Origin of the sequence: Jidongwangia harbinensis, assembly GCF_020216025.1 — a bacterium.
GTDB classification, from domain to species: Bacteria; Actinomycetota; Actinomycetes; order Mycobacteriales; family Micromonosporaceae; genus Actinoplanes; species Actinoplanes harbinensis.
Genome location: NZ_JAIWNC010000027.1, coordinates 1 through 54,673, shown reverse-complemented (window position 1 = coordinate 54,673; position 54,673 = coordinate 1). Strand labels below are relative to the sequence as shown.

Sequence of the window (54,673 nt, the reverse complement as noted above, 5' to 3'; positions counted from 1 at the left end):
TGTCGATCAAAACAGTGTCCAACATCCTCAACGGCTATCAGTACGTACGCCCGGAGACCCGCGAGCGGGTGGACGACGCGATCCGTGAGCTGGGCTACCACGTGAATGTGTCGGCGCGGAACCTGAGCCGAGGCCGGACCGGGGCGATCGCTTTGGTGCTGCCGTCGCTGCGCGTTGTGTATTTCGCCGAACTTGCCGACGCTGTCATGCGAGAGGCATCCAGGCAAGGCCTGACCGTCTTCATCGAGCAGACCAACGCCGAGCGCGACCGCGAGTTGCGGGTACTGGACGGCAGCTACCGGTCACGCTTCGACGGCGTACTGTACTCCCCACTCGCGTTGGGCCAGAACGACCTCCCGCTGTTCGACGTCGACTTCCCCCTCGTGCTCCTGGGCGAGCGGGTGTTCGATGGCAATGTCGACCACGTCACGATGAGCAACGTCGAGGGAGCACGTGCGGCGACCGAGCACGTCCTGGGCCGGGGTGCGACCACGGTAGTTCCCCTGGGAGTCAAGGACGACCCGTCGCCGAGCAGCGGGACGCTGCGCTACCAGGGCTTCCGGGACGCCCTCCAGTCACGAGGATTCGACGTCGACCCACGCGCAATCGTCGGCGTACCCGACTACTTCCACTCCACCGGCGCCACGACGATCGCTCGCATCCTTGACAGCGGCGTCAAGCCCGACGCGGTTGTGGCATTCGCAGACACTCTCGCGCTGGGTGCGCTCGCCGCCTTTCAGGACCGCGGCCTCCGGGTTCCCGAGGACGTCCTGCTGATCGGCTTCGACAACATCGACGAAGTGAACTACTCCCGGCCTCCGCTGAGTACTATCGACCCCGGACGCGACGTGATCGCACACCAGGCAGTCGCCCTGTTGCAAGAGCGGATCCAGCTCCAGTTCGACAGCGTGCCGCGAGAGGAACAGCCGGCACCCCGCACGATAGTCATCGACTTCGAACTGATCCAGAGGCGGTCGACGCTGCGCTGAGGCCGTCCTGCCACACATCCATCGATGGATGTGGCCTCTCACGCCGTATGGACGTCGAACTGAGTGCCTATGCCTCGCGAGCGTCGGCGTCGCTCGCGAAAGTACGGTCCATCGCGGTGGCCCCGCTGAGGAGCACTGGACGGAGTTGCTGGCGGTAGACCGCCTCCGTGACCCGTGTGCCGGCGTGCCCGCAGAGGTCCGCGATGTCCTCCAGGCTGACACCGCTGTCAGACAGCAGCGACACGAGGTCGAGAGGCGCCTGTCCGCCCGATCGAACTTGAGGAGGGCCACACGTTCATCAAGCGCGCCCACTACGACGATGTGCACGGGCCCGCGAAGCTGCCTGCCGTAAGCGGTGGCGGTGGCGCCCAATTGCCAGTGGCAGCTACGCAGCCAAGGACGGCGAAGCCTGGGCGCCGCTGCCGGCGATGGGCGTACGCACCGTGGCCGAGACCCAGGGTGTGCCGCACCGGCTGGTGGTCGAGGGCGTCATGGATCACGCCGACCCGGCCGCGGACGACCGCTACAGAAGATTCGCGGCCCGCGCCTCGGCCGAGGTCCTCTGCGCCCTGCTGGACCGGGCGGGCCCGTCGATCACCGAACCTGGCCGCACGCGACCCGCGTGGCGCACCCCCGCATGAGGACCGACCCTCCCCCGTGAGGACGCCAGTAGCACCCCTTCTCCCGGAGAGTGCGGCGTTGTTTTGCCATCCCGGTAGCCCAGATTCCCGGATCTGGAGGGTATCGGACCGATTTGGGAGCGCCACGGCTCGTACGATGCTTCAACCGGTCGAACACGTAGGTCAACCGCTATGTGGGGCGAACGTTGCACCATGCGAACCGCTCAACCATCGCTACCGGCAACCCGCTCCCAGGCCGTTTTACCAGCTCACGGCGTAATCATGGTCCGGACGCGGCAGGCTGAAAGCTCATCATCGGACCACCGCACCGCCTGGCATCAGGCACAGAAGCCGGTCTGTCTCAAGCGATCTGCCGAAGGTCGTTGCCGTAGTCGAAGATGATCCGCATCCGAGCACCCAATGCCCGCGCGTATCGACTCAACGTCGCAACCTCGTTGACATCGAGATCACCGTTCTCGATCTGGCTCACCCGCCCGGGCGAGACGCCCATGAGCTCAGCCACCTGCCGTTGAGTCAGCCCCAGCCGCTTGCGCTCCTCCGCCAGGTGAAAGGCGCTGACCCAGGCCTCGGTCCGAGCACGCTCGGCGGCAAGAGCGTCATCGTCCCCGTCGTGCAGCTCTGCACGGAGGTCATCCCAGTCATGGAACTCGCTCATGAGTTCTCCCTCCGCTTTCTCTCCTCGGCAAGCCAGCCGTCGTACGCCGCTTCGGCGAGTGGAATCGCTGTCTTGTACCACCGCGTCCAGTCGCCGGCCTTGTTCCCGGCCACCAGCATGACCGCCTGCGACCATGGGTCGAACACGAACAAGACCCGGATGGCCACCTCTCGCCCTGACCGGGGCCTCAGTTCCTTGAGGTTGGCGATGCTCGAACCCTGCAACGTGTCGACCAGCGGACGCCCAAGGCCCGGCCCTGTCTCAGCAAGCATGTCGATGGCGACGTTCACCGACCGGTAGACGTCAGGGTCCGACTGGCGCAGCGCTCGCAGCCACACCCGTACGTCACCCGTGGTCTTGATCGACCAGCGACGCCACGGACCTTCAGGCATAACCCAACTATAGCCCGGACTAAACACTCAGTGGGCGGTTCGCGCAACGCCTCATCGCTTCGCGTGAACGCCCAGCTCAGGTGATGGGTGGGCCGAACGTTGCACCATACGAACCGGACTACGGTCGTTCCTGGCATCCCGATCTCAGGACGTTTGTCCAGGTCACAGACACGTCGCGGTGCGCGTTGAGTGCCGCCGCGTCGCCGCTATTGACAGTTCACCGCGCCTCAAGCGGCCTCGAACCCCACTCTGAGTCGTACGTCCAACGCCGTCGCCAGCCGTTCCAGCACCGACAAGGTAGGAACCGTCCCGCCGGCCTCGAATCGAGCGACCGCGGACTGCGTCATTCCCGATGCCTTCGCCAGCTGCGACTGGCTCCAACCTCGGCGCTCACGAAGCTCTCGAACAGAACGGCCGAGTTCAAAGGCCAAACGTGCTGCGTCGTACGCCTCCGCGGCACCTGGCTCAGCCATCCGCCGCTCTCGCATCGCGGCCCAACCGCCACTCTCGCTCATGGCCCAGCCTCCTCGTCGACCGCCTCATGCGCCTCGTCGATACACCGCGCCAACGCTCGGCGCGCCCGGTCGATCTCCCGCTCGTCCCGCATGCGCGTCTTGTGGAAGACCGTCAACAGGATGATCCTCTTGTGGGTCGCGATCCAGTAGGTGATTCGGACTGACCGCCGCTCCAGGTGAAACCGCAGCTCGCGCAGCTTCCGATCGAGCTGCTTGGTGTACGGCTCACCCAGCAGCGGTGCTAGCTCAGCGAGCAGATCGATGTAGAACGCCGCGTGGGCGAACTGAGCAGTCGGCAGACTCTCCAGCCACTTCTCCACCTCCGGCTCAAGCTCGACAGCACCCCAAGGCATAGCAGCGATGCTATATCACGGCTCGCCCCGCCACCGGTTCGCGCAATGCCAAAGGCGCGGTCGAGATGACCGCAGGTCAGAGCGCTGGTGGGCCGAACGTTGCACCGTGCGAACCACCCGGTCACCGTAGACGGCGAACCGTTGTCGGCACGTCTGACCAGCTCACGTCACGTCAACCGCGGAGCACCGCTTTGACGTCGCCCCTGGACGTGATATCTGATTTTCAGATATCGTGGCGGGTATGCGGACGATGACCGCCACCGAGGCATCCCGGAACTTCTCTGACCTGCTCGACGCCATCGAGCACGGCGAGACCGTGACCATCACCCGAGGCAACCACCCGGTGGCCGAGATCGGACCGGCCCGTCGGCGGACCGGTGCGGACCTCCGCGCAGCCTTGGCCGGCATCCCAGCCCCCGACGACCGATTCGCTGACGACATCGCAGCAGCGGTGGCCCTGCTGGAATCCGAGCGTGGTGACCCGTGGGCCGACGCCTGATTCTCGACACCAACGTCCTGATCGCCTACGAACGCGGCGCGATCGACCGCTCAGCCCTCGACAACGACGAGCTAGCCATCGCTGCGGTCAGCGTCGCGGAATACCGGGTCGGGATTGAACTGGCGGACACCGCCGAACGTGCCGCCTCGCGGGCCCGCGCCTTGGCCGCCATCCAAAGCGTGGTCGATGTACTGCCCTACACCGATGCCACAGCGGTCCAGCACGCCCGCCTTATTGCCCATGTGCGCAGAACCGGCACCCCGCGCGGCGCGCACGACCTCATCATCGCCGCCCACGCCGCCGAGACCGGTCGAACCGTCCTGACGCGCGACCTCAAGGCGGGCTTTGCCGGCCTCCCTGGTGTTCTTGCCATTGACGCCCCATAGGTAAGGCGTCTGACAGCCTGCGTTGAAGGGCGCGGTTCGCTCAACGCCTCAACCGGCGTTATGCATGTGCAGGTCAGCTGATGGGTGGACCGGACGATGCAGCATACGAACCGCTTCGCGGCCGTGGCCGGTGACCCGTTGCCCGGCAGAACCGCAAGATCACGGCGTGGGCCATGACTGCTCCGGCCGAACGCGGCCGGCACGAAGCCGATGCGATGGAAGCGAGGCTGTCCGCGCTTGCCTGAGGTCTCCAGGCGCACGTCTTGCGCAGAGCGGGATAGGCTGATGCGCTATCGGCGGCATGAGCAAGTGTCAACAACCTGTCATCTCGACGCTTAGGATTCATTGCGAATAATATAGAGGCTACAAATTGACTGTCGAGGATGGGCGTTCGTTGCTTCAACTGCAACGCAGCCAATGTTGCCACGCTTTGGCAAGATTGAACGCATGGGATCTCACCGGCGGATCAACTCCACTTTTCGGACTCGCGGGGACCGGAGGCCATCGAGACGTTGTGAAAACAATCGCGAGTTCAGTGCTTGGGTGCAAGCGATCGCTGCTGTTATCGCCGGAGTGTCGGCTACGTGGACCGCGACCGTGGCACACGACAGTTTACGGGAACAGCAGCGACTGAACCGGAGTCAGATCGAGCTAAATCGAGTCCAGATGAGCGCAAATCAGTTGACACGAGACCGTTTCGAAGCCCGATTTGCGGCGAATGTAACATGGTGGGCCGACTCTCAAGACGGTGGCCTCATCTTGATTCAGAATAGATCGCCAATACTTCTGAATAACGTCCAACTCATCGAACATGCCCACTATCCGGACGGCGCCACGCCCGGCAAGTATCTATTCGACATTCCTCCGTGCTCAACCGCTGCCGCCCGCCTAGGTGATTACTCGCCTGGTGAATTTCACTTATTGCTGACCCACTTCTATTCGTTGGCATTTTCTGATTCGGCTTCCCAGTGGGAACGTTCGAGTGACGGCTTACGACGGGTGGCATACGAACCCGCGCCAGCGACCTGGGGGCGACTACCCTTTGAGTCGGTTCAGCCAACCGGGAACTGCGACGCCACCTGACGGATACATTTGGGGCAGCTGGGCCCGCACATCGAAACGAGAATTCATCAATTTCGCACTTGGCAAGTGGGGGCACCGAATCCACCTCCCCGCAGCAGCCATCTCGACCACGTGCCGACCCGTACTCAGCCGCAACGTCGCCGCCCAGGGCGCCCACCGCACCGTGGGGTGTCCGGGGGTCGCCCCCGGAGCAGGCATGGTGGGGCGGACGTTGCACCATGCGAACCGCCCCGTCGTCGTTCCAGGCGACCCACTACTAGGACGTCTGACCAGCTCACGCAATGTACGGGCAAGCCATTGACCCCAAATAACGACGGTGCTGCGCCCGGTAGGCCCGCCGAACCAGTCCTTCAATTCGAGGAGTACCACTTGCCACAGATTCGGAACGGTCGCCTTGATGCCGGAGGTGAACCCGTGACCGATCGAGTCCCGGCGACGAGGCCGCCGAAGGTCCGAACCGCTGGTCAGCGGGGCATCGACGGCCAGGTCCGCAAGCACATGGGTTAGTTGCCTTTCTGTACTTCGGTGCTGTACGGCTCTTCGTGACGCATGGCCTGAGCCGGCGCCTGCTTTGCTCGGGCCGGCCGATCGCCGAGGTCGAGTACACCCCTCTCCAGAGCCGTCCTGATGAGGTTGGCCTGAGGGCTGATCACCCTGGCCGCGTTGAGTCCGACCGAATAGAGATTGAAGCGCGCCCAATCTTGTACGGATTGCGGCAACGTTGCCAACCACGCTCGTTTGTCGGCATCCACGTGGAAGATGTCGCCATATGCCACCGCTTGGAAGAAGTCGATGGCTTCGTATGACACCCCGTTGATATTGAATGCTTCATGCCCGCGCTTGACTCGATCCCAGTCCTTGCGGTTGTGCCGACAATCCGCAAGCAGAGCCTTATCAGTCAGCCGCTTGGCCAGTAGATTGTGCACGTACTCAAAGTGGATCGGATCTCCGACCAACAAGAATGGCCGCAGATCAAGCAGGAAGGATCGGTAATCCTCTTCGTCGGGCGCGGACAGCTCGAACCTGTAGTTGGACCCGCCTACGGTCTGCTTGTACGCGATCCTCGGTACCCCGTCGTCAAAGATGCGACGCCTTTTCATCTTTTCGGTCCGCTCAACGAAGAGGCGGAAGACCCGCTCTGGGCTCAGGGCATCATTGGATCTGGCCATGCTGTCATTCCACCACAGCATGCACAACCAGTCGTTCGCATTAATTCCTCCCGAGCCATCCCGTCCCAGAGATCGGAGACCCGCCGGAGGCGTCGAGACCTTGCCGCGGCCCCCTGTCGACTTCACACTCGCGCCGCCCTGCGGGGTGTAACCGCCGACGCTGTCGGGAGCTTGCGACCAGAAGCGCTCGGCGGCGGCCGGTAGGCCGGCCCTGGTCCGGCGGCGCGAGCGGCCCGTTCAGGGGCCGCTTTAAATCCGTAGAGAAAGTTCTCACCAAACAGGGTATGGTTTTCATAGCACTATGAAACACGAAATAGCGACTTTTTGAATTTCGCAGGCGAAAGATGTGCAATCCCACCGAGGAATGATCATGTCAAACCACACCCAGCCTGAGTCAACTGAAGCAGGCAAGTTTCTGGATCGACTCGAAGAGTTGGTACTTATCCTCGTAGATGAACGGTTCTCCAGCGCTGCTGACCTATGGAAGATCGAGCTTGACCTCTTGAAGGTCCAACGGGAGATTCAAGCCGCGATCACCACCGTAATCGCGACGGCTAAGCGCGAGCGCCATGCAAACTCTGCAACCAATGAGAATTTGAGCGACCTCCGCTGGGCGCGGCAACAGGCGCGCAGATTCGGCGATGCACTGGCTTGGTTCTATCTAGACCAAGACCGGAAGGTAATTTATCCCCTCGCCAGAAATGACAAAGTGTCACCGGAGTGCGGTACCGACGGGGAACGTGCAACGCTGGCGGCTTCGCAGCAGTTGGCAGCTGACGGATTCGGATTTCCCCTGCTTCACGACATCACAGATTGCCTTCGTATTGGCGACGTGACATTTATCCGTTCAGATGGCGTCCAGACTGTTGAACTTAAGACACAGGTCAAGAACCGCGTCGTGAACGATGACGGTTCATGGAAAGCTACCTACAAGATCAGTTTAATAACCGCTTCTCCGTTGCCGGATTCGTTCGACCCGCCGAGCACAGTTGACGATTCCGGTACGGACGAAATGCCCGGATACTTCACTAACCCTCCACCTCGGGTCGTTCGGCAGATCAAACGCATGGGTGAGGCGAGGGCTCACCAAGATGCTGAAGCTAATAAAATTGGAGAGCATGACGGGAATTCATTTATTACGGCAAGATCCGAGTCAAGCGCGCCTAGTAATCATGATGCACTGGCGGCAATAATTGAAAATGCTTACAGGTATGGTTACGCCTCCCAAGACGTGGAGGACACTTTCATCTATGTGGCGTTCTATGATCCGAACGGAATTGACTTAGAGACCGTAAAGGACGAAAGGCTGAGCCAGCACCTGCTGAACTCCAGCACGCTCAGAAGCAAATCGGGTCGAGATTCACTACTAATCAGAACCGTTCCAGCCGCCGAGCGCCGATCCGCTGAGCTATATTTGCCATATTTTCTTCTACCGCTTCCCTCTAAGGCCATAATAGACATGTTGAGGGGGAGGCTGCTCATCTTGGTCTTGGCCAACGGCGGTCGGCTGATCGATGCGCTTGAGGCGAAGGGCTTTACGATTGAAGACGCCTCAAGCACTCGTAAGGGCTTCGACCTAATCGTATCCTTCGACCTGGAGGACGGCGAGGTCCCCGAGAAACCGATCTCTGGACATATCAAGGATCTGCACCTACATGTCGAGGAAATGCTTCACGAGTTCCGCTCTGTCGAATATCTGAGCGACGCCGTGACGGGGATGCGCGGAGCGATGAAACTTCTGATGCCGGAGATGCGTAGACGTCAGACCTCACGGAGCAATGACGCAAGCGCTAAACCCGCTCTAGGCTCCCAAGCCTAAAGAGGCGTCCATAAAGCAACGGAAGCGTCATCATGAATTTTCGTTCGTGGGAAACGAGATCCATCTTCGGTTCACGACGCGGTTCGGAACGCCGATCGAGCCGCGCAACTTAACCGCTACTGGGACCGCCGGTGCGCCAAGGCCGGTTGTCCCCGCATCACGGTCCGGGACGCGCGACGGACCTGCGGAAGCCTCCTGGCCGACCTAGACGTGCACCCGAGGGTCGCGATGCAGGTCCTCCGGCACGCGCGCTTCTCGGTGACGATGGAGATCTACATGGCGCTCTCGTCGAAGAAGACCCGCGACGCGCTAAAGCGACTGGGTGAATCCCTCGGCTGAGAGGGTGCTGCTGTACTTTGCTGCTGTACAGGCCCCGGGCACAGGAGTTGGCCGCGACAATGTCGCTAGTCAGCGTGGGCCGAAGGTTGCGCCACGCGAACAGCCCCGCCGTGGTTGTCGGCGATCCGATGCGGGCCGTCTAATGACGTCGCGCGTCGTGAACACGCAGAATCCTGCGCGCCGCGCCTGATGGGCCGTCGCCCCATCATCTCGGGTGTCGACCCAGGGGCGACCTAGCGCCGACGGACCACTTGTGGCCGAAAGAATCGGTGAAGCCACCCAGACCGTTCACCCACCAGCTCTTTCACTCGTCGCTGGGCGGAAGCGTCGGTAGCCACTCCCCACGGCGTGCCGCCTCCAACTGGTCTCGGCGAAGCACCGTCCCCTGCGCGAATTTGAGCTGGGTGAGCCGCTCCAGACCCTCAGACGCTCCGGACACACCCTCCGGTCCATGGGCAGTAATGTCATCCAAGAGCTCATGGATCATGAGGGCAAGGCTGCCCGGGCCGCTTCCTGAATAACCCCACCGAATGCCGTAATAGGAACCCTGCGGCGCAGGAAACAGAACTCCGTCCGCAGTGCGGATCCAGATCGGATAATCCAGAATGAGCTCGGCGAACGGGCTTGTAGTAGGCAGGCGTTGCAGACTTGCAGTCTCGATGTAGTCCCCGTCTCGGTCTCGCTTCCGCACCGCCGGGGCGCCCGTTAGGGGATCTTCTAGTGTTTCCACGAACTCGCTCGGGTCGCCGAGCAATCGATGAGCTGCCGTTCGGCCAATCGGCTCCAGTCGCCGAGCCCACTCTGCGCCGTGCGGGCGATCTAGTCTGATTTGCTCGCTGTTACCGAAGGGAGAGTCCTCCCCGCCATCCCAGTTCATCATCTCGACAACGCACAAGTCGGCAAAGGCGTCTGTGCGTCTCAAGATGTCAATCCATCCCGCCCGTCGGACCGTTGAGTCCAGATCCTCTCGCTCGGCCTCCGGGACATCGACAGGATAGGCAGCCACGGTGACAGCATCTGGCGCCGCGCACCGACTTAGTATCTCCAGGAAGCGCTTGGCCGACTCCGTATTCCGATGCTGAGCGACGCGCACCAGATGCACCAGTGTTTGTGATGCCGCCTCGTCGGCCTCATACAATGCTGCCATCCGCAGCAGCACAGCGGCGTCGACGTCACTGAGAGCGAGGGTCGTTACGGGTTCTGTCCCGGGCTGCCACCTGGCCAGCAACGTACGATCCCGCAGCGTTAGGGGCCAGTACGGGATTGGTTGACCGAGAACACGCGCCAGATCCGAGCATCGCACGAAGGTGTCTACCTTTTCCGGATCAGCGAGCGGGTACGCGTCAATAGCAGGACCATCGTGTCCGAAGTCTGCGTTGACCTTCACCACCACATCGACGCCAGCCAGCTTCTCCTTGAGATCCCAGCGTTGTGGACCCGGGCGGTTCAGCAGCGGCCACAGCATGGCGACAGATCCTGCTCCGGTGGACCACACGAGAGCCACCGCCCCGTCGAGGTCAACGGCGCCTCTGTACTCAGCTGGCTCCTTCGCCGTCGGCCAGTGATCAAGCGTCGCCCTGCCGGCAAGACCATACGGGGCCACGGCCGCCCACCTAAGTACAGCAGCCCTGGTCCACCACGCACGCCCATTCGCATGTCCGGAGGGAACTGGAAAGTGGCCAGTCCGAACCCAAAGCCATACTCTCAACCACGGCACCCCGAGTAAATGTGCGCACTCTCGCTCGCCGAGCCGCTCCTCGTCCTCGCCCGGCGAGCTCTTACTCACCGTGCTTGCGTCGTCACCCATGGAGAGAACACTGCCAGAACCATCGAACTTCATCTACCTGCGCGGCAAAGTCAGCCGCCTTGCTTCGTGACTTGCTCGATGTGTGGCACCTCGTGGCTGGGGTCCTTCTGTTCAGACCTCTGTGGCCGGTTTGACGAGGATGGTTGTCGCCGGATCGGCATCCGGCGCATGTGCCAACATCGGCAACTCACTACCAGAGAGGCCGGCGAGCTCAAGTGCAGCCTGGGCGGACAGGTGGGCCGATTGGATCGACTGTCCGTTAGCGACCGCGGCGTAGAACTGAGCCGCATAGGTGATCGCGTCGCCGTCGTCGATCTCGTCGGCCATGCCGATCGCGAACGGAGCGACCCGCTCGACTAGCCCGCCGATTTGCCTGGCCGAGTTGCACGAGTTCAGCAGGACCAACAGTGGGGGACTGTCCGTGGCGGCGACGGCTCGGGCGAACGCGCGGGCCGTGACGACAACGCCTTCGTGTTGGTCATCCACGTCGTCCTCGAATTCGATCAGATCATCATCGGTGTGCCCCGAGAAGTGGACGACGTGGGGCCGGAACTTCGTGATCCCGTCCAGAAGGTCACCCGTGGTGGCAGCAGGCCGGACGTCAAGGACGATCAGCTCACGGTGGAGCGCGCTTTCTACCGCAGCTCGTATCCGCTTCTGCTCCCTGCCGATCCGCAGATCGCCGCTGGACGCTGCACCGAGAATCAGGACCCGCAGACGTTCCGCCTTCGGGGCCGGCATCCTTCTCAAGGCTCCGCTGATCAACGCCTCCGTTGCCTCCAGTCGTTGACGTGTAGCAGCCTTCTCGGCTGCGTCTCGACGTGCAGCCTGCTGAGCTTCCCGCGCCCTTCGACGCTCATCTGCGGCAGCTTCTGAGCGCTCGGCATTGGCGAGATTGATTTGCGCTTTGAGTTCATCCTTGGCGTACTGTGCGGCACGCTTCTGCCAGGTGTTGGCGTCCTTGCCCGCCGCAGCCGCTTCTCGCTCAAAGCGCTCGGCCTCGCGGAGCTTGCTCGCAACTGTTGTTGAGCTCTTCGATCTACCAGCGGCGGCTCTGGCGCTGGCCGCTGCCGTGCGCCTCTCGGTCTCCTTAATGCGAGCCTTTCCGGCCTTCTCCTCAGCTTCAACGCGTTGGCGGCGCTTCCGATCGAGCTCGCTGCGGTACTGGCTGGAACCCACTACCCAACTCCAAGGTCATTAGGGATTCACGAAGGTGCCTCTTTGCGGGACGGTGTAGACCAGTCCTCGTTCCCGCAGCAGGTTGACCGCGCGTCGTGCCGTTGTTCTGGCGACGCCCCACTCGGCGTGCATGTCGTTCTCGGTGGGGATGCGGTCGTGCGCCTGGAGCCGTCCGGTCCTGATGTCGTCCTCGATGTAGTCGGCGATCTGGACGTAGACCGGCACAGGTCCGTCGTTGCGTACCGGTCGTGGGCTCACGAGCGCCAACTTACGAAGGGTGCCACGTATGCCTATCGGCAGCTACGAGGCGATACGAAGGTAGACAAGAGAAGACAAGATGGGTAGCTTGGTGGTCGCGATACCTCGCTGGCGGTGACCGATGACCGCCAGCGAGATCCAGCGGTGACCTGCGGTTGCCATTGGCAGCGTGGCCCCGTGCCCGGCGGCTGGGCACGGGGCTCGTAGGTTTCGGACGAGGGTTACCGACTCTGACGCGCCGCAGCTCCAGTGGATCTTCCGAACACCCGTCCCTTGAAGTGTTCGTCATCTGCGAAAGCCCGACAACGCGGTTGATCGTTGGGGCCGGTTGGGCTTCTCCTGATGGTGTATCCCGTGTGGCCGGTTGCCCGTCCGCTGGGACCCGTGCCTATGCAGCCTTAAGTGAGCAAGCCGGTTCACGGGTCTGAGGACTGTGGGCAGCCGGTTGGCATCGGGCGGCTCCGGTGATCGGGCGGACCCCGAATCAGGTATCCACACCGGTGAGTTGAGCCCCGGTGTCCGGCACGCCGGATGCGTGCGCTGCGGCCCGGTAGAGCCCCGTGGTGGCGCGTGTCTGCGTGGCCGGCGCCTTGCTCCTCACGGCCAAATCGAACTGCTCTGGTCACGCCGGTTGCGGCGTGCTCCGGTGGCGTTGATGTCGGCCGTTGCCGTCCGTCGCTGCCGCTGGAGTAGTTGATGATCTCGGATCGTGTCTGTCACCGGCACCTTGCTGGTCACCGGAACTCGGTTGTTTCCGCCGTCCTGCTGGATATCCCGGCGGGAGTGCGGTTGGGTGTCCTGCTTGATCGGGACCCCCAAGAGGACGTGCTGTTGGGCCTGACAGCGCAGCACACGACCGCTGTCAGAACTTGCAGCGCCGCTACGACTGATCCCTTCCTGGGGATCCCCCGGTGGGGAAGACGCCGCAACGCCGATAGCCAGGGCGGCCCCCATGGGTGAGTCGATCATGAGGGTGCAGGCCGGGTTGACCCAGCGGGATCTGGTGCTGTTGGGCTGGCTGGCCGATCACGGCGTGCTGACGACCGAACAGATCGCCGCCGGGTTGTTTCCGTCGGTCAACTTCGCCCAGCGCCGTCTGCGGGAGTTGATGAGCAAGCAGCTGATTGACCGGTTCCGACCGCAGCGCCCGGACGGCGGCTCGTATCCGTATCACTGGGTGCTCGCTCAACTCGGCTCCGACGTGATGGCCAGTCAGCGCGGCGAACCGATGCCGCGTCGGGACCATGCCCGGTTGCGGCGGTGGCATCTGACCAGCCGGGCCAACCTGCCGCATCTGTTGGGTGTCAACGAATTCTTCACCCAACTGGCCGCCCACGCCCGAACCCACCCAGGCGCCGCATTGAGCCGGTGGTGGTCGGCTGCGCGCTGTCAGCAGGCCGGTGCCTTCACCGGCCACGTTCGCTCCGGCGGCCGGGTAGACGGGACTGCCCTGGCATACCGGCCGACAGTCCGCCCGGACGGGCACGGCATCTTCACCGACCAGGGCGCCTCGACGGCGTTCTTCCTGGAGTACGACACCGGCACCGAACCGCTGAGCCGCCTGGTGGGCAAGGTCGGCGGCTACCACGACCTCGCTCGGGTCACCGGTCGGCTGTGGCCGGTGCTGTTCTGGCTGCCCGGTCCGGCCCGTGAACGCCACCTGCACGACGCACTCAACAGCGCCCGGACCGGCTACCCCACCGCCACCGCGGTACACGGTCACAGCGGCCGCGCCCCGGCCACTGACCATCGGGTCGAAGAGCCCGGTCACCCTGCAGGGCCGGTGTGGTGGCTGCACCAGCACCGCGGTGGTGCCCTGACCTTGGCCGAACTCAGCACGGCCATCACCGACCTCGCGCGAGATGCCGCATGAACCCGTACCCGCACACACCGGAGCACGGATCGGCCCCAGGCTGCCGGTCGCCACCTCGGGCGTCCGGCAGCGCTGACCCGCACACACCCCACAACAACGCAACGAAAGGAGGGTGGGGCCAAATGTGCACCAGCTATTTGGCGGCGAAGAGAATACAGCTCCTTGTGGAGGCCCATGGGCAGCGACCCCCATAGCAACCCCGATTCCGGGTATCATGAAATCAGCAGTCACACCCGCCGAAAAACTACCAGGCGCGGCCAATCCGCTATCACCGACATCACCATCGGGCACATTGAAACGGTCACCATGACCGACACCGAGTACGCCGACGCCGTGGAAACACTCGCTGTGCTCATCGCCCGCTACGAACGGCACCATCATGAACAACCCGGCACCGCCGCATAACTCGACAGGACGATTCAGTGCCGGTGGCGGCCACCAATCCTGCGCCGCCACCGGCCACTCCCCGAAAGAAGGGAGCACACCACATGGCAGCGACCACGCCCCGGGCAAGACGTCGCCGGCCCCGAACCGGACTCGGTGACACACCGGCCGGTAACCGCCGCATCGCCGTCTACGTGCGGCGATCCACGGACGACGAACACCAGCCGTTCTCCATCGACGCCCAGATCACCGCCCTCACGTCCTACATCAACTCCCAGCCCGGCTAGGTAGCACTGCCCGAACCGTCCTCCGACGACGCGTCCGGAGCGACCACCGACCGGCCCGGCCTGCAACGTGCGTTACGCGCCGCGAAAGCGGGACGCTTCGACGTCCTGCTGGTCTACCGCGTCGACCGGTTCACCCGCCGACTCTCCGACCTACTCGGCCTGCTCACCGAACTCGACAACGCCGGAGTCGCGTTCGTATCCGCCACCGAACCCTTCGACACGTCGACCTCCATCGGCAGAATGCTTGTTCAACTGCTGGGAGTATTCGCCGAATTCGAGAGGGAAACTATTATCGACCGCGTCGTCAACGGAATGAACGCCAAAGCAGCGAAAGGTAAATGGCCCGGCGGTCACCGCCCCTACGGCTACCGAGTCGAACCGCAGGCACAAAAGCTCGTCCCCCATGAAACCGAAGCGCCGATCCTGCGCGAAATCGTCCACCTCTACGTCAACCAGCGACTCGGCACCCGCGCCATCGCCGACACACTCAACCGGCGCGAAATCGGAAACCGCCAAGGCAAGAAATGGTCCGGCATGACGATCGGCCGCATCCTCGACAACCCCGCCTACACCGGCGACATCGTCTACGGCGACGTGCACGTCACCAGCGCCCACGAAGCCCTCATCGACGCCGACACCTGGCGCCGCGTCCGCGACATCGCCGAAGCCCGTACCGACGCCCACCACCAGCGAACCATGAGCGACTCCGACTACCACCTCACCGGCCTGATCACCTGCCCCCACTGCGGGAACAAGTACATCGGCACCTCAGCCAAGGGCCGCAACCGGCTTTACCGGTACTACACCTGCTACTCCCGCGTCCGGTACGGCGCCCACGGATGCGACGCCCCACGCCTCGACGCGACCGCCATGGACGCCGCCACTCTGCAAGCGCTCTACGACTTCTACCGCAACGCCGACCGGCTCATCGCCGACGCCATCACCCGCGCCCAACACCACCACCGCACCGCCAACGCCGACCGGCGCGGCGAACTCGACGCCATCGAAACCACCATCACCGCCAAGACAGCAGCGAGGAACCGCTACCGGGCCGCGTTCGAGAACGGGACCATGGACGAAGCCGACGCCGGAACCCGGCTACGCGAACTGCGCACCGAAATCGACGCGCTCACCGTCCGGCGGGACGAGATCGCCGACGCCATCGAAGACGAACCGGTCGCGCCGTCGCCCGCCACGCTCGACCGCATCCGCGACCACCTGGCACACGTCATCACGGCCGGCAGCTCAGCCGAGCGGAAGGCCACCATCGAGCAACCGATCGCGGAAATCCGGATCACCGAGGACGACCAAGTCATCCCAGTGTTCAAGGTCCCCGGCCCCGACGACGCGGTTCGCGCAATGCCAAGGTTGGTGGGGCGGGCGGGACTCGAACCCGCGACCGAGGGATTATGAGTCCCCTGCTCTAACCCGCTGAGCTACCGCCCCCGTACCGGCGGCGATCCTATCCCGCGGGTTCAACCCCCAGCCACTGAACTTCCCACCTCAGCGCGTCGCGCCCCTCCACCACCCGGCTCCCAGGAGCGGGCGAACGGTTAGAACCGCCCGGTGGTGGGGATCAGCGTGCCATGACCGACCTCAGCGTACTGACTCCGGACCGGCTCGAACTGGGCGAAGGCTCCCGCTGGGTGGGTGACCGGGTGGTCCTGGTGGACATCCCGGCGGGGCGGCTGTTCAGCACGCCGGTGGAGGGGCCGGGAGCGCTGACCGAGGTGGCCCGGCTCTCCGAGCCGCTGGCGGCGGTCGCGCCGGTCGAGGACGGACGGTGGTTGGCCGCGGCGGGGACCGGCTTCGCCATGATCGCACCTGAGGGGGTACGCCGGGTTGCCGAGCCGGTGCCGGTGACCGGTAAGGCGTGGCGGATGAACGACGCGGTGGCGGATCCGGCGGGGCGGTTCTGGGCCGGCAGCATGGCCTGTGACCAGTCGCCGAAGGCGGGGGCGCTGTACCGCCTCGATCCGGACGGCCGGGTCCACACCGTTCTGCGCGATCTGACCATTGCGAACGGGCCGGCGTTCACCGCGGACGGGCGCACCATGTTCCTGTCCGACACACCTCTGGGGCATGTGGACCGCTTCGATGTGGAGCCGGCGTCCGGGGAGTTGAGCGGGCGGCGTCCGTTCCTGCGGTTCGATCCGGCGGAGGGTGCACCGGACGGGTTGACGATGGATGCGGACGGGTTTCTGTGGGTGGCGTTGTTCGGGGGCGGGGCGGTGCACCGGTACCGGCCGGACGGGGTGCTGGACCGGCGGGTGGCGGTGCCGGCGAAGCAGCCGACCAGTGTGTGCGTGGCCGGGTCGACGCTGGTGGTGACGAGCGGGCGCGGCGGTCTGGCGGACCCCGGGGCGGACGACGGCGCCGTCTTCGTCGGGCGGGCGGACGTCCAGGGCAGGCCGGCACTCCCGGTGCGGTGGACGGGGCCGGAGACCAGCTAGATCAGGGCGGGCGATCAGGGCAGGCCGGCACTCCCGGTGCGGTGGACGGAGCCGGAGACCAGCTAGATCAGGCTGGGCGCGCCCAGTGACGCCAGGACCGCCCCCGCGGTACGCCATCCGCCGGCCAGCGCGCCCTGGATCGACGGGCTGTCGCGGTGGTCGCCGGCGACGAACAGGCCGTTGCCGAGGTCCACCGCCTTGCGGAGCTGGCCCTGGGGTACCGGCGCGGCGGGCAGCGCCTGTGGGATGGCCACCACGCTGAGCAGGTCCCAGTCGTCGGTGGGTACGCCGTACATCCGGGCCAGTTCGACACGGACGACGGCCTCGGACGCGCCGGACGGGGCGGACACGCCGACGACGGACGCGGCGATCAGGCTCTTGCCGCCGGGGGCGTACTCGGGGGCGGCGTTGCTGAGCACGACGGTGTTCGCGACGATTTCCCGGCGGTCGCCGTCGAGCAGCAGCGTGGGCTCGTCGAGGGGCGCGTGGTCGGCGCCGAAGTAGAACGTGGTGAGGCCGTGCATGTCGGGGCGGGGCAGGCCGGGCAGCAGGTGCGCGCTGGTGGCCGGGTCGGTGGCGACGATCACGGCACGGCAGCGGATCTCGCCGCCCTCGGTGATCACCGTGCCGGGGGCCACGGACATGGTGCGGGCGCCGACCAGGAGCTGGGGGTACGGCAGGGGGCCGGCGACCGCGGCGGGCAGTGCGGCCATGCCGGCGGCGGGTACGCCGATGCGGCCCCGGGCGAACGAGCGCAGCACCATCGCCAGAACGTGGCTGGACGTGTCGAGTGAGCGGTCGGCGAACACCCCGGACAGGAAGGGCCGCAGCACCTCTTCGATGATCCGGTGCGACAGGCCGGCCTTGCGCAGCGCCTCCTGGGTGGTCATCTCGGGCGCGCCGAGCAGGCGGGCCGGCGGGTAGGTGGCGCAGCGGGTGGCGAGCGCCGCGAACTTGAGGCGGTCGGTGAACGTGCCGACGCCGGACGACAGGGTCTGCGGGGCGCCGAACGGGTCGCGCAGCGGGTTCTCCAGGCGGTGCAGTGCGCCGGCCCGGCGGACCAGGACACCGGACGTGAAGTACCGCATGTCGAGCGCGTCGACGTCGACCAGGGCGGGCACCCGGGGGTACGCGGTGTTGAGCACCTGGAAGCCGCGGTCCAGCCGCCAGCCGTCGACGACGTCGGTGGCGACCCGGCCACCGAGCCGGTCGGACGCCTCGACCAGCAGCCACTCCACTCCGGCCCGGTCGAGCCGCCGGGCAGCGGCCAGTCCGGCGAGTCCGCCGCCCACGATGACGACGTCCACCTCAACGGGCTGCGACACGGGCACCTCACCACGGGACGAACGACGCAGACCTCAGCCTAACGGCGCATCTGCGGAGAGGCGGCAGAAGAGGAAAGAAGAGTGTGACGGGACGGTCAGGCGGCGGGCCGCCACACCACGCTGACGTAGTGCCGGCGGGCGGCGGCGTAGAACGAGACGCTGCCGGTGCCGGCCGGATGCCGGAACAGGTGGCGGGTCATGCCGGTGGCCGCCAGGTAGGGGTGGGTGGCGTCGACCGCTTCCAGCTCGCAGCCGAACCGGTGCAGCACGGTCCGGTACTCGGCGAACGGCCGGGAGCGGCGCCAGGCCGCATGCTGCCAGGTGTCCTGAGTGGACTGCTGGGCGATGACGAGCGCCGCGCCGGCCGGCACCGGGAATCCCGGGGGGAACGCCGGTGGCAGGCCGCGCCCGTCCAGTTCGTCGAGGAAGTACGTCGGCTCGCCGAGGATGTGTGCCTCGGGGTCGTAGTCGAACGGTGGCTCGGGCGGGCGTACCGGGGTCAGCCGGCCGTCCGCCCCGGCCGCCTCCACGGCCCCGACGATCGCCGCGATCACCTGTGGGGCGTGGTCGGAGCGGTCCTGCAGGTCCAGATGCAGGGTGGGACCGTCGTCGCCGAGCAGGGCATCCACCCAGTTCGGCAGGGGTTCGCCGGGCTCGTCCGGATGCGGGATCGCGCGTACCGCGTCCGCCGCGTCGCGCAGCGCCGCCATCGCCGCCGCCTCGTCGCCGGAGCGCAGGGAGAAGACCCCCGCACCGGGCCGCTCCGCCAGATAGGCGATCAGGTCCGCGTCGTCTCGTTCCAGCACGGCGGGATTGTCACACGAACCGCACACGAACCGCCGTCCCGGAGTTCGACGGGAACGAGGTGATAGGTGAGGTCTGGTGTTATAACCATTAACGGACGCGCCCGATGTGCGCGTCTGACCTGCGGAAAAGCTCCCCCGATTGGACTCGAACCAATAACCTGCCGGTTAACAGCCGGCTGCTCTGCCAATTGAGCTACAGGGGATCACGGCGCCGGACCACCCGCGTCTGCGAGCCACCCGAGCGACCGGAACTACAGTACATGACCCGGCGCGCCGCGCGCACGGAGGGTGGACGACGCGCCGGAATGCGGCGACACCCGGACGAAACACGGGTGCGGGGAATGACGGAGCGGCAGTATGGGTATGCACTCCGACAGACGCACGCGCGTCACGAACGGAAGGAGCCGCCATGCGCGGAAAGCTCATGTTCATCAGTGGTCTCGCGGCGGGCTTCGTCCTGGGCAGCCGTGCCGGCCGGGAGAAGTACGAAGAGATCGCTGCCAACGCCCGCAAGGTGTGGGAGCACCCGACCGTGCAGGAAGCTGCCGGTGTCGCCCAGCAGCAGGCCAACAAGCTTTACTCCGAGGGCAAGGACAAGATCGGTTCGTCCAAGCTCGGCGAGAAGCTTTCCACGACGAGCAGCAGCAGCGACGACACGCTGACCGCGCCGACCGACTCGTTGGCCGGTTCGAACAGCAAGAGCAGCACCAGCACCACGTACTGATGCCGTCTCGCTGAAGGCCGCTCCGCATCCGTGGGGCGGCCTTCAGCGTGGGACGGGTCAGGAGGAGGACGAGAACGCGGCGTCGAACGCGGCGGACGGGGCGTCGAACGCCAGCCGGCGGACGAACTGCAACGCTTCCGGGGCGCCGACGAGGCGGTCCATGCCGGCGTCCTCCCACTCGATCGAGAGCGGTCCGGCGTACCCGATCGCATTGAGGGCCCGGAAGCAGTCCTCCCAGGGCACGTCGCCGTGGCCGGTGGACACGAAGTCCCAGCCGCGCCGCAGGTCGGCCCAGGGCAGGTGGGAGCTCATCCGGCCGCGGCGGCCGTCACCGGTGCGGACCTTCGCGTCCTTGCAGTCGACGTGGTAGATCCGGTCGGCGAACTCCAGGATGAAGTTGACCGGGTCCAGGTCCTGCCAGACGAAGTGCGACGGGTCCCAGTTCAGGCCGAACGCGGGCCGGTGCCCGATGGCGTCCAGGGTGCGGCGGGTGGTCCAGTAGTCGTACGCGATCTCGCTCGGATGCACCTCGTGCGCGAAGCGCACGCCCACCTCGTCGAACACGTCGAGGATCGGGTTCCACCGGTCGGCGAAGTCCTGGTAGCCGCGGTCGATCATGGCCGGGGGTACGGGCGGGAACATCGCGACCGTGTGCCAGATCGACGACCCGGTGAACCCGATGACCGTGTCGACGCCGAACTTGGCGGCGGCCCGGGCGGTGTCCTTCATGCGTTCGGCGGCGCGGGTGCGTACCCCCTCGGGGTCGCCGTCGCCCCAGACCGCGCCCGGCAGGATGTCCTTGTGCCGCTCGTCGATCGGATGGTCGCAGACCGCCTGGCCGGCCAGGTGGTTGGAGATCGCGAAGACCTGCAGGTTGTGCTTGGCCAGTTGGTCGCGCTTGCGCTGGACGTAGTCGTCCTCGGCGAGGGCCCGGTCCACCTCGAAGTGGTCGCCCCAGCAGGCGATCTCCAGCCCGTCGTAGCCCCACTCGGACGCCAGCCGGCAGACCTCGTCGAACGGCAGATCGGCCCACTGGCCGGTGAAGAGCGTAATGGGTCGCGCCATGTCATCTCCCTCGTCGTTCCCGGTGCATGCAGATGTGGCCGGTGAGGGAGGCCGGCCGGAGACGGCGCGGCGCGGCAGGCGGAGCGGCACGACCGGGTTTGCGCCTCCCGGGCGGGCCCACCCGTCGCGGCGGCACCTGCTCCGACTCTAGAGCCCGCCCCGCCACCACGAAACCCCGCAGCAGTCGCCGCCGGTGAGTTGTGGTGCGGTGCGGCGGCCGCGGGGTGTGCGGCCGGTGCAGCGTGCCGCAACTCAGCGGTTATCAGGCGACTGCCCGCGGAGCGAAGCGGAGCAGGTCAGCTCAGCCGCCGGTGAGTTGTGGTGCGGTGCGGCGGCCGCGGGGTGTGCGGCCGGTGCAGCGTGCCGCAACTCAGCGGTTATCAGGCGACTGCCCGCGGAGCGAAGCGGAGCAAGTCAGCTCAGGGGGCGACAGGCCGAGGTCGGCCAGCTCCCCCTTGGTGTACGCGAGCTCCGCCGCGATGCCGTCCGCGAGCGCCGCCGGGTCGGACGGCCGCCGGCCGGGCGCCCAGGCGTTGGCCTCCACGTCGAGGTACTCGGTGCCGGGCAGGTCACCGCCCATCAGGTGGCGCAGCGCGCCGCGCCACACCCCGGTGGTGGCGGTCGCCGGCGGGTCGGTCCGGCCGTGCAGGGGTACGTGGTACCGGATCCGCCACGGGCCGGGCGGCATGTCCTCGAGCGCCGCCGTGAGGTCGTCCACGTACGCGCCGGCCGGGTTGGTGACCTGGTGCTGGTGGCCGGGTTCGACGTACCCGCGCAGCTCCTCGGCGGCCCCGACCGGGTCGGCGACCTCGACCGCCGCGGCCAGCTGGACCCGGATCACCGAGATGCCGGCCGCGGTGAGCCGGTCCAGGGCGTCGGCCGGTTCCTCCCAGGTGCAGGCGAGGTTCGCCAGGTCGAGGCAGATCCCGACGCGGTCCTTGTCGACCCGTTGCAGCGCGTCGATGATCTCGTCGGTGGCGTCCAGCACGCAGCCGGGCTCGGGTTGCATGCCCACCCGGACCGCCCGGCCGGTCTGCCAGGCGACCTCGCCCAGCCCGGCGGAGAGCCGGCCCATCATCCGGGCGCAGGCCTTCTCCTTGGCGGTGTCCCAGCCGGCGCGCCGGCCCAGGCCCAGGGTGGTGACCGCGCCCCGGACGGCGTCCTCGGGCAGCAGGTCGACGAGGATGCGGGCGAGGTCCAGCGTGTACTCCAGCCGGGCCGGGTCGCTCCAGTCGGGTACGTGACGGTTGGTGTCGGAGGATTCCTCGCCGCCGCCCTCGGCGTACGGCACGCCGCTCAGCGTGACGACCTCGAGCCCGCGGGCGTCGAGTTCGGCACGCAGCCGGGTACGGGCGCGACCGTCCACAGCGAGGGCGGCGGCGAGGGTGGGCGGCAGCCAGAGGCTCACGCCGAGGGTGTCGACACCGAGCCGGGCGCGGATCGCGGTGGCGTAGGTGTCGAGTTGTTCGATCACGGCGGGCAGATTCCGCGCCGGATGGACGTTGATGCCATGGCTGAGGTGGACGATTCGGCCGGAATGGTGGCGCAGCCGCATCAGAACCCTCCCTGGACCGGTGCACTGGTGCAGGTGCACGTGCAGACGCCCGTGCTCGCGGTTCCAGTATGGACCAAGTGGACGTCGATCTTCGACGCACGCGTGGCGGAGCGATGCGTTGCCATGACGCCTCCATCCGTGGGGGTTATCTGCCCCCGGATACGAGACTCAACCGCACACCGGATCAGCGGCGTACCGGCCGTGCGACGCCGTGACCGGCGCGGACATGATCCGCTCCGGTTCAATCGATCTATGTTTACCGATGTCCGCGCCCCTGGTGAGCTGCTCCGGGAAGCCTCGCAAGGCCCGTCGACCGGCCACGTTGGACATCGTGATCATGCACTATGTGCATCTTCGGGCATGTACCAAACGATCACACGTACGCCTGCACGTGCCGATGATCCATGCACGGTGGGTGGTACTGCGGCTACCCGGTCCGCCCGGAACCCCGGAGCGGGCCGGGCAGCCGCTCCCGTCGTACGCCCGCCGGCGCGGGGCGCAACCGCGCCGTCCCTCCGGGCGTACGACGACATCTACGACACTGGTGTTCCACTGGAGCGCTCCACTGGAACACCAGCGCTCGAACTACACGGCCGCCAGAGTGGACTCCACGTCGGTCCAGTTGCCGGAGGCGGCGGAGCGTTCCACCGCGTCCAGGACGAGCTGCACCTGCAGCGCGTCGGTGAACGACGGCGTGGGGTTCTGCTCGGTGCCGATGGCCTCGATGAGGTCGCGCACCTCGTGCGTGAACGAGTGCTCGTAGCCGATCAGGTGACCCGGCGGCCACCACGCCGCCATGTACGGGTGGTCCGGCTCGGTCACCAGGATCCGGGTGAAGCCCTGCTCCGCGGTGGGCCGGGTGGCGTCGTAGAACTCCAGCTCGTTCATCCGCTCGAAGTCGAACGCCACCGAGCCGAGCGAGCCGTTCAGCTCCACCCGCAGGCCGTTCTTGCGCCCGGTGGCGAACCGGGTGGCCTCGTACGTGGCCACCGCCCCCGAGTCGAGCCGGGCCAGGAACAGCGCGGCGTCGTCCACGGTGACCTCGCCGACGCCGTGCCCGTTGCCGGTGGCGGCCAGCCCGGCCGACTCCGACGGCAGCGGCCGCTCCTTGATGAACGTCTCGGTCAGCGCGCTCACCGAGGTGATCGACGAACCGGTGACGAACTGGGTGAGGTCGACGATGTGCGCACCGATGTCGCCCAGCGCCCCGGACCCGGCCACGTCCTTGCGGAGCCGCCAGACCAGCGGGAACTCCGGATCGACGATCCAGTCCTGCAGGTACACCGCCCGTACGTGGCGGACGGTGCCGATCCGTCCGGACTCCACCATCTGCCGCATCAGCGCCACGGCGGGCACCCGGCGGTAGTTGAAGCCGCACATCGCGCGTACCCCCCGGCTTTCCGCCTGGGTCGCGGCCGCGGCCATCTCCCGCGCCTCGGCCACCGTGTTGGCCAGCGGCTTCTCGCAGAGCACGTGCTTGCCGGCGGCGAGCGCGGCCAGCGCGATCTCGGCGTGCGTGTCTCCCGGCGTACAGATGTCGATCAGGTCGATGTCGTCCCGGGCGACCACCGCCCGCCAGTCCGTGGCGTGCGCGTCCCAGCCGTGCTGGGCGGCCGCAGCGGCGACTCCCGCGTCGCTGCGGCCGCAGACCACCGACATCTGTGCCGACAGCGGCAGGTCGAAGGCGTGGTTGACGGTACGCCACGCCTGAGAGTGCGCGGCGCCCATGAACGCGTAGCCGACCATGCCGACCCGCAGCTGCCTCATGGTGATCTCCTGTTCTCGTAAACCCGCTGGTCAGAAACCGAGCTTGGCGTACTTGGCGGCGTTTTCCTTGGTGATCGTCTCGGAGGCGAGGGTGATCTCCTTGGGCACCTGCAGCTCGACGAGGTCGGACATGCCCTTGCCCTGGCCGATCAGCCGGGCCAGCGAGATCGCCGACGACGCCATCGACGGGCTGTACGTGACGGTCGCCTTCAGCACGCTGTTGTCCGCCGTGATCGCGTCGATGGCCGCCTTCGAGCCGGCGCCGCCGACCATGAAGAACTCCTTGCGGTTCGCCTGGTTGACCGCGGCCAGCACGCCGATGCCCTGGTCGTCGTCGTGGTTCCAGACCGCGTCCATCTTCGGCAGCGCCTGCAACAGGTCGCTGGCCGCCCGTTGGCCGCTGTCCGCGGTGAACTCGGCCGGACGCCGGTTCGCCACGGTGAAACCGAACGTCGCCAGTGCCTGCTTGAAGCCGGCCGAGCGTTCCTGGGTCAGCTCGAGGGAGTCGATGCCGGGGATCTCGCCGATGATCGGCTTGGCCACGCCCTTGGCCTTGAGCTGCTCGCCGATGTAGGTGCCGGCGGCCACGCCCATGCCGAAGTTGTCGCCCTTGATCTGCAGCCGGTACGCCTTCGGGTCCGGGAAGGCCCGGTCCAGGTTGACCACCGGGATGCCGGCCTGCATGGCCTGCAGCCCGGCCGCGTTGAGCTCCTTGCCGTCGTGCGGCAGCAGCACGATGACGTTCGGCTTCTGCGCGATCAGTGTGGACAGCGCGGCCCGCTGGGCGGCCGCGTCCGCGCCCGCCTCGACGGACCGGAACTCCACGTCGGAGTACGCCTGGGCCTGCGCCTTGGCGTTGTTGGTGATGGCGGCGATCCAGCCGTGGTCCGCCGCGGGCGCGGAGAACCCGATGATGACCTTCTGCCCGGGCGCCGCGTTCGGGTTGGCCTCGGTGTCCTGATTGGTGTTGACCTGGGTGTTCTCGGCGGGGGTGTTGCTGGTGCACGCGGAGAGCAGCGCGCCGGCGCCGACCGCGGCGCCACCGAAGAGGACGCGGCGGCGATTCAAGTTGGTCATGATTGCTCCAGGGGTGACCCGGCGGCCGTCACCGGTCGCCTGTGATTTGTGGGGGGTTTGGTCAGCTGGTCTTTCGACCCAGGAGATTGCTGAGCGATTTGTAGCGGAACTGCTGGACCAGAACGGCGGCCACGATGATTCCGCCCTTGACCATGTTCTGGACCTCGGTGGAGAGGTTGTTGATCGCAAACAGGTTGGTGATGGTGGAGAACACCAGCACGCCGAAGAGCGCGCCGATGATGGTGCCGCGACCGCCGCTGAGCAGCGTGCCGCCGATGATCGCCGCGGCGATCGCGTCGAGTTCGTACAGGTTCGCCATCGCCGCCTGGGCGCTGGTCGCTTGAGAGGTGAGCATCAGGGCGGCGATGCCGCAGCACAGCCCGGACAACGCGTACAGAAACACGGTGTGCAGCTTGACGTTGATGCCGGCCAGCCGGGCCGCCTCCGGGTTGCCGCCGATCGCGACGGTGCGCCGGCCGAACGTGGTGCGGTTCAGCAGCACCCAGCCGGCCGCGACCACCAGCCCCAGGATGATCACCAGCAGCGGGATGCCGAGAATCTTCGTGGTGGCGATGCCGTTGATGGTGGAGTTCGTGGACACCTGCGTCTGCTTGCCGGAGATCTGCGCGGCGAGACCCCGCGCGGCCACCATCATCGCCAAGGTGGCGATGAAGGGCACGAGCCGGCCGTACGAGATGAGCACGCCGTTGATCAGTCCCACCGCGACACCGACCACGATGGCCGTGAAGATCATGCCGCCGGCGCCGTAGCTCTGCGTGGCGAGCGTGGTGGACCACACGCCGGCCACCGCGATGATCGCGCCGACCGACAGGTCGATGCCGCCGCCGATGATCACGAACGTCATGCCGACCGTGACCACGCCGATCGCGGACGCCTGCTGCAGGATCGTGAAGATGTTGTTGCGGACCCAGGTGGCGTCCCCGTACAGCTCCGGCCGGGTCACGATGCCGATGATCACCAGGACCACCAGTACGCCGACCAGCCCCAGGTTGCGGCGTACCGGTTCCGCGCTGTCGCTCTTCCACCAGCTCTGCCGGCGCTCCGGCTTCGGAGCCTCCGGTGATGGCGTCTGCTGCGCCACGACGGTGTCGGTCATGCGGGCTCCCCTTCCATCAGAGACCCCGCCATCACGAGATCTAGAACCGTGGCTTCGTCGATGTCGCCGGCCGGCGACTCGTGAATCAGATGGCCCTCGCGCATCACCAGGACGCGGTCGGCCAGGCCGAGTACCTCCGGCACCTCGCTGGACACCAGCAGCACTCCGACGCCGTCCGCGGCCAGGTCGTGGATGACCTGGTACAGCTCGGCGCGGGCGCCGACGTCCACGCCGCGGGTGGGCTCGTCGAGCAGCAGCAGCCGGGTCCGGCCGTCGCCGACCAGCCAGCGGCCCACCACCACCTTCTGCTGGTTGCCGCCGGACAGCGTGCGGACCGGCCGGGTCACGTCCCGCGGGCGCAGTTCCAGCGAGGCGGCGATCTTCTCGGCGGCGGCGCGCTCGTCGCCGGCCGCGGTGAAGCCACCCTTCGCGAACCGGGCGAACGACGACAACGTCATGTTCTTGAAGATCGGCTCGTCCAGCAGCAGCGCCTGACTCTTGCGCTCCTCCGGGGCCATGCCGATGCCGGCCCGCACCGCCGCGCCGACGGACGTGATCCGCTTGCCGTTCATGCGTACCGTGCCGTGGTCCGCCCGGCGGGCGCCGAAGATCGTCTCCAGCAGCTCGGAGCGACCGGAACCGACCAGCCCCGCGATGCCGACGATCTCACCGGCCCGCACCGAGAGCGTGGCGTCGGCGAACTCGCCCTCCCGGGTGAGGTTCTCCACCTGCAGCAGTGTCTCGGTGTCCCGCGGCTCGACCCTCGGCGGGAACACGTACTCGATGCTGCGCCCGGTCATCCGGTTGACCAGTTCGCGCGTCGGCGTGGTCCGGGCCGGCAGGTTCGCGGCGGTGGTCCGGCCGTCCTTCAGCACGGTCACCCGGTCGCCGATCTCCCGGATCTCCTCGAGCCGGTGCGAGATGTAGATGACCGCGATGCCGTGCGACGTGAGGTCCCGGATGATCCGGAACAGGTTGCCGACCTCGTCGTGGGCGAGCACGGCACTGGGCTCGTCCATGACGATCAGCTTGGCGTCGTGCGACAACGCGCGGGCCATGCTGACGATCTGCTTGCCGGCCGCGGGCAGCGAGCGCACCATGCGACGCGGCGGGATGTGCTCGTGGCCGAGACGGGCCAGGATCTCCCGGGTACGGCGGGCCATCTGACCGCGGCGGACGAACCCGGCGCGCCGATCCTCGTGGCCGAGGAACGCGTTCTCCGCCACCGAGAGGTCGTCGACCAGGTCGAGCTCCTGGTAGATGGTGGCGATGCCGGCCTTCATGGCGGCCTGCGGGTTGGCCGGTGCGAACGGCTGTCCCTGCCACACGATGGTGCCCTCGTCGGCGTGGTGCACGCCGGCCAGCACCTTGATCAGAGTGGACTTGCCGGCGCCGTTCTGGCCGAGCAGGCAGTGCACCTCGCCGGCACGGACCTCGAGCTGCACGCCGTCCAGGGCGCGCACGCCGGGGAACGTCTTCACCACGTCGGTGAGCTGCAGCACGACCTCGCCGGGGGGCGGTGAGTCCGTGTCGCTACGCGGCTGGGGCACGGTGGTCGTCATGGCGCCCGACTCCCTTCGGTGTCCGCTCTACTGTCGTCATTGCCGGCCCTGCCGACCTTGCCGGGTGCCACGCGGCCGGCGCCACTGTCGGCCATGCCGCGTTCCGTGCAACCGGCGCCGCTGCCGGCCATGCCGCGTTCCGTGCAACCGGCGCCGCTGCCGGCCATGCCGCGTTCCGTGCAACCGGCGCCGCTGCCGGCCTCACTTCGTTTCGCACCGCCGACGCCGCTGCCGGCCCTGCTGCTTGTCGCCCTGCCGGACCGGCCGGGCACCGCACCGGGCTCGGCGGCTCGCCAAGGCGCGTCCTCGCCCCGCGTCCGGTCGCCGGGGCGGTCATGACGCCTGCTCGAACGCGGTGTCGCTGGCCAGCACGGCGGCGCCGGAGACGCCGGCGCGACCGCCCAACTCGGACAGCACGACGGGCAGATTGCCGGTGGCCAGGGGCAGCGACCGGCGGTACACGATGCTGCGGATCTCGGCCAGCAGCACGTGCCCGAGCTGCGCCAACCCACCCCCGATAACGATCATCGACGGATTGGCGAAGCTGACCAGCGTGGCGAGCACGCCGCCGATTCGGCGGCCGCCGTCGCGGATCAGGCGGATGCAGGTCACGTCGCCCTCGGCGGCCCCCTCGGCCACGTCGCGGGCGCCGATCCCACCGTTCGCGGCGAGCCGCTCGGCCAGGGCCGGTGACTCACCGTTGCGTGCGGCGGCGATCGCGTCGCGCGCCAGGGCGGCACCGCTGAACAGCGCCTCGAGGCACCCGGTGTTGCCGCAGGAACAGACCGGACCGTGCGCGTCGACCTGGATGTGCCCGATGTCGCCGGCGCACCCGTCCACCCCGCGGTACACGTCCCCGGCAAGGTGGATGCCGCAGCCGATACCGGTGCCGATCTTGATGAAGAGGAAGTCGTCCACCGAGTGCGCGACCCCGCCGTGCCGTTCCCCGATCGCCATGATGTTGACGTCGTTGTCCACCACGGCCGGACATCCGTGTTCCCGGGCGAGCAGTTCACGCACCGGATAGCGGTCCCAACCGGGCATGATCGGCGGCGATACGGGCACGCCGTCCCGGTAGCTCACCGGCCCCGGCACACCGATGCCCACCGCGTCGAGCCGCTCGAACGCGCCGTCGGTGCGCGCCTTGTCGAGCAGTTCGTTGACCCGGTGCAGTATCGCCTTCGGGCCGGACCGGATGTCGGCCGTCTCCCGGTACGCCGCCACGGGTTCGAGCCGGCCGTTGGTGACCTCGATGTCGATGGAGCTGGCGCCCAGATCGACCGCCGCGAAGCGGAGCCGGGGGTGCAACTCGACCAGTGTGGACCGACGCCCGCCGCGCGAAGCGGCCATGCCGGCCTCCGCGATCAGGCCCGCCGCGACTAGTCTTTCCACTTCGGCGAGCAGCCGCGGACGGGTCAGCTCCAGGCGGTCACCAAGCTCCGCGCGGGACACCGGGCCCTCATCGCGGAGCAGGCGGAGCACCCGTAAATGGGGCGCATCGACGTCGTGCACGGACACCTCCGGAGCCGTTCACACCGCGGAAACGGCGCGGTGTCACGCCGGTCACACTAGGCCCCTTCCGGTCGCGCCGTCCATACCTTCCACGAGATCTATACCAACTTTCGTCTCCCCCGCCAAAAGTGTCCGACCGACCGATCCCGCTCCACCTCCCGCACGACCGACCTCGCCCCACCTCGCGCCGTTGCGGGAAGTCTCGTCTGTCCGGTTTTGGGCCCTCCCGCCTCCCCCGAAAGGACCGGCAAGCGGCGCCCGGCGTGGCGGGGAACGGGCGGGAGGTACCCGCCGGCTCGCCAAGAACTCCGCGAGTGGAACACCAGGGTCGTTATGAGCGCCCGATTACCACCCTGGCGTTCCACTAAGGCCCGCGGGAAGGCCGAGGGCCGGAAGCTTTCGTGCGCTAGATCATTGGCGGTCGGCTCGCGTGCTGGTGACGAGCGCGAGCCGGGACGAAACGGCGCTGGTGTACCACTGGAGCGCTCCAGTGGTACACCAGCGCCGGGACGGGACTGGGCGGGACCGGGGCTAGGCGCCGCCGAGGCCCTGTTCGCTGCCCTTCTTGAGCTTGCGGTCGTCGCGCAGCTGCAGGAACGGCTCCTCGTCGGCCGGGTGGCCCGCGGCGATGGCCCGGCCGCGTTCGAGTTCCGCGTCCAGTTCGGCGCCGAGCATGATGGCGATGTTGGAGATCCAGAGCCACACCAGGAACGCGATGACGCCGCCCAGGGTGCCGTACGTCTTGTTGTAGTCGGCGAAGTTGGCCAGGTACAGCGCGAACGCGCCGGAGGCCAGCAGCCACAGCACGACCGCGAAGATGCCGCCGGGGCTGACCCAGCGGAAGCCGCCGGTCTTGGCGTTCGGCGACGCCCAGTACAGGATCGCGAACATCAGGCTGACCAGGATCACCAGCACCGGCCACTTGGCGATGTTCCACGCCGTGACGGCCGCCGAGCCGAGGCCGATCGCGTCGCCGACCACCTGGGCCAGGTCGCCGGTGAAGACCACGATGACGGCGGACAGGATCAGCATGACGCCGATGATCGCGGTGACGCCGAGCCGGATCGGCAGCGTCTTCCAGATCGGGCGGCCCTCGGGCACGTCGTAGATGGCGTTGGAGGCGCGCATGAACGCGGCGATGTAGCCGGAGGCGGACCAGAACGCGGCGACGATACCGATGATCGCCGCGAGGCCCGCGGCGCCGGTGTCCTTGACCTGGCTGAGGACGGTGTTGACGAGGCTCTGGATCTGCTCGTTGGGCGCTACCTCGTTGACCGTGCTCTGCACCGTCTGCTGACCGTCGTTGCTCAGCATGCCGAGGATCGACACCAGCACCAGCACACCGGGGAAGATGGACAGCACCCCGTAGTACGTCAGGGCGGCCGCCCAGTCCGAGACGTTGTCCTCGGAGAACTGCTTGAACGTCCGCTTCAGCGCGGCGAAGACCCCCTTGCCCTTGAGGGACGCGGGGCTGTCCGGGCCGGCGTCGGGGCTTGGCGCGTCGAGATTCTTCGACTGGTCCTCACCGGTCTTGGTGGTGGTGACGTCGCGCGCCTCGTCGACCTTGTCGTCGTGTGCCTTGCCAAGCTTCATCGCGGGAAATCCCTCCGGGTGGTGCACCTGGGTCAGGTCCCGTCCGCACGGGCGCCCACGGGGGCAGCGCATGCGAAGTGTGACCAGCAGTAGTGATGCCCCTCACCGAACCGGTCTAACCCGATGGCACAGCCTTCTTCCAGCCCAGACGCAGGAAACGGCACGCCGCGCTCACTTGCACAGCTGCCGCTCCATCCGGCGGCCCGCCACGGTCAGACCGACCGCGAACACCGCCAGCAGATAGAGCACGTCGAGCACCTGCACCCAGCCGGCGCCGCCCAGCGTGATGCTCCGGATCAGGTCCACCGAGCGGTACAGCGGGGTCACCTCGACCACCCAGCGCAGCACCGGCGGGTAGTCCTGCGCCGGCACGAACGTCCCGGAGAACAGAAACAGCGCGAACTGGGCCGACGACAACAGGTCGAAGTCCTGCCAGCTGCGCATGAACGTGCTCACCGCCATGCCGATCCCGCCGAACGCGAACCCGACCAGCGCGGCCGCGAAGAAGGCCAGCACCGCGGCGCCCGCCGTGGTCAGGTCCATCACGACCATCACCACGAGGAACGCCGCCGCGTAGAGGTTGCCCCGGATCATCGCCCAGGCCAGCTCGCCCAGCGCGATCTCGATCGGCCGCACCGGGGTCGCCAGGATCCCGTCGTACAGCCGCATGAACTTCATCTTCCCGAAGAAGTTGAACGTGGTCTCCGACAGCGCGCCGGACATGGCGGACGCGGCCAGCATGGCCGGCGCCACGAACGTGGCGTACTCCACCACCCGGCCGTCCGGCAGCGTCAGGTCGCCGACCAGCGCGCCCACCCCGATGCCGATGGAGAACAGGTAGAGCACCGGCTCGATGAACCCGGCCAGCATGACCAGCCAGTACGCCGAACGCAGCGTGGCGGCGTTGCGCTCCACCATCGCCCCCGAACGCCGGCCGGCGCCCTCGAACGACACCAGACGCGGCAGGACCAGAGTGATCACGACGCCCCCTCAGACCACGAGCCGACGGCGGAACTGCCGGTACGCCAGCCACCAGCCGGCCGCCGCCCACGCCGCCAGATAGAGCACGTGCCCGGTCACCGGCCAGGCCGGCGCAGTGCCCAGCGTGGCGGCCCGGCTGAGGTCCACGCCGTGCCACAGCGGCAGCGCGTAGGCCACCCAGCGCAGCACCCCGGGCAGCGCCTCCACCGGGAAGAACACCCCGGAGAACAGTGACATCGGCACCATCCCGAGCCGGAACAGGATGGCCAGGTAGCTGTCGCTGTGCACGCTCGCCGCGTAGCCGAACGTGGGCGTCGCCACGGCCAGCCCGAGCAGCGCCGCGATCCCCAGCGTGGTGACCGCCCACCCGGAGTGCAGCGTGCCGAACGCCGCCGCGACGCCCAGGAAGGCCCCGGTGCTGACCACCGTCCGGAAGACCACGAACGCCAGGTGGCCGTCGAGGATGTCGACCACCCGCAACGGCGCGGCCGCCTGCGCGAAATACACCTTCATCCACTCGAAGTTGCCGAACACCGGCCAGCTCGAGTCGCCGATCGCCACCTGCATGGCGGTGGAGGCGATCAGGCCCGGCACCATCCAGTCCAGGTAGGGCACGCCCTGGACGCCGCCGTCCACGTAGGCCCCGACGCCGAGGCCGAAGCCCAGCATGGTGAGCAGCGGCAGCACGAACGAGGACAGCGCGCTGGACCGCCACGTGCGGCGGTAACCGACCAGGTGGTATTCCAGGACCGAGCGCATCAGTCCACCAGCGTCCGGCCGGTGAGGTGCAGGAACACGTCTTCCAGGCTGCTGCGCCGGACCAGCACGCTGGCCGGTTCCAGCGAGCGCCGGTGCACCTCGGCCACCGCGGCGTCGCCGTCGGAGACATAGAGCAGGATGCGGTCCGGCAGCACCTCGACGCGCTCCCCCAGGCCGGCCAGCTTGTCCGCGAAGACGTCCTGCGACTCGCCGTGGAACCGCAGCTCCACCACCTCGCGGGTGGAATAGCGCTCGATCAGCGCCCGCGGCGACCCCTCGGCCACGATCCGGCCGCCGTCCATCACCACCAGGCGGTCGCACAACTGCTCCGCCTCGTCCATGTAGTGGGTGGTCAGCACGAGCGTGACGCCCTGCTGCTTGAGCCGGAACAGCCGTTCCCACACCAGGTGCCGGGCCTGCGGATCCAGGCCCGTGGTGGGCTCGTCCAGCAGCACGATGTCGGGCTCGTTGACCATCGCGCGGGCGATGGTGAGCCGCCGCTTCATGCCGCCGGACAGCGGCTCCACCTTGCTGTCGGCCCGCTCGGTCAGCTGCACGAACTCCAGCAGCTCGTCGGCCCGCGACCGGGCCACCCGGCGCGGGATGCCGAAGAAGCGCGCGTAGGTGGTGAGGTTTTCCCGGACGGTCAACTCGATGTCGAGGTTGTCCAGCTGCGGGCAGACGCCCAGCCGGGCCCGGATCCGCGGGCCGTCGGTGCGCGGGTCCAGGTCGAGGATGCGCAGCACGCCATCGGTCGGCGGGGACACGCACCCGATCATCCGCATGGTCGAACTCTTGCCGGCCCCGTTCGGGCCGAGGAAGCCGAACGCCTCGCCGCGCTCCACGTCGACGTCGATGCCGTCGACCGCGGTGAAGTCGCCGAACCGCTTGACCAGCCCCCGAGCGTGGATGAGAGTCACGCCACGACCCTAGAGCCGGGGTACGACAAGCTCAGTCCGGCGGCGCCGTCACGGTCCGGGCCGCGGCCACCAGCTCGTCGGTGACCTGCACGATCGGCGCCTCCTCGACCGGCGTACCGGCGTCGTAGCGGACCGCCCAGCTCAGGCCGTCCCGACCGCTGACCCGCCGCCCGACCACCCGCACCCCGCCGGCCGGCAGCGCGTGGTGGGCGGTGTACGCCACCGAGCGGGTCACCCGGGACCGCACCTGGTCCGGCAGCTCGCCCGGCTCCAGCAGCAGGTACGTCAGCACCGGCGCGTCCACCAGCACGGCGTACCCGTCGCGCTGGTTCGCCACCTCGGCCGGGGTGATCCGCAGCTCCCGCCCGGACCAGGCCGCCTTGTGGATCTCGTGCCAGCCGAGCCGGTCCCGCTCCGGCAGCCACAGCCCCCGGGTGGTCGCCACCACCACCCGGGTGTCGTCGACGGCCGCCCAGGCCACGACGCGCTCGTCCGCCTCCAGCGCCGGGCGCAGGGCCGCGGGCAGCTTCGGTCGCCGCCTGAAGATCTTCACAGTCCACCTGCCGCTTGATCCCGCAACGCTCGCGCGTGCTGTTCCAGGGAGAAGAGTTCGCCCGCCAGGGCCAGGTACTCGTCCTTGTGCGCCACCGGATTCACCCGCTGCACCTTCGACTTCAGGTCCCGGATCCGGGTGGTGACCGCGCCCACCTGCAGACGGGCCAGCGTCACCTGCACGTACCGCAGATCGGCCTCGCCGTCGACGTGCAGCGGGTCCACCGCCAGCTCCCCGACCAGCGCCTTCGCGCCCAGGTCGGTGCACGCGTCGCGGACCGCCTCGATCCACACCGCCCCGCCGGTGGCCGCGGTGGTGCCTCCGGCCGCGGCGATCGCCGCCCGGACCTCCTGGAAGACCGGATGACCGTACGTCTCCGGGCCGAGCGCGTCGAACATCGGCCCGGCCAGCACCGGCAGCTGCAGCGCCAGCTTCAGCGCCTCCCGCTCGACCAGGCGCTGCGGGCTGTCCGCGGGCTGCGCCGGCACCCGCTGCGCCGGCCGGGAGTCGGTGCCGCCGCCGGCCGCGGCCACCGCCCGCTGCACCGGCTCGATGTCCATGCCGAGGTCGCCGGCGAGCTTGCGGGCGTACTCCGGACGCTTCTCCCGGTCTTTGATCTTGGCCACCAGCGGCGCCGCGCGGCGCATCGCCTCCACCCGCCCCTCGACCGTGTCCAGGTCGAAGCGGGACAGCACCTGGCGCAGCGCGAAGTCCACCAGCGGCTCCCGGCGCGCCACCAGGTCACGCACGGCCAGGTCGCCCTTGGCCAGGCGCAGCTCGCACGGGTCCATGTTGTCCGGGCTGACCGCGATGAAGGTACGCCCGACGAAGCGCTGATCCTCCTCGAACGCCCGCAGCGCCGCCTTCTGCCCGGCCGCGTCCCCGTCGAACGTGAAAATGATCTCCCCGGCGAAGCTGTCCGAGTCCATCAGCAGCCGCCGCAGCACCCCGATGTGGTCCGCGCCGAACGCGGTGCCGCACGTGGCCACCGCGGTCGGCACGCCCGCCTCGTGACAGGCCATCACGTCGGTGTACCCCTCGACGATCACCGCCTGCCCCTGCTTGGCGATCTCCCGCTTGGCGTGGTCGATGCCGTACAGCACGTGGGACTTCTTGTAGAGCGGCGACTCCGGCGTGTTGAGGTACTTCGGCCCGTCGTCGTCCTCGAACAGCTTCCGCGCGCCGAACCCGATCACGTCGCCGCCCAGGTCCCGGATCGGCCACACCAGGCGGCGCCGGAACCGGTCGATCAGCGAACCCGACCGGGCCGGCTTGGCCAGCCCCGCCGAGGTCAGCTCGTCCGCGGTGAACCCCTTCTGCCGCAGGTGCTTGGTGAGCAGGTCCCAGCCGTCCGGGGCGAAGCCGCAGCCGTACCGTTCGGCGGAGTCCCGGCCGAAGCCGCGCTGGGCCAGGAACTCCCGGGCCTTGCGGGCGCCCGACGTGGTCAGCTGGTCGCGGTAGAACTCGGTGGCGGCGGCGTGCGCGGCGATCAGGCGCTGCTTCTGGCCGACCGGCTGGCGCGGCGCGGGGGTGCCACCGGTCTCCTCGTAGCGCAGTTGGAGGCCGGCCCGTCCGGCGAGCCGTTCCACCGACTCGATGAACGTCAGGTGCTCCGCGTCCATCAAAAACTTGATCGCGTCGCCGCCCGCGCCACAGCCATGGCAAAAGTAGACATTTCGGGCAGGCGACACCGTGAAGGACGGGGTCTTCTCGTCGTGGAACGGGCACAGGCCCTTCAGGTTGCCGCCGCCCGCGGAGCGGAGCGTGACGGTCTCGCTGATCACGTCGGCGATGGAGGTGCGGTCGCGGACCAGCGCGATGTCCTCGTCCTTGACCCTGGCCACCGGTACATCCTGCCTTGGCCTAGGACCGACCTGCCACCAGGGTCCGGTGCCACGCCACGGCGGCCGGGTCGGTCAGCGAGGCCACCTGGTCGACCACCACGCGGAGCCGGGCGGTGTCGTCGCCGGCCGCCTTCCACAGCGGCGCGAAGAGCGGATCGAGGTGCTCCGGCGCGCGCCGGCACAGCACCTCCACCAGCTCGGCCAGCAGCGTGCGCTGGCGTTCGTACCGTTCCTCGGCGGCCTCGGCGCGCATCACGTAGCGCAACGCCATGCCCTTGAGCAGCGCGCATTGATTACGCACGGTACGCGGAACGATGAGGTCGGCGGCGTACCGGCGCATCGGCCCGGTGCCGTGCCGGCTGGTCGTGGCGCCCACCGCGGAGGCCACGAAGCGGCCGGTGAGCACGCTGGTCAGCCGCTTGAGGGCGATCTGCGCCGGGTAGCTGCCGTCGTAGTCGGCGACCGCGACCACCGCGGGGTCGGTGAGCAGTTCGGCGAGTGAGTCGGCCAGGGCGGCCGGGGTCTCGTCCGAGTAGGCGGCGGCCACGTCGGCGCAGAGGGCGGCCTGTTCGGCGGCGTCGTCGAGCAGCGGGCGCAACGAGAGGTAGCCGCCGTGGATGCCGTCCTCCACGTCGTGCACCGAGTACGCCACGTCGTCGGCCCAGTCCATCACCTGGGCCTCCAGGCAGCGGCGGTCGCCGTCCGGGGCGCCCCGGCGCAGCCACTCGAAGATCGGCAGGTCGTCCGCGTACACCCCGAATTTGCGTTGTCCCTGGCGGCGCCGCCACGGGTATTTGCAGGTGGCGTCGAGCGAGGCGCGGGTGAGGTTGAGCCCGGCGCCGGGGACCTTGGCCTCCAGCCGGGTGAGCACCCGCAGGGTCTGTGCGTTGCCCTCGAAGCCGCCGCAGGGCTGGGCGACGGCGTCCAGGGCGGCTTCGCCGTTGTGGCCGAACGGCGGGTGGCCGAGGTCGTGCGCCAGGCCGGCCACGTCGACCACGTCCGGATCGCAGCCGAGGCGGGCGCCCATCTCGCGGGAGATCTGGGCGACCTCCAGCGAGTGGGTCAGCCGGGTACGCAGAAAGTCGTCGGAGCCGGCCGTGTGCACCTGGGTCTTGGTGGCGAGGCGCCGGAAGCCGGCGGAGTGCAGCACCCGGGCCCGGTCCCGCTGGAACGGGGTGCGCCCGTACCCGGTGTCCTTGGCGGGTTCGGGCACCCGCCGCTCGGCGTCCGCGATCACCTGTCCGAGACTAGGTCTTCGGCGAGCTCAGCACGCAGAACTCGTTGCCTTCGGGGTCGGCGAGCACCACCCAGCCGACGTTCTGCTGGCCGATGTCGACCGGCCGGGCGCCCATGTCGACGAGGCGTTCCACCTCGGACTCCTGGTCGTCCGGGCGCAGATCGATGTGCAGCCGGTTCTTCACCGTCTTGGCGTCCGGGACCGGGGTGAACAGCAGGCCGGGCAGTTCGTCGGGGTGGCGGCGGATCTCCACCTCCTCGGGCGCCTCGTGGACGATCTCGTACCCGAGTGCCTCGGCCCACCAGCGGGCCAGCCGGGCGGGGTCCTCCGCGTCGACGACGATCTGCTCCCAGCGGCTGGGCATGCGGCGCCTCCCGTGACGGTGATCGAAAGTGACGATCATGTTACGCGCCGCGGATCGATGCGGCAGCGATCACGAGAGGCCCGCCGGCAACGTGAAACAGAACGCACACCGGGTGCGACCCGCCGCGGAACGTCACCCGCAGGATGACCACGGTGACGGCAGGGAACCGCCGCCACCCGCGGAACCGAAGCGCTGAGGGAGTGTCGTGCCCGGCGTCGACAACTGTCTACAGGAGGCCATGGCGATTCCCGGCGCGATCGGCGCCAGCATCGTCGACTACACCACCGGTTTCCCGGTCGCCACGACGGGAGCCGCACCGAACGCGGATCACGAGGCGGCTGCGGCCGGTACCGCGGACGTGGTCCAGGCGGCGACCAGCCGCTCGCTGTTCGTCTCCGCCGTACCGCACGACCTGCTCGAAGACCTGATCATCACCACCGCGGGGGGCTACCACCTGCTGCGCCTGGTCCAGACCGACTTCGACAGTCGGCTCGTGCTCTACCTGTGGCTCGACCGGGTGCACGGCAACCTCGCCGTGGCCCGCCGCCGCATGCAGAAGCTCGCCGACGAACTCGTCGCCGCTTGAGGAAGGAAACCCGGTGAGTCCCTCGAAGACCGCTGCGCCCGTGCGCCTGCTGACGCAGGCGGCCGGCGAGCGGCAGACCGGCGCGCTGGTGGTGCAGGGTCACCCCGGCGGCACCGTCTATCTCCTCGAAGGGCTGATCATGTACGCCGAGTCGGTGGCCGCGCCGGGGGTCGGTGAGCTGCTCACCGCGTCCGGGCGGCTGGCCGGGCGCACCTGGCAGGCGGCGCTGGACGCGGGCACGTCCCTGGCACAGGTCGGTCACCTGCTGTTGGAGCAGGGCCACCTGACCCGCGGCGAACTGGAGTTGTGCGTCCTGGGGGCGATCTACGACGCGGCGTACTTCGCGCTCGCCGCCCCGGGCGGGCCGGTCGAGTTCCTGCCCGGCGCCACGCACTGGCTGGGACCGGTGATCCGGGTGGAGCCGGCGGCGGTGACCCGCGAGGCGCGCCGCCGGGCCCGGCTGCTGGACGAGATCTTTCCGCACCCGGAGGTGGACGTGGCGCCGGTGACGCCGGTGCCCCGGCCGCCGGTGGAACGGGTCACGGTGACCGCGCTGCAGTGGGAGCTGCTGGTGCACGCGGACGGCCAGCGCACCCCCGCCGACCTTGCGCTGCTGCTGGGCCGGGCCGGATACGCGACGATCCAGGAGCTGCGCCGGCTGGCCGCCGCGGGCCTGATCGAGCGCCCGGCGCCACCGGCGGCGGACCAACCGGACTTCGTCCGGCTGCCCGGGGTGCACCCGACCGCGGTGGACGCGCGCCGCCCGGCCGCGCCGGCCGACACGCCACCGGTGGCCCGGCCGGCGCCCGATCCGCCCCGGCACGCGCTGGAACCGGAGTCGTCCGGGAGCACCGGGACGGTGTACCGGCCGCCCAAGCTGACCCGCCGCAAACCCGGCGCCAAGCTGCCCAAGGACGTCGGGCCGAACGCGCCGCCGCTGCACACCGGCACGGACGAGGTCCTGCTCAAACGCATCCGGACCGCACTACGGGCGTTGCGGTGACGCGCGCACCCCCACCAAGCACGAAGGAGACCGAGGATGGTGGACCCGGCGGTACTGGCCGAACTCGGCAACCTGCGGACCAGGATGCCGGAACTTCTGGGCAGCGTGATCGCCACGATCGACGGCATGGTGGTCGCGCACGACGCCCACGGCATCGAGCCGGACAGCCTCGCCGCCCTGGCCGCCGCGCATCTGGCGCTGGCCCGCCGGTTCGCGCACGCGGTCGACCATGGCGAGCTGCGGGAGTCCGTGGTGCAGTGCGACGGCGGCTACATCACCTCGTACACCGCGGGCCCGGACGCGGTCCTCACCCTGGTCACCACGGGCAGCGCCAACCTGGGCATGGTCCACCTGGAGGCACGCCGCTCGGTGCGGCGGCTGGTGCCGATGCTCATCCTCGAGCGCCCGGCGTACCCCGACATCCCGGTCCAGTCCGGGTTGTCCGTTCCGCTGGCCCGGCGCACCCCGATGGCCACGCTGCCCAGCAGCATGCGCGGCCGGCAGACCGCCGGCTGACCCAACGTTGTCGGACCGGCACCCGCCGTGTTCCGAACCCCGGCCCGGCCGCTCCGGCGGGCAACCATCCCACCCTGCGTACGACGGAGGACCTGCGATGACTGACATGGACACCGCACTGAAAGAGATCATGGACATCGACGGCGCCATCGGCGTCGCGCTCGTGGACCACACCAGCGGCATGGCGCTCGGCATGGCCGGCGGCGGCAAGGAGATCGACCTGACGGTCGCCGCCGCGGGCAACACCGACGTGGTCCGCGCGAAGCTGCGCGCGATGGAGATGCTCAACCTGTCCGAGAAGATCGAGGACATCCTGATCACGCTGGACACGCAGTACCACCTGATCCGGCCGCTGACCAGCCGGGCGGGCAAGGGCCTGTTCCTGTACGTGGCCCTGCGCCGGGACCGGTCGAACCTGGCCATGGCCCGGCACCACCTCAAGCGCATCGAGGCGGATCTCGACGTCTGAGTGTCCCGTTCCCCGTCGGCGGGGAGGCCGACCGCACCGGCCTCCCCGCCTGCGGGCAAGCTGGGCCCCGTGACATCGGTGCGGGAGACACTCGGCGGCATCCTCGGCGGAGCCGTCGACTACGAGGCCGGGCTGGACACGCTGACCGTGGCGCCGCCCGGCGACGTCGACCCGGAACTGACCGCAGTCGTCCACCAGGCGTGCGGCACGCTGCTGCGGTCCGGGTGGCAGCCGGTCGAACTGCACCGGGTGGTGGCCCGCCGGGGCGACCCGGTGCAGGGCCGGCTGGTCACCGACGCGGTGGCCGCCCACCTGCACGGCTTCGCCCGCGACACGGTCGACCGGCGCTGGCTCGCCCAGGCCGACGAACTCGGCGCCCGGATCTGGTGGAGTGCCGGCGACGCCTACCTGCGCGAGGCGTCCGCCCGGTGGCGGGTCGACCGGGTGACGCTGCTCGACGCGGTGCTGCGGCTGATGGCCACGCTGCGGGAGTTGCCCGCCATCGAAACCCTGGTGCCGCCGCCCGGCACCGTCGCGGCCCCGGCCGGCACGTCGCCGGCCGACCCGGCGCTGCTGCACCGGGTGCGGTCGCTGCTGGCCAAGGCCGAGGCCACGGACTATCCGGCGGAGGCGGAGGCGTACAGCGCCAAGGCGCAGGAGCTGATCGCCCGGCACAGCATCGCGGACGCGGTGGCCGCGCGGAGCGACGAGCTGGTGCCGTACGCGCGGCGGATCGGCGTGGACCACCCGTACGAGAGTGAGAAGGCGGCCCTGCTGGACGCGGTGGCGCGGGCCAACCGCTGCCACACCGTGTGGTCGCCGGAGCTGGGTTTCAGCACCGTGTTCGGCTTCGACGCCGACCTCGACGCGGTCGAGCTGCTGTACACGTCGCTGCTGGTGCAGGGCGACCGGGCGATGGTGCGGGCCGAGCCGCGATCCGGCAAGGCGCGGCTGAAGGCGTTCCGGCGATCGTTCCTGGTGGCGTACGCGGTCGGGGTCGGCGAACGGCTGGCGGCGGCCACCGCCGCGGCCGTGGACGGGACCGCGGATCTGCTGCCGGTGCTGGCGTCCCGGGACACCGAGGTGCGGGAGACGATGCAGCGGGTGTTTCCAGCCACGGTCCGCTCCCGGGGCCGCCGGGTGGACAGCCTCGAGGGCTGGGACTCGGGCCGGGACGCCGCCGACGGGGCGTTGTTCGACGTCTAGCCGCCGGAGTTCTCCATCTCGGCGCCCTCCGGGACGGTGTCGTCGTCGCGGCTGTCCAGCCAGCCGTACGGCAGCGACACCTTGCCGGGCGCGTTGATCCGGCCGCGGGGCTGGCCCAGCGACTCGGCCGGGAACGGCACGTCCGGGTCCAGCCGGCCGAGCAGGTCGTCCAGTTCCGCGAGCGACGACACCATGGCCAGGCTGCGGCGCAGATCGCCGCCGACCGGGAAACCCTTGAGGTACCACGCGACGTGCTTCCGGAAGTCCGCGCAGCCGTGCTTCTCGTCCTCCAGCGCCTCGACCAGCAGATGCGCGTGCCGGGACATGATCGCGGCGACCTCGCCGAGCGACGGCAGCTGCTGGGTGGGCCGGCCGGCGAACGCGGCCTCCAGGTCGGCGAACAACCACGGCCGGCCCAGGCAGCCACGGCCCACCACCACGCCGTCGACACCGGTGTGCGCCACCATCCGCATGGCGTCGGCGGCCTCCCAGATGTCGCCGTTGCCCAGCACCGGGACGTCGAGCACCTGCTTGAGCGTGGCGATGGCGTCCCAGTCGGCGGTGCCCGAGTACCGCTGCTCGGCGGTGCGGGCGTGCAGGGCGACCGCGGCGACACCGGCCTCCTGGGCGATCAGGCCCGCTTCGACGTACGTCAGATGGTCGTCGTCGATGCCCTTGCGCATCTTCACCGTGACCGGGATGCCGGCCGGTTCCGCCGCCTCCACCGCCTGCCGCACGATGCGGCCGAACAGCTTGCGCCGCCACGGCAACGCGGAACCGCCACCGCGGCGGGTGACCTTGGGCACCGGGCAGCCGAAGTTGAGGTCGATGTGGTCGGCCAGCCCGTCCTCGGCCACCATCCGCACCGCGGCGGCCGTGACGTCCGGGTCCACGCCGTACAGCTGCAGGCTCCGGAAGTCCTCGTCCTCGGCGAAGGTGATCATCTTGAGCGTCTTGGGGATCCGCTCGACCAGCGCCCGGGTGGTGATCATCTCGCACACGTAGACGCCGCCGCCCTGCTCGCGGCAGAGCCGGCGGAACGCGACGTTGGTGATGCCGGCCATCGGGGCGAGCACCACCGGAGGCGAGACGTCGTACGTGCCGAGCTGGAAAGTCACGCCTTCGAGAATGGCACGCCGTCTGGCACAGTCGTCGAGGTGGGTGACGAGCTGAGTCCGAGGAAACTGGTGGCGGTCTTCGAGACGCCGCTCGCCGAGCTGCTGCTGCGACTCGGCGTGGAGCTGGGTTTCCGCAGCGTGCTGGTCGAGCCGGACCCGACCCGGCTGCTCGGCCCGCCGAAACCGCACGGCGACCAGTTCGTGGCCGACCTGGCCGCGGCCGGGCTGGACGACCACACCGACGTGGTCCTCACCGACCACCACCGGCCGGAGATCGGCGACGTGCTCCGGGCGGCGCTGGCGGCCGACACCCGGTGGATCGGCATCGTGGGCAACCCGAAGCACGAGGGGCCACACGTGGCGGCGTTGCGGAATCTCGGGGTACCGGATCGGGAGATCGCCCGGGTGCACCGGCCGATCGGCCTCAACATCGGCAGTCGCACGCCGGCCGAGATCGCGTTGGCGACGCTGGCCGGGCTGATCGCGGACCGAAACGGCCGCCCGGGCGGCTTCACCTTCTAGCCGGCCGCGCGGCGCCCGGCAGTCCAGGCGCCGCGCTCGAACCGGCAAGCCGCCCGGCGCGCGGCCGGCGAGCGGTGGTCAGCAGCCGGGCAGCCGCTTGATCAGGTAGTCCTCGATCTGGTCGAGCGACACCCGCTCCTGCTTCATCGTGTCCCGGTCCCGCACCGTCACCGCGTTGTCCTGCAGCGTGTCGAAGTCGACCGTCACGCAGAACGGCGTGCCGATCTCGTCCTGGCGGCGGTACCGGCGGCCGATCGCCTGCGAGTCGTCGAACTCGACGATCCAGCGCTTGCGCAGCGTGGCGGACAGTTCCCGGGCCTTGGGCGACAGTTCCGGGTTGCGGGACAACGGCAGTACCGCCACCTTGATCGGCGCCAGCCGCGGGTCGAAGCGCATCACCGTGCGCTTGTCCACGCCGCCCTTGGTGTTCGGGGCCTCGTCCTCGTCGTACGCCTCGAGCAGGAACGCCAGCACGGCGCGGGTGAGGCCGGCCGCGGGCTCGATCACGTACGGCACCCAGCGCTCGCCCTTCTCCTGGTCGAAGTAGGAGAGGTCGACGCCGGAGTGCTTCGAGTGGGTGGACAGGTCGAAGTCGGTGCGGTTCGCGATGCCCTCCAGCTCGGAGAACTCGGTGCCGCCGAACTGGAAGCGGTACTCGATGTCGACGGTCCGCTTCGAATAGTGCGAGAGCTTCTCCCTGGGGTGCTCGAAGAAGCGCAGGTTGCTCTCGGCCAGACCCAGCTCGGTGTACCAGTTCCAGCGTTCCTGCAGCCAGTACTCGTGCCACTTCTCGTCGGAGCCGGGCTCGACGAAGAACTCCATCTCCATCTGCTCGAACTCGCGGGTCCGGAAGATGAAGTTGCCGGGGGTGATCTCGTTGCGGAAGCTCTTGCCGACCTGGGCGATGCCGAACGGCGGCTTCTTGCGGGCGGCGGTGGCCACGTTGTTGTAGTTCACGAAGATGCCCTGTGCCGTCTCCGGGCGCAGGTAATGCATGCCTTCCGCGCTCTCGGTGGGGCCGAGGTACGTCTTCATCAGGCCGTTGAACATCTTCGGCTCGGTGAAGGTGCCCTTGTTGCCGCAGTTCGGGCAGTTCAGCTCGGATAGCGCGGCGGGCGGGTTGCCGTGCTTGGCCTCGTACGCCTCTTCCAGGTGGTCGGCCCGGAAGCGCTTGTGGCAGGACTGGCATTCGGTGAGCGGGTCGACGAACGCGTCCAGGTGGCCGGAGGCGGCCCACACGTCGCGGGCGAGGATGACGGCGGAGTCCAGGCCGACGATGTCGTCGCGCTGCTGGACCATCGTCTTCCACCACTGCCGGCGGACGTTCTCCTTCAGCTCCACGCCGAGCGGACCGTAGTCCCACGCCGAGCGGGTGCCTCCGTAGATCTCACTGGAGGGGAAGACGAAGCCGCGGCGCTTGGCCAGGCTGACGACGGCATCGATACGGTCGGCGGGCATGTTCCTCCTACGCCGGCTGGTTGTCGGCGGGGACGCGAGTCGGAATGGGACAGGTCCGGAGGTTACTCCTCGAGACTGCAGACCTGGAACTGACCCGTCTGGCGGTTCTGCCCGAGGTACGCCTGCAGCCGCGCGGTGTCGCCGTCGCGGTAGGTGACGTCGACCGGGACGGCCAGGTCGACCGAGGTCAGGTCCAGCGTGCCGACGCGGTGCGACGCGATCGGCTCGGCGGCCGCCGCCTCGCTGATGAACGTGGCCCGGCTGGTCTGCTGCTTGGTCTCGGCGCACAGCGAGTCGTATGCCTCGGCGTACCGCCGGGCCTCGAGGTCTTCGAGGTAGTCGCCGATCACCACCTGGGCCTGCTCGTTGAGCGCCCGGGTCATCACCACGCTGAGGCCGATCACCGCGGTCAGGCCGCCGCCGCAGACCAGGACCAGCACCAGCGCGCCCAGGCCGAGGCCGAGGCCGAGCCGCTGACCGCGGCCCTCGGTGGGCGGCGCGGGGAACGGCGGGACCACGCCGGGGCCCTGCGGCGGGCCCGGCACACCGGGGGGAGCGGCCGGCAGCGCCGGCACCTCGGGCGCCTGAGTCATGGAGCAAGCGTACGGCTCAGCGCCACGGTTCGGCCGCCCGGTCGCTGGCGGTGACCACCACGGCCGCCCCGGGCTCCGCGCTGGCCAGGGTCTCGAACGCGGACGGCTCGTCCAGCGACTCGGACAGCAGCGGGGTGGCGTGCACCTTCACGTCGAAGCCGCCGAGGGCGCGCCGGTAAGCTCCGACGGACTCCCACTCGGTGACCAGCGTCCAGTAGGACGGGTCGTCCAGCGCCCGGGTGAGCCGACCGGACCGGTAGCCGGGTCGCTCCGCCAGCGCGGCGAGCGCGGCGTGCGCGCGCTCGGCGAATCCGTCCTGGGCGTCGGGTGGGACGACGAAGCGATTGAGCACCAGCATGACCAGCAGCCTACGCAGAGCGGGAGCCGACCTCGTGACACCGTCCGACAACCTGTTGCGCCGGCTGGCCCGGGTGAGCCCGACGACCGCGTTCGTGGTGGCCCTGGTGGTCCTGCTGGCGGGGTTCTTCCTGCCCGGCATCATCGGCGCGGCGCTGTTGTTCGCGCTGGGGGTGGCGCTCGCCGCGCTGACGTTCACCACCTGGCCGGTGCAGACCGCGTCGACCCGGGTCATCCGGGTGGTCCTGCTCGTTCTGTTGCTGGCGGTGGTGGTGACCAAGGCACTGTGAGGCCACTCATGCGTTTTTGACAATCATTGTCATTGTCGGTCAGAGTGGGTGGTATGAAGCTCCGCCTCCTCGCCGCCCTGCTCGCCGTCGGTGTCACCGCGGGCTGCGGCTCCGGGGCGGACGCCCGCGCCACCGGCGAGCCGGACGTGGTCACCGCGTTCTACCCGCTGCAGTTCCTGACCAGCCGGATCGGCGGCGACGCGGTCTCGGTCACCGACCTGACCAAGCCGGGCGTGGAGCCGCACGACCTCGAGCTGACCCCGCGCCAGGTCGGGCAGATCAGTGACGCCGACCTGGTGGTCTACCTGAAGGGCTTCCAGCCGGCCGTGGACTCCGCGGTCGAGCAGGAGGCCAAGGACCGGGCGTTCGACGCGGGCTCGGCGGTGGACCTGCTGGCCGCGGCCACCGGCGAGCACGCGCACGCCGACGAGCCGGCCGGCGAGCACGAGGAGACCGCCGGGGGTACGGACCCGCACGTGTGGCTCGACCCGGTGCGCTTCGGCACGGTCGCGGAGAAGCTCGGCGCCCGCCTCGCCGAGGCGGACCCGGCCCACGCCGCGGACTACACGTCCCGCGCCGCCGCGGTCCGGGCCGACCTGGGCAAGCTCGACGCCGAGTACGCCGCCGGCCTGAAGACCTGCGCCCGCCGCGAGATCGTCACCAGCCACACGTCGTTCCAGTACCTGGCCGCGCGGTACCGCCTGGAGCAGATCGGCATCTCCGGCATCTCCCCGGAGGCCGAGCCGGCACCGCAGCGGCTCGCCGAGGTGGCGTCCGAGGCGCGCGAGCACGGCACCACCACGATCTTCTTCGAAACCCTGGTCAGCCCCAAGGTGGCGGAGACCATCGCCCGGGAGGTCGGGGCCCGTACCGCGGTCCTCGATCCGCTGGAAGGTTTGACCGAGCCCGGCGCGGACTATTACTCGGTGATGCGCAGCAACCTGTCCGCCCTCCGCCAGGCCCTGGGATGCACGTCGTGACCGTGGTGCGGGCAAGTGCGGTCGCGGTCGCCTACGGCGGCCGGGACGTGCTGTCCGACGTGTCCCTGGAGGTGGCCGCGGGCGAGGTGGTGGCGATCCTGGGCGCGAACGGCTCCGGCAAGTCCACCCTGATCCGGGCCGTGCTCGGCCTGGTGCCGCTGACCCGCGGCGAGATCGAGCTGTTCGGGGTGCCCCGACGGCGGTTCCGGCACTGGGAGCGCGTCGGGTACGTACCGCAGCGACTCGGCGCCGGCAGCGGCGTGCCGGCCACCGTCGGCGAGGTGGTGGCGTCCGGCCGGCTGGCCCGGCGCGGCCTGTTCCGGCCGCCGCGCGCCGCGGACCGGGCGGCGGTGCGGGCCGCGCTGCAGGACGTCGGTCTCGCCGACCGGATCGGTGACCCGGTCGCCACGCTCTCCGGCGGTCAGCAGCAGCGCACGCTGATCGCCCGGGCGCTGACCGGCGAACCCGACCTGCTGATCCTGGACGAGCCGACGGCCGGCGTGGACGCGGACAGCCAGGAGGCGTTCGCCGCCACGCTGGACCGGTTCCGGCAGCGCGGCGGCACGGTGCTGCTGGTCGCGCACGAACTGGGCCCGCTGCACCCGCTGATCGACCGGGCCGTGGTGGTCCACTCCGGAGGCATCGCGCACGCCGGTGCGGTGCCCGAACCGGCCGGCCACCACGCCGAGCCCGGCCACGACCACGTCCACCCGCACGCGGCGGAGGAACGCGCCGGCTTCTGCGTGGCGCCCACCGACCGGTTGCGGGCCGGCTGATGGACCTCTTCGCGTACGACTTCATGCAGCGGGCGCTGCTCGGTGCGCTGGTCATCGGCGTCACCGCCCCGGCGCTGGGCATCTACCTGGTGCAGCGGCGGCTGTCGCTGATCGGCGACGGCATCGGCCACGTGGCGCTGACCGGGGTGGGGGTGGGCCTGCTGCTGGACCGCTCCCCCGTGCTGGCCGCGGTGATCGTGGCCGCGCTCGGGGCGATCGGGGTGGAACTGGTCCGGGAACGCGGCCGCACCTCCGGCGACCTGGCCCTGGCGCTGCTGTTCTACGGCGGCATCGCGGGCGGCGTGGTCCTGGTCGGCCTCTCCGGCGACAGCAACAGCGCGAACCTGGTGCAGTACCTGTTCGGGTCGCTGACCACCACGTCGCCGGCGGACCTGGCGGTGATCGTGGCGCTGGGCCTGACCGTGCTGGTCGCCATGCTGCTGCTGCGGCCGGCGCTGTTCGCGGTGTCGCACGACGAGGAGTACGCCCGGGTCTCCGGCCTGCCGGTCCGCGCGCTGAACCTGCTGGTCGCGGTGACCACCGCGGTGACCGTGACGATCGCCATGCGCACCGTGGGCCTGCTGCTGGTCAGCGCGCTCATGGTGGTGCCGGTCGCGGCGGCGCAGCAGGTGACCCGCGGGTTCCGCAGCACGATGACGCTGGCCATGCTGATCGGCCTGGTCGCGGCCGCCGGCGGCGTGGTGACCTCGGCCGAACTGGACACCGCACCGGGCGCCACCATCGTGATCGTGGCGCTGGCCGGGTTCCTCGCGCTGACCGTCGGCGGAGCCCTGTGGCAGCGGATGCGCGGCGGGACCCGCAAACCCGTCGCGGCCGAGCCACCGGACGTGGTGTTACATGGCTGACGTGACGTCGACGGGGTACGAGGCCTACGAGGCCGCCGGTGACCTGTTGCGGGCGCTGTCCGCACCGATCCGGGTGGCCATCGTCGCGGAACTGGGCGAAGGCGAACGCTGCGTCCACGAACTGGTCGAGAAGCTGGGCGCGCCGCAACCACTGGTGTCCCAGCACCTGCGGGTGCTGCGCGGTGCCGGGGTGGTACGCGGGGCGCGGCGCGGACGGGAGATCGCGTACTCGCTGGTGGACGAGCACGTCGCCCACATCGTCGCGGACGCGGTCAGCCACGCTAGAGAGGGGGGCGCCTCATGACGGACGAAGCGGGCGTCGTCGTACGCAACACCAAGCAGCGCAGCGCGGTCAGCGCCGTGCTGGCCGAGGCCGAGGGCTTCCACAGCGCCCAGGACCTGCACGCGCTCCTGCGCGAACGCGGCGAACGGGTGGGCCTTACCACGGTCTACCGCACCCTGCAGGGCCTGGCCGACGCCGGTGAGGTCGACGTCATGCGGCCGCCCGGCGGCGAGCACCTGTACCGCCGGTGCAGCCAGGGCCACCACCACCATCTGGTGTGCCGGTCCTGCGGCCGGACGGTCGAGGTGGAGGGCCCGGCCGTCGAGGCGTGGGCCGACCGGGTCGCGGCCAAACACGGGTACGTCGATGTCTCGCACACCATGGAGATCTTCGGGACCTGCCCGGACTGCGCCGGGCACGACGGCTGACGAGGTGGCAGTCTGTCGCGCGTGAAGATGTACGCCGACCGGCTGCCCACCGTCATCCGTCAGATACTCACCGACCTGTTCGTGGTCGCCTGGTGCTACGCCTGGGTCCGGGTCGGCCAGTGGGTGCACGACACCGTGCTGAAACTGGGGGTGCCCGGCCGGAAACTGGAGGGCGCCGGCGCCGGCATCGCGGACAATCTGGCCGACGCCGGCGGCAAGGTGGGCCGGGTCCCGCTGGTCGGCGAGGAACTGACCACGCCGTTCGCCAAGGCCGCCGACGCCGCCCGCGTCATCGCCGACGCCGGTCGCCAGCAGCAGGAGATCGTCGGTGACCTGGCGCTGGTGCTGGGCATCGGGATGGCCGCCGTACCCCTGATCCTGGTCCTGCTGATCTGGCTGCCGAAGCGGCTGCGCTGGATGCGGCGCGCCGGAGTGGCCGCCGCGGTGCGCGACGAGCCGGCCGGGCGCGACCTGCTGGCGCTGCGCGCGCTGGCCAGCCGGCCGCTGTCCGAGCTCACCCGCCTCGGCCCGGACATCGCCCAGTCGTGGCGCAACGGCGACGCGGCCGCGGTGGACGCGCTCGCCGCGCTGGAACTCAAACGGCTCGGTCTGCGGCCCGCTCGTCGCTGACCCGCTGGGTCGGCGTCTCGCCGGAGGCCCGGCCGTACGCGTCGTTGTCCTGCTCGTCGTCGTCGTCCTCGGCCCAGTTACGGCGGGCGAACGGCAGCGCCGCCCAGAACGTCAGGAACCAGAGGCCGGTGATCGTGGTCAGCACGATCGACACCCACGTCGGCAGCAGGAAGTCGGTGATCAGCAGGACGCTGCTGACCATCGAGATCAGCATGAACGCCAGGCCGCCGGTGGCCATCCGGTGCGCGTACCGGACCAGTTCCGGCTTGCGCCCCTGCCGGAACAACGCCCGGTGGAACGCGACCGGCGAAATGATCATCGCGGTGGCCGCGGCGGCGGCGATCAGCGCCACCACGTAGGTGTCCTTCTGGAACGCGCTCACCTGCGGGAAGCCGCTGCTGAACGGCAACGTCAGCAGGAACGCGAAGAGGATCTGCACGCCGGTCTGGGCCACCCGCAGTTCCTGGAGCAGATCCGCGAAGTTGCGGTCCCACCGCTGCTTCTCGGTCTCATGGTGGTCCCGCTTCTCGGACGTCATGTGGTCCTCTCTCTCTGCAGTTCAGCTGGCGCCCAGGTTTCCCGCAGACGAACGGCGTCAAACGCCGATCCGGGCCAGCACCGCGTCGGCCAGCGCGCCCGGCGCCTCCTCCGGCACCCAGTGGCCGATCCCCTTCAGCGCCACCAGCTGATAGTCCGCCTCGACCCAGTCGGCGGTGCGCAGCGCGGCGGTCAGACCGACCACCGGATCCTTGTCGCTCCACACGTACGTGGTCGGCACGGTGATCACCCCGGTGCCGGCGAGCTGGTGCCGGGACAGCGCGCGGTACCAGTTGAGCGCGCCGGTCAGCCGGCCCGGTTCGCGCATCGCGTCGGCGTACATCCCGGCCCGGTCGCCGATCGCCTTCATCATCGTGCGCAGTGCGGCGCCGTTGCCGGCGAGCAGCAGCCGCTCCGCGACCGGGGACCGGAACACGCCCATGTAGGCGAACCGGGCCCGCTGCGACGGGCGGCTGCGCAGGGCCAGGCCGAGCGCCCGGGGATGCGGCACCGAGACCGCGGTGAACGTGCGTACCCGGTCGGCGTGGTTCGCGGCCAGCAACCAGCCCACCTGCGCGCCCCAGTCGTGCCCGATCACGTGCGCGGTCCCCACCCCGAGCGCGTCCAGCACCGCGACCGCGTCCGCGGTGGCCTCGCTCAACCGGTACGCCGGCACCCCGGCCGGCCGCGCGCCCGGCGAGTAGCCGCGCTGGTCCACCGCGTACGTCCGGAGCCCGGCCGCGTGCAGCTTCGGCGACACCAGGTCGAACTCGCGCCGGTCCTGCGGAAACCCGTGCAGCAGCAGCACCGGCGCCCCGTCGGCCGGACCCCCCTCGGTCACGTCGAAGGTGAGCCCTCGCGCCTCGACCTGCATGTGATGCCTCCCTCGCTTCTCAGTACGGCCGTACGGTGTTAGCGTCATCGAAACACAGAAACTCATCCGACAGGGGAGCGCACAGCGCTGAGAGTGCGGTTCACGCCGCAGACCCTCGAACCTGATCTGGGTAATGCCAGCGCAGGGAGCTCGGTCACGTCTCGCCGTTGAGACACACCAGGCGCGCGTCTCCTCCCGGTACCGCTGGGAGGCATCCATGAACTACCGCTGGCGCACGATCGACATCGTGATCGCGTCCGTCATCGCCGTCACGTTCGGCGTCATCTTCTGGGCCTGGAACATCGTCTGGGGCGCCACCGAGGGCGCGTTCGCGTTCTTCCCGCCCGCCCAGACGCTGCTCTACGGCGTCTGGCTGATCCCGGCCGTGCTGGCCGGACTGATCATCCGCAAGCCCGGCGCGGCGCTGTACACCGAGACCGTCGCCGCGGTCATCTCGGCGCTGCTCGGCGCCAGCTGGGGTGCCACCGTCATCCCCCAGGGCCTGGTGCAGGGCCTCGGCGCCGAACTCGCGTTCGCCCTGCTGGCCTACCGCTCGTGGCGGCTGCCCGCCGCCCTGCTGGCCGGCGCGCTGACCGGCCTGAGCGCCGCGGTGTTCGACTTCTTCGTCTGGAACGCCGCCTACGACCTGTGGGACTACCGCATCCCGTACGCGCTGCTCACCATCGTCAGCAGCACGGTCATCGCGGGCCTCGGCAGCTGGGCGCTGGTGCGCGCGCTGGCACCCACCGGCGTGCTGGACCGGTTCGCCGCCGGCCGCGAACGCACGCTGGTCTAGTCGATGGCCGACGTCGTCCTGCGCGGGTTCGGGTGGCGGCACGCCGGGCGCCGCGCCTGGGCCGTGCGCGGCGTCGACCTGCACGTCCGGCACGGCGAACGGGTCCTGCTGCTCGGTGCGTCCGGCGCCGGCAAGAGCACGCTGCTCGCCGCGCTGGCCGGCCTGCTGCCCGACGACTCCGGCGAGTCCGAGGGCGCGGTGGAGATCGACGGCCTCGACCCCAGGAAGCTTCGTCTCGCGAGTTCTCCGCGCCGGCCGGAGGCCCAGGCGTCGGAAGCAGCACAGCAGAGGGTCGGCATCCTGTTTCAGGACCCGCAGACCCAGCTGGTGATGGCGCGCAGCGGGGACGACGTCGCGTTCGGTCCGGAGAATCGGGGCGTGCCGGCCGGGGACATCTGGCCGCTGGTCACCGAAGCCCTGGACCGGGTCGGTTTCCCGTACCCCCGGAACCGCCCCACCGCCGCCCTCTCCGGCGGCGAGGCGCAACGCCTGGCCCTGGCCGGCGTGCTCGCGCTGCGGCCCGGCCTGCTGCTGCTGGACGAGCCCACCGCCAACCTGGACCCGGCCGGCGCCGACCTGATCCGCACCGCGATCCTCCGTTCGCACCGCCCCGGCACCACGCTGATCCTGGTCGAACACCGCATCGCCGAGGCACTGCCGCTGGTCGACCGGGTGGTCGTGCTGGAGCCCGGCGGCGGGGTCCGCGCGGACGGCCCACCCGCCGCGGTCTTCGCCGCGCACGGCGACGCGCTGGCCGCGCAGGGGGTGTGGGTGCCGGGCCGGCCGGTCGCCCCGCACCGGGCCGTCTCCGCGCCGGCAGATCTGCTGGTACGAGCAACCGAGGTCACCGCCCGGCACCGGCTCCCCGCCACCAGCATCGACGTCCGGGCCGGCGAGGTCGTCGCGGTCACCGGACCGAACGGCGCCGGCAAGTCCACCCTGGCCCTGATGCTCGGCGGTCTGCTGGCACCCACCACCGGCCGGGTGCACACCCCGGGTCTCGGCGACCCCCGTCCGCCACACCGCTGGCGGGCGGCCGAGCTGGTCCGGCGGATCGGGTCGGTGTTCCAGGACCCGGAACACCAGTTCGTCACGTCCCGCGTGGTCGACGAACTGCGGCTGGCCGGCCCCGCCCCGGCCCGCGTGGACGAACTGCTCGACCGGCTCCGGTTGACCCGGCTGGCGCAGGCGAACCCGTACACCCTCTCCGGCGGCGAGGCCCGCCGGCTGAGCGTGGCGACCGCGCTGGCCGGCGCGCCGCGGATGCTGGTGCTGGACGAGCCGACGTTCGGGCAGGACCGGCGCACCTGGGTGGAGATGGTGCAGCTGCTGGCCGGGCTGCGCGACTCCGGGCACGGGGTGGTCGCGGTGACCCACGACAGCGACTTCGTGGCCGCGGTCGCGGACCGGACGGTCACCCTCACCGCGGCGAGTTCCAGCTCGACCAGGCCCGGTAGCCCGAAGCCGGCGGCGCCGTGACGACGCTGACCGAACCGGTGATCACCGGCGACGCTCCCCTGGCCCGGCGCAACCCGGTCGCCAAGCTCGGCGCCGCCCTGCTGTTCTCGCTGCCGCTGGTGGCCACACTCGACCCGCTCACCCCCGCCCTGGGGCTGGCGGTCGAGCTGGCACTGCTCCCCCTGTTCGGCGTCCGCTACCGCACCCTGGCCCGCCGCGCCTGGCCCCTGGCCCTCGCCGCGGCCGGCATCGGCGTGACCATGGTGCTGTTCGCCGCGGACCGCACCGGCGCACTGCTGCTCGACCTGGGCCCGTTCGACATCACCACCGGCGTCGTGGTCACCGCGCTGGGCCTGATCCTGCGCGTCTTCGCGGTGGCGCTGCCCGGCATCATCGTGTTCGCCACCACCGACCCCACCGACCTGGCCGACGCCCTGGTGCAGAACGCGAAGGCGCCGGCCCGGTTCGCGATCGGCGCACTGGCCGCGTTCCGGCTGGTCCCGCTGCTCGGCCAGGAATGGCAGATGCTCACCCTGGCCCGGCGGGCACGCGGCATCGACGCCGGCCGCAACCCGGTCGCCCGGCTGCGGCTGTTCGGGTCGACCGCGTTCGCGCTGCTGGTCGGCGCGCTGCGGCGGGGCGGGCGGCTGGCGGTGGCGATGGACGCGCGCGGCTTCGACTCGGGGGCGCCTCGCACCTATGCGAGGACGCAGATTTTCGGCGGCGCGGACTGGGCGTTGCTGGTGGGCGCGGGGGTGCTGTCCGCGGCGGCGCTGACGACGAGCGTGTTGGCCGGGCTGTTCCGCCCCATCATCGGCTGACACCCACCCACCGGCCGGCTGGCTGGCCGGCCTCGGCTGACCCCCGGCCCACGCGGTGCGCGGTGCAGTGGCACGGCACAACGCGGCGCGGTGACGCGGTGCGGTGACGCGGTGCGGTGACGCGGTGCGGTGACGCGGCGCGGTGGCGCGGCGCGGTGGCGCGGCGCGGTGACGGGGTGCGGCGGGGCGCGGTGGCGCGGTGCGGCGGGGCGCGGTGCGGTGCAGCGGCGCGGGCGCGGCGGCGCGGTGCGGCGGGGCGCGGTG

General features: G+C 69.4%; 57 protein-coding genes, 2 tRNA genes, 3 pseudogenes and 1 riboswitch (1 of these 63 cut by a window edge). Of the genes and pseudogenes, 27 read left to right on the top strand and 35 right to left on the bottom strand.

From position 1 onward, the window contains the following. A protein-coding gene (locus LDL48_RS29295) for a LacI family DNA-binding transcriptional regulator (protein ID WP_225258463.1) crosses the window boundary here: on the top strand, positions 1–989 show its 3' portion. Its footprint begins 58 nt before the window's first position; 989 of the gene's 1,047 nt are visible here — the last part of the coding sequence; its start codon lies off the left edge, out of view; the stop codon is at positions 987–989. Between the two features lie 67 nt (positions 990–1,056). On the opposite strand, the pseudogene LDL48_RS29290 reads toward LDL48_RS29295, so the two are convergent. Next, positions 1,057–1,233: pseudogene (locus tag LDL48_RS29290) on the bottom strand (site-specific integrase); the annotation flags it as partial. Between the two features lie 184 nt (positions 1,234–1,417). Between LDL48_RS29290 and LDL48_RS29285 the strand changes: the two are divergent. Further along, positions 1,418–1,630 (top strand): hypothetical protein, encoded by a 213-nt coding sequence (locus tag LDL48_RS29285; protein WP_225258462.1) that lies wholly within the window; start codon positions 1,418–1,420, stop codon positions 1,628–1,630. Positions 1,631–1,970: 340 nt separating this feature from the next. On the opposite strand, the gene LDL48_RS29280 is transcribed toward LDL48_RS29285, so the two are convergent. The 4 genes from LDL48_RS29280 to LDL48_RS29265 form a co-directional block, all read right to left on the bottom strand. After that, a complete protein-coding gene (locus LDL48_RS29280; protein ID WP_225258461.1) occupies positions 1,971–2,285 on the bottom strand; it encodes a transcriptional regulator in 315 nt (104 codons plus the stop codon). Continuing rightward, on the bottom strand, positions 2,282–2,677 hold the full coding sequence (locus LDL48_RS29275) for a type II toxin-antitoxin system RelE/ParE family toxin (protein ID WP_225258460.1): 396 nt from the start codon (positions 2,675–2,677) through the stop codon (positions 2,282–2,284). The genes LDL48_RS29280 and LDL48_RS29275 overlap by 4 nt, the downstream gene beginning before the upstream one ends. A 227-nt stretch (positions 2,678–2,904) precedes the next feature. After that, a complete protein-coding gene (locus LDL48_RS29270; RefSeq protein WP_225258542.1) occupies positions 2,905–3,150 on the bottom strand; it encodes a helix-turn-helix domain-containing protein in 246 nt (81 codons plus the stop codon). Between the two features lie 38 nt (positions 3,151–3,188). Next, positions 3,189–3,545 (bottom strand): type II toxin-antitoxin system RelE/ParE family toxin, encoded by a 357-nt coding sequence (locus LDL48_RS29265; protein WP_225258459.1) that lies wholly within the window; start codon positions 3,543–3,545, stop codon positions 3,189–3,191. Positions 3,546–3,795: 250 nt separating this feature from the next. On the opposite strand from LDL48_RS29265, the gene LDL48_RS29260 reads away from it, so the two are divergent. After that, positions 3,796–4,044 carry a type II toxin-antitoxin system Phd/YefM family antitoxin gene (locus LDL48_RS29260; protein WP_255629336.1) on the top strand — a complete coding sequence of 83 codons (249 nt, stop codon included), beginning with the start codon at positions 3,796–3,798 and terminating at the stop codon, positions 4,042–4,044. Next, entirely contained in the window at positions 4,029–4,430 is a 402-nt protein-coding gene (locus LDL48_RS29255) for a type II toxin-antitoxin system VapC family toxin (protein ID WP_225258457.1), read from the top strand. The genes LDL48_RS29260 and LDL48_RS29255 overlap by 16 nt, the downstream gene beginning before the upstream one ends. A gap of 1,586 nt (positions 4,431–6,016) precedes the next feature. On the opposite strand, the gene LDL48_RS29250 is transcribed toward LDL48_RS29255, so the two are convergent. Next, positions 6,017–6,682, bottom strand: coding sequence for a hypothetical protein (locus tag LDL48_RS29250; protein ID WP_225258456.1), 666 nt, complete (start codon positions 6,680–6,682; stop codon positions 6,017–6,019). A 370-nt stretch (positions 6,683–7,052) separates the two neighbouring features. Between LDL48_RS29250 and LDL48_RS29245 the strand changes: the two genes are divergently transcribed. Next, positions 7,053–8,501 carry a hypothetical protein gene (locus LDL48_RS29245; RefSeq protein WP_225258455.1) on the top strand — a complete coding sequence of 483 codons (1,449 nt, stop codon included), beginning with the start codon at positions 7,053–7,055 and terminating at the stop codon, positions 8,499–8,501. A 64-nt stretch (positions 8,502–8,565) separates the two neighbouring features. Then, positions 8,566–8,840: pseudogene (locus tag LDL48_RS29240) on the top strand (site-specific integrase); the annotation flags it as partial. A 304-nt stretch (positions 8,841–9,144) separates the two neighbouring features. Here the strand turns inward: LDL48_RS29240 and LDL48_RS29235 are convergent. The 3 genes from LDL48_RS29235 to LDL48_RS29225 all read right to left on the bottom strand — a co-directional run bounded on the left by LDL48_RS29235 (position 9,145) and on the right by LDL48_RS29225 (position 12,084). Beyond that, positions 9,145–10,305 carry a hypothetical protein gene (locus LDL48_RS29235; RefSeq protein ID WP_225258454.1) on the bottom strand — a complete coding sequence of 387 codons (1,161 nt, stop codon included), beginning with the start codon at positions 10,303–10,305 and terminating at the stop codon, positions 9,145–9,147. 453 nt (positions 10,306–10,758) lie between these two features. Further along, positions 10,759–11,826 (bottom strand): CHAT domain-containing protein, encoded by a 1,068-nt coding sequence (locus tag LDL48_RS29230; protein ID WP_225258453.1) that lies wholly within the window; start codon positions 11,824–11,826, stop codon positions 10,759–10,761. Positions 11,827–11,844: 18 nt separating this feature from the next. After that, a complete protein-coding gene (locus LDL48_RS29225; protein ID WP_225258452.1) occupies positions 11,845–12,084 on the bottom strand; it encodes a GntR family transcriptional regulator in 240 nt (79 codons plus the stop codon). Positions 12,085–13,087: 1,003 nt separating this feature from the next. Between LDL48_RS29225 and LDL48_RS29220 the strand changes: the two genes are divergently transcribed. From LDL48_RS29220 to LDL48_RS44710, 3 genes and pseudogenes are all read left to right on the top strand, one after another. Next, on the top strand, positions 13,088–13,957 hold the full coding sequence (locus LDL48_RS29220) for a replication-relaxation family protein (RefSeq protein ID WP_225258541.1): 870 nt from the start codon (positions 13,088–13,090) through the stop codon (positions 13,955–13,957). A 174-nt stretch (positions 13,958–14,131) separates the two neighbouring features. Next, the gene (locus LDL48_RS29215) at positions 14,132–14,362 is read left to right on the top strand and encodes a hypothetical protein (protein ID WP_225258451.1); all 231 of its coding nucleotides are present in this window, start codon (positions 14,132–14,134) and stop codon (positions 14,360–14,362) included. A 272-nt stretch (positions 14,363–14,634) separates the two neighbouring features. After that, positions 14,635–15,513 (top strand): annotated as a pseudogene (locus tag LDL48_RS44710) (recombinase family protein); the annotation flags it as partial. 484 nt (positions 15,514–15,997) lie between these two features. Here the strand turns inward: LDL48_RS44710 and LDL48_RS29205 are convergent. Then, positions 15,998–16,074, bottom strand: a tRNA-Ile gene (locus LDL48_RS29205). A 140-nt stretch (positions 16,075–16,214) separates the two neighbouring features. Here LDL48_RS29205 and LDL48_RS29200 point away from each other — a divergent pair. Then, a complete protein-coding gene (locus LDL48_RS29200) occupies positions 16,215–17,081 on the top strand; it encodes an SMP-30/gluconolactonase/LRE family protein (RefSeq protein ID WP_225258450.1) in 867 nt (288 codons plus the stop codon). Between the two features lie 62 nt (positions 17,082–17,143). Here the strand turns inward: LDL48_RS29200 and LDL48_RS29195 are convergent, their stop codons facing one another. From LDL48_RS29195 to LDL48_RS29185, 3 genes are all read right to left on the bottom strand, one after another. Next, positions 17,144–18,406: an NAD(P)/FAD-dependent oxidoreductase gene (locus LDL48_RS29195; protein ID WP_225258449.1), complete on the bottom strand. Its 1,263-nt coding sequence runs from the start codon at positions 18,404–18,406 to the stop codon at positions 17,144–17,146. A gap of 95 nt (positions 18,407–18,501) precedes the next feature. Further along, positions 18,502–19,212: a hypothetical protein gene (locus LDL48_RS29190; RefSeq protein WP_225258448.1), complete on the bottom strand. Its 711-nt coding sequence runs from the start codon at positions 19,210–19,212 to the stop codon at positions 18,502–18,504. A 130-nt stretch (positions 19,213–19,342) separates the two neighbouring features. Beyond that, positions 19,343–19,415: transfer RNA gene (locus LDL48_RS29185), tRNA-Asn, on the bottom strand. A gap of 206 nt (positions 19,416–19,621) precedes the next feature. Here LDL48_RS29185 and LDL48_RS29180 point away from each other — a divergent pair. Then, positions 19,622–19,936 carry a hypothetical protein gene (locus LDL48_RS29180; RefSeq protein ID WP_225258447.1) on the top strand — a complete coding sequence of 105 codons (315 nt, stop codon included), beginning with the start codon at positions 19,622–19,624 and terminating at the stop codon, positions 19,934–19,936. Positions 19,937–19,993: 57 nt separating this feature from the next. Here the strand turns inward: LDL48_RS29180 and LDL48_RS29175 are convergent, their stop codons facing one another. The 16 genes from LDL48_RS29175 to LDL48_RS29100 all read right to left on the bottom strand — a co-directional run bounded on the left by LDL48_RS29175 (position 19,994) and on the right by LDL48_RS29100 (position 37,842). Further along, entirely contained in the window at positions 19,994–21,001 is a 1,008-nt protein-coding gene (locus tag LDL48_RS29175) for a sugar phosphate isomerase/epimerase family protein (protein WP_225258446.1), read from the bottom strand. Positions 21,002–21,371: 370 nt separating this feature from the next. Continuing rightward, the gene (gene eboE / locus LDL48_RS29170; RefSeq protein ID WP_225258445.1) at positions 21,372–22,556 is read right to left on the bottom strand and encodes a metabolite traffic protein EboE; all 1,185 of its coding nucleotides are present in this window, start codon (positions 22,554–22,556) and stop codon (positions 21,372–21,374) included. A gap of 168 nt (positions 22,557–22,724) precedes the next feature. Continuing rightward, positions 22,725–22,895: a hypothetical protein gene (locus tag LDL48_RS29165; protein ID WP_225258444.1), complete on the bottom strand. Its 171-nt coding sequence runs from the start codon at positions 22,893–22,895 to the stop codon at positions 22,725–22,727. A 246-nt stretch (positions 22,896–23,141) separates the two neighbouring features. Continuing rightward, positions 23,142–24,323, bottom strand: a complete 1,182-nt coding sequence (locus tag LDL48_RS29160) for a Gfo/Idh/MocA family protein (protein ID WP_225258443.1) — start codon at positions 24,321–24,323, stop codon at positions 23,142–23,144. A 30-nt stretch (positions 24,324–24,353) separates the two neighbouring features. Then, positions 24,354–25,400 (bottom strand): substrate-binding domain-containing protein, encoded by a 1,047-nt coding sequence (locus tag LDL48_RS29155; protein ID WP_225258442.1) that lies wholly within the window; start codon positions 25,398–25,400, stop codon positions 24,354–24,356. Positions 25,401–25,461: 61 nt separating this feature from the next. Beyond that, positions 25,462–26,517, bottom strand: coding sequence for an ABC transporter permease (locus tag LDL48_RS29150; RefSeq protein WP_225258441.1), 1,056 nt, complete (start codon positions 26,515–26,517; stop codon positions 25,462–25,464). Then, positions 26,514–28,079: a sugar ABC transporter ATP-binding protein gene (locus tag LDL48_RS29145; protein ID WP_225258440.1), complete on the bottom strand. Its 1,566-nt coding sequence runs from the start codon at positions 28,077–28,079 to the stop codon at positions 26,514–26,516. The genes LDL48_RS29150 and LDL48_RS29145 overlap by 4 nt, the downstream gene beginning before the upstream one ends. Positions 28,080–28,412: 333 nt before the next feature. Further along, positions 28,413–29,591 (bottom strand): ROK family transcriptional regulator, encoded by a 1,179-nt coding sequence (locus LDL48_RS29140; RefSeq protein ID WP_225258439.1) that lies wholly within the window; start codon positions 29,589–29,591, stop codon positions 28,413–28,415. A gap of 531 nt (positions 29,592–30,122) precedes the next feature. Then, positions 30,123–31,184, bottom strand: a complete 1,062-nt coding sequence (locus tag LDL48_RS29135) for a YihY/virulence factor BrkB family protein (RefSeq protein ID WP_225258438.1) — start codon at positions 31,182–31,184, stop codon at positions 30,123–30,125. Positions 31,185–31,355: 171 nt separating this feature from the next. Next, positions 31,356–32,165, bottom strand: coding sequence for an ABC transporter permease (locus tag LDL48_RS29130; RefSeq protein ID WP_225258437.1), 810 nt, complete (start codon positions 32,163–32,165; stop codon positions 31,356–31,358). A gap of 9 nt (positions 32,166–32,174) precedes the next feature. Beyond that, complete coding sequence (locus tag LDL48_RS29125) at positions 32,175–32,924, bottom strand: ABC transporter permease (protein ID WP_225258436.1); 750 nt, start codon at positions 32,922–32,924, stop codon at positions 32,175–32,177. Next, complete coding sequence (locus LDL48_RS29120; RefSeq protein ID WP_225258435.1) at positions 32,924–33,844, bottom strand: ABC transporter ATP-binding protein; 921 nt, start codon at positions 33,842–33,844, stop codon at positions 32,924–32,926. The genes LDL48_RS29125 and LDL48_RS29120 overlap by 1 nt, the downstream gene beginning before the upstream one ends. 31 nt (positions 33,845–33,875) lie before the next feature. Then, positions 33,876–34,397: a hypothetical protein gene (locus LDL48_RS29115; RefSeq protein WP_225258434.1), complete on the bottom strand. Its 522-nt coding sequence runs from the start codon at positions 34,395–34,397 to the stop codon at positions 33,876–33,878. Next, on the bottom strand, positions 34,394–36,241 hold the full coding sequence (dnaG, locus tag LDL48_RS29110; protein WP_225258433.1) for a DNA primase: 1,848 nt from the start codon (positions 36,239–36,241) through the stop codon (positions 34,394–34,396). Before dnaG ends, LDL48_RS29115 begins: the two co-directional genes overlap by 4 nt. Positions 36,242–36,260: 19 nt before the next feature. Further along, positions 36,261–37,475 carry a deoxyguanosinetriphosphate triphosphohydrolase gene (locus LDL48_RS29105; RefSeq protein ID WP_225258540.1) on the bottom strand — a complete coding sequence of 405 codons (1,215 nt, stop codon included), beginning with the start codon at positions 37,473–37,475 and terminating at the stop codon, positions 36,261–36,263. Positions 37,476–37,488: 13 nt separating this feature from the next. Next, positions 37,489–37,842, bottom strand: coding sequence for a VOC family protein (locus LDL48_RS29100; protein ID WP_225258432.1), 354 nt, complete (start codon positions 37,840–37,842; stop codon positions 37,489–37,491). Between the two features lie 205 nt (positions 37,843–38,047). Here LDL48_RS29100 and LDL48_RS29095 point away from each other — a divergent pair, with 205 nt between their 5' ends. The 5 genes from LDL48_RS29095 to LDL48_RS29075 all read left to right on the top strand — a co-directional run bounded on the left by LDL48_RS29095 (position 38,048) and on the right by LDL48_RS29075 (position 41,622). Then, positions 38,048–38,428, top strand: coding sequence for a roadblock/LC7 domain-containing protein (locus LDL48_RS29095; RefSeq protein WP_225258431.1), 381 nt, complete (start codon positions 38,048–38,050; stop codon positions 38,426–38,428). A gap of 13 nt (positions 38,429–38,441) precedes the next feature. Further along, the gene (locus LDL48_RS29090; protein ID WP_225258430.1) at positions 38,442–39,431 is read left to right on the top strand and encodes a DUF4388 domain-containing protein; all 990 of its coding nucleotides are present in this window, start codon (positions 38,442–38,444) and stop codon (positions 39,429–39,431) included. A gap of 36 nt (positions 39,432–39,467) precedes the next feature. After that, a complete protein-coding gene (locus LDL48_RS29085; RefSeq protein WP_225258429.1) occupies positions 39,468–39,947 on the top strand; it encodes a roadblock/LC7 domain-containing protein in 480 nt (159 codons plus the stop codon). A gap of 97 nt (positions 39,948–40,044) precedes the next feature. Further along, a complete protein-coding gene (locus tag LDL48_RS29080; RefSeq protein WP_225258428.1) occupies positions 40,045–40,416 on the top strand; it encodes a hypothetical protein in 372 nt (123 codons plus the stop codon). A gap of 69 nt (positions 40,417–40,485) precedes the next feature. After that, complete coding sequence (locus tag LDL48_RS29075) at positions 40,486–41,622, top strand: DUF2786 domain-containing protein (RefSeq protein ID WP_225258427.1); 1,137 nt, start codon at positions 40,486–40,488, stop codon at positions 41,620–41,622. Here LDL48_RS29075 and dusB read toward each other — a convergent pair. Beyond that, positions 41,619–42,740: a tRNA dihydrouridine synthase DusB gene (gene dusB, locus LDL48_RS29070; RefSeq protein ID WP_225258426.1), complete on the bottom strand. Its 1,122-nt coding sequence runs from the start codon at positions 42,738–42,740 to the stop codon at positions 41,619–41,621. The genes LDL48_RS29075 and dusB overlap by 4 nt on opposite strands. A 39-nt stretch (positions 42,741–42,779) precedes the next feature. On the opposite strand from dusB, the gene LDL48_RS29065 reads away from it, so the two are divergent. After that, positions 42,780–43,262: an XdhC family protein gene (locus LDL48_RS29065; RefSeq protein WP_225258425.1), complete on the top strand. Its 483-nt coding sequence runs from the start codon at positions 42,780–42,782 to the stop codon at positions 43,260–43,262. Between the two features lie 78 nt (positions 43,263–43,340). Here LDL48_RS29065 and LDL48_RS29060 read toward each other — a convergent pair whose 3' ends face one another. From LDL48_RS29060 to LDL48_RS29050, 3 genes are all read right to left on the bottom strand, one after another. Continuing rightward, a complete protein-coding gene (locus LDL48_RS29060; RefSeq protein WP_225258424.1) occupies positions 43,341–44,720 on the bottom strand; it encodes a glycine--tRNA ligase in 1,380 nt (459 codons plus the stop codon). A 62-nt stretch (positions 44,721–44,782) separates the two neighbouring features. After that, on the bottom strand, positions 44,783–45,313 hold the full coding sequence (locus LDL48_RS29055) for a hypothetical protein (RefSeq protein ID WP_255629333.1): 531 nt from the start codon (positions 45,311–45,313) through the stop codon (positions 44,783–44,785). Positions 45,314–45,329: 16 nt separating this feature from the next. Continuing rightward, positions 45,330–45,671, bottom strand: a complete 342-nt coding sequence (locus LDL48_RS29050) for an antibiotic biosynthesis monooxygenase family protein (protein WP_225258423.1) — start codon at positions 45,669–45,671, stop codon at positions 45,330–45,332. 34 nt (positions 45,672–45,705) lie between these two features. On the opposite strand from LDL48_RS29050, the gene LDL48_RS29045 reads away from it, so the two are divergent. From LDL48_RS29045 to LDL48_RS29015, 7 genes are read left to right on the top strand one after another with little or no spacing between them, the layout of a single operon-like run. Further along, the gene (locus tag LDL48_RS29045) at positions 45,706–45,960 is read left to right on the top strand and encodes a DUF6703 family protein (RefSeq protein WP_225258422.1); all 255 of its coding nucleotides are present in this window, start codon (positions 45,706–45,708) and stop codon (positions 45,958–45,960) included. A 53-nt stretch (positions 45,961–46,013) separates the two neighbouring features. Continuing rightward, a complete protein-coding gene (locus LDL48_RS29040; protein WP_225258421.1) occupies positions 46,014–46,940 on the top strand; it encodes a metal ABC transporter substrate-binding protein in 927 nt (308 codons plus the stop codon). Next, a complete protein-coding gene (locus LDL48_RS29035; RefSeq protein WP_225258420.1) occupies positions 46,928–47,716 on the top strand; it encodes a metal ABC transporter ATP-binding protein in 789 nt (262 codons plus the stop codon). Before LDL48_RS29040 ends, LDL48_RS29035 begins: the two co-directional genes overlap by 13 nt. Then, entirely contained in the window at positions 47,716–48,582 is an 867-nt protein-coding gene (locus LDL48_RS29030) for a metal ABC transporter permease (protein WP_225258419.1), read from the top strand. Before LDL48_RS29035 ends, LDL48_RS29030 begins: the two co-directional genes overlap by 1 nt. Further along, positions 48,575–48,886 carry an ArsR/SmtB family transcription factor gene (locus tag LDL48_RS29025; RefSeq protein ID WP_225258418.1) on the top strand — a complete coding sequence of 104 codons (312 nt, stop codon included), beginning with the start codon at positions 48,575–48,577 and terminating at the stop codon, positions 48,884–48,886. The genes LDL48_RS29030 and LDL48_RS29025 overlap by 8 nt, the downstream gene beginning before the upstream one ends. Next, positions 48,883–49,293 carry a Fur family transcriptional regulator gene (locus tag LDL48_RS29020; RefSeq protein WP_225258417.1) on the top strand — a complete coding sequence of 137 codons (411 nt, stop codon included), beginning with the start codon at positions 48,883–48,885 and terminating at the stop codon, positions 49,291–49,293. Before LDL48_RS29025 ends, LDL48_RS29020 begins: the two co-directional genes overlap by 4 nt. Positions 49,294–49,320: 27 nt before the next feature. Beyond that, on the top strand, positions 49,321–49,923 hold the full coding sequence (locus LDL48_RS29015) for a hypothetical protein (protein ID WP_225258538.1): 603 nt from the start codon (positions 49,321–49,323) through the stop codon (positions 49,921–49,923). On the opposite strand, the gene LDL48_RS29010 is transcribed toward LDL48_RS29015, so the two are convergent. Both LDL48_RS29010 and LDL48_RS29005 read right to left on the bottom strand, forming a co-directional pair. Then, the gene (locus LDL48_RS29010; protein ID WP_225258416.1) at positions 49,889–50,461 is read right to left on the bottom strand and encodes a DUF6328 family protein; all 573 of its coding nucleotides are present in this window, start codon (positions 50,459–50,461) and stop codon (positions 49,889–49,891) included. The two genes, LDL48_RS29015 and LDL48_RS29010, sit on opposite strands and share 35 nt — an antisense overlap. Before the next feature lie 57 nt (positions 50,462–50,518). Next, positions 50,519–51,334 (bottom strand): alpha/beta fold hydrolase, encoded by an 816-nt coding sequence (locus LDL48_RS29005; RefSeq protein ID WP_225258415.1) that lies wholly within the window; start codon positions 51,332–51,334, stop codon positions 50,519–50,521. A gap of 61 nt (positions 51,335–51,395) precedes the next feature. Continuing rightward, positions 51,396–51,500: riboswitch (TPP riboswitch) on the top strand. Between the two features lie 51 nt (positions 51,501–51,551). Here LDL48_RS29005 and LDL48_RS29000 point away from each other — a divergent pair. The 3 genes from LDL48_RS29000 to LDL48_RS28990 are packed head-to-tail and all read left to right on the top strand — an operon-like array spanning position 51,552 to position 54,409. Next, complete coding sequence (locus LDL48_RS29000) at positions 51,552–52,130, top strand: ECF transporter S component (protein ID WP_225258414.1); 579 nt, start codon at positions 51,552–51,554, stop codon at positions 52,128–52,130. A gap of 3 nt (positions 52,131–52,133) precedes the next feature. Then, positions 52,134–53,609, top strand: coding sequence for an ABC transporter ATP-binding protein (locus LDL48_RS28995; RefSeq protein ID WP_225258413.1), 1,476 nt, complete (start codon positions 52,134–52,136; stop codon positions 53,607–53,609). Continuing rightward, positions 53,606–54,409 carry an energy-coupling factor transporter transmembrane component T family protein gene (locus LDL48_RS28990; RefSeq protein WP_372472215.1) on the top strand — a complete coding sequence of 268 codons (804 nt, stop codon included), beginning with the start codon at positions 53,606–53,608 and terminating at the stop codon, positions 54,407–54,409. Before LDL48_RS28995 ends, LDL48_RS28990 begins: the two co-directional genes overlap by 4 nt. Positions 54,410–54,673: the final 264 nt, after the last annotated feature.

What these genes read in the sequence shown, in the direction of transcription:
- LDL48_RS29245 (WP_225258455.1), top strand. Translation starts at nt 7,053, where the DNA reads ATGTCAAACCACACCCAGCCTGAGTCAACTGAAGCAGGCAAGTTTCTG.
- LDL48_RS29010 (WP_225258416.1), bottom strand. Translation starts at nt 50,461, where the DNA reads ATGACGTCCGAGAAGCGGGACCACCATGAGACCGAGAAGCAGCGGTGG.
- LDL48_RS29125 (WP_225258436.1), bottom strand. Translation starts at nt 32,924, where the DNA reads ATGCGCTCGGTCCTGGAATACCACCTGGTCGGTTACCGCCGCACGTGG.
- LDL48_RS29150 (WP_225258441.1), bottom strand. Translation starts at nt 26,517, where the DNA reads ATGACCGACACCGTCGTGGCGCAGCAGACGCCATCACCGGAGGCTCCG.
- LDL48_RS29200 (WP_225258450.1), top strand. Translation starts at nt 16,215, where the DNA reads ATGACCGACCTCAGCGTACTGACTCCGGACCGGCTCGAACTGGGCGAA.
- LDL48_RS29235 (WP_225258454.1), bottom strand. Translation starts at nt 10,305, where the DNA reads ATGCTGTGGCCGCTGCTGAACCGCCCGGGTCCACAACGCTGGGATCTC.
- LDL48_RS29260 (WP_255629336.1), top strand. Translation starts at nt 3,796, where the DNA reads ATGACCGCCACCGAGGCATCCCGGAACTTCTCTGACCTGCTCGACGCC.
- eboE (WP_225258445.1), bottom strand. Translation starts at nt 22,556, where the DNA reads ATGCGGCTGCGCCACCATTCCGGCCGAATCGTCCACCTCAGCCATGGC.
- LDL48_RS29055 (WP_255629333.1), bottom strand. Translation starts at nt 45,313, where the DNA reads ATGACTCAGGCGCCCGAGGTGCCGGCGCTGCCGGCCGCTCCCCCCGGT.
- LDL48_RS29060 (WP_225258424.1), bottom strand. Translation starts at nt 44,720, where the DNA reads ATGCCCGCCGACCGTATCGATGCCGTCGTCAGCCTGGCCAAGCGCCGC.
- LDL48_RS29160 (WP_225258443.1), bottom strand. Translation starts at nt 24,323, where the DNA reads ATGAGGCAGCTGCGGGTCGGCATGGTCGGCTACGCGTTCATGGGCGCC.
- LDL48_RS29135 (WP_225258438.1), bottom strand. Translation starts at nt 31,184, where the DNA reads ATGAAGCTTGGCAAGGCACACGACGACAAGGTCGACGAGGCGCGCGAC.
- LDL48_RS29155 (WP_225258442.1), bottom strand. Translation starts at nt 25,400, where the DNA reads ATGACCAACTTGAATCGCCGCCGCGTCCTCTTCGGTGGCGCCGCGGTC.
- LDL48_RS29100 (WP_225258432.1), bottom strand. Translation starts at nt 37,842, where the DNA reads ATGCCCAGCCGCTGGGAGCAGATCGTCGTCGACGCGGAGGACCCCGCC.
- LDL48_RS29175 (WP_225258446.1), bottom strand. Translation starts at nt 21,001, where the DNA reads ATGGCGCGACCCATTACGCTCTTCACCGGCCAGTGGGCCGATCTGCCG.
- LDL48_RS29005 (WP_225258415.1), bottom strand. Translation starts at nt 51,334, where the DNA reads ATGCAGGTCGAGGCGCGAGGGCTCACCTTCGACGTGACCGAGGGGGGT.
- LDL48_RS29025 (WP_225258418.1), top strand. Translation starts at nt 48,575, where the DNA reads ATGGCTGACGTGACGTCGACGGGGTACGAGGCCTACGAGGCCGCCGGT.
- LDL48_RS29265 (WP_225258459.1), bottom strand. Translation starts at nt 3,545, where the DNA reads ATGCCTTGGGGTGCTGTCGAGCTTGAGCCGGAGGTGGAGAAGTGGCTG.
- LDL48_RS29250 (WP_225258456.1), bottom strand. Translation starts at nt 6,682, where the DNA reads ATGGCCAGATCCAATGATGCCCTGAGCCCAGAGCGGGTCTTCCGCCTC.
- LDL48_RS29020 (WP_225258417.1), top strand. Translation starts at nt 48,883, where the DNA reads ATGACGGACGAAGCGGGCGTCGTCGTACGCAACACCAAGCAGCGCAGC.
- LDL48_RS29180 (WP_225258447.1), top strand. Translation starts at nt 19,622, where the DNA reads ATGCGCGGAAAGCTCATGTTCATCAGTGGTCTCGCGGCGGGCTTCGTC.
- LDL48_RS29035 (WP_225258420.1), top strand. Translation starts at nt 46,928, where the DNA reads ATGCACGTCGTGACCGTGGTGCGGGCAAGTGCGGTCGCGGTCGCCTAC.
- LDL48_RS29080 (WP_225258428.1), top strand. Translation starts at nt 40,045, where the DNA reads ATGACTGACATGGACACCGCACTGAAAGAGATCATGGACATCGACGGC.
- LDL48_RS29000 (WP_225258414.1), top strand. Translation starts at nt 51,552, where the DNA reads ATGAACTACCGCTGGCGCACGATCGACATCGTGATCGCGTCCGTCATC.
- LDL48_RS29015 (WP_225258538.1), top strand. Translation starts at nt 49,321, where the DNA reads ATGTACGCCGACCGGCTGCCCACCGTCATCCGTCAGATACTCACCGAC.
- LDL48_RS29215 (WP_225258451.1), top strand. Translation starts at nt 14,132, where the DNA reads ATGGGCAGCGACCCCCATAGCAACCCCGATTCCGGGTATCATGAAATC.
- LDL48_RS29145 (WP_225258440.1), bottom strand. Translation starts at nt 28,079, where the DNA reads ATGACGACCACCGTGCCCCAGCCGCGTAGCGACACGGACTCACCGCCC.
- LDL48_RS29285 (WP_225258462.1), top strand. Translation starts at nt 1,418, where the DNA reads ATGGGCGTACGCACCGTGGCCGAGACCCAGGGTGTGCCGCACCGGCTG.
- LDL48_RS29030 (WP_225258419.1), top strand. Translation starts at nt 47,716, where the DNA reads ATGGACCTCTTCGCGTACGACTTCATGCAGCGGGCGCTGCTCGGTGCG.
- LDL48_RS29270 (WP_225258542.1), bottom strand. Translation starts at nt 3,150, where the DNA reads ATGGCTGAGCCAGGTGCCGCGGAGGCGTACGACGCAGCACGTTTGGCC.
- LDL48_RS29165 (WP_225258444.1), bottom strand. Translation starts at nt 22,895, where the DNA reads ATGATCACGATGTCCAACGTGGCCGGTCGACGGGCCTTGCGAGGCTTC.
- LDL48_RS29040 (WP_225258421.1), top strand. Translation starts at nt 46,014, where the DNA reads ATGAAGCTCCGCCTCCTCGCCGCCCTGCTCGCCGTCGGTGTCACCGCG.
- LDL48_RS29275 (WP_225258460.1), bottom strand. Translation starts at nt 2,677, where the DNA reads ATGCCTGAAGGTCCGTGGCGTCGCTGGTCGATCAAGACCACGGGTGAC.
- LDL48_RS28995 (WP_225258413.1), top strand. Translation starts at nt 52,134, where the DNA reads ATGGCCGACGTCGTCCTGCGCGGGTTCGGGTGGCGGCACGCCGGGCGC.
- LDL48_RS29280 (WP_225258461.1), bottom strand. Translation starts at nt 2,285, where the DNA reads ATGAGCGAGTTCCATGACTGGGATGACCTCCGTGCAGAGCTGCACGAC.
- LDL48_RS29085 (WP_225258429.1), top strand. Translation starts at nt 39,468, where the DNA reads ATGGTGGACCCGGCGGTACTGGCCGAACTCGGCAACCTGCGGACCAGG.
- LDL48_RS29050 (WP_225258423.1), bottom strand. Translation starts at nt 45,671, where the DNA reads ATGCTGGTGCTCAATCGCTTCGTCGTCCCACCCGACGCCCAGGACGGA.